Here is a 53,339-nt window from a genome sequence, read left to right on the forward strand (position 1 = left end):
TATTCAGCTCCTACTCGATTGTTTAAATTTTGGAGGTATAACAATGAAAAGAGTGTTAGTAAATAATTTAATTGATTATATGAATAAGAAAGTAAAAATATCAGGATGGATTTATCGTGTTAGAAAGTTAAAGTCTATTACTTTTATAGTATTAAGAGATAGAACAGGTCTAGTGCAATGTGTAGCTGAAAATTCTATTGCTGAAAAAATGGAGTTAAAAACAGAATCTGTAGTTTCTATTGAGGGTGTAGTTAAAGAGGGAAAAAATAAATTAAATAACTTTGAGATTGAAATTGAAAGTATTGAAGTTATTAATTCTACAATAGGGGAACTTCCTATAGAAGTTAATAATAAAGACCTAAACATTAATTTAGACACTATGTTAAATAATAGAGTATTAAGTTTGAGACATGAAAAGATAAGTTCAGTATTTGGCATTCAAAATATACTAGTTCAGGGATTTAGAGAATTTTTAACTAGGGAAGGATTTACAGAAATATTCACACCCAAATTAGTATCTGAAGGAGCAGAAGGAGGAACAGAGGTATTTAAGGTTAAATATTTTGAAAGAGAAGCTTATCTAGCTCAAAGCCCTCAGTTTTATAAACAGATGATGGTAGGTGCAGGTTTTGAAAGAGTTTTTGAGATAGCTCATGTATATAGAGCAGAACAGCATAATACAAATAGGCACTTAAATGAATATATAAGTATGGACTTTGAAATGGGATTTATTGAAGATGAAAGAGAAGTTATGGACATGGAAGAAAGACTATTAAAGTATATTTTAAGTAAGGTTAAAGAAGAGGGAAATAAATACTTAGAGATACTAGAAGTTAAAATTCCAGAAATCCGAGGAGAAATACCTAGAATGAAGTTGAAGGATGCGTTGAATATATTAGAAAAAGAGTACGGCAAAGAGAACTTAGATGGAGATCTTGACCCAGAGGGTGAAAAACTTATTTATCGATATGCTAAGGAAAGGTTAAACTCAGATTTCATATTTTTAACCCATTACCTAAGGAGAAAGAGACCAATGTACACAATGCCTTGTGGAGAGTTAGAGACTTACAGCTTTGACTTATTATTTAGAGGAGTTGAAATAACTACTGGAGGACAAAGAATTCATAATTATAATGAGCTAATAAAAAATATAGAATATAAAGGTCTTAACCCAAAAAATTACAGTAGTTATACCTGTGTATTTAAACAAGGTATGCCGACCCATGGAGGACTTGCCATAGGATTAGAAAGGTTAACGGTTCAGCTATTGGGATTAGAAAATGTAAGAGAAGCATCACTAATTCCAAGAGATAGAACCAGACTAACACCCTAAGTAACATTACTAACAATGTGAGAAAATAAAATTTTATAATTTAGATAAGTGAAAAAATATCTAAAGATAATATAAATGAATTTATAGATAAACTTCTTCTATTTGAAATTTAAATAGAAGAAGTTTATCTATTACTAAATTAAAATAAAATAAAAAAATATTTACATGCCATATAAAAGGTGCTAAGCTACAAATGAAAAATTATAAAGCAATTAATATAAAGGAGGATAAAATATGAAAAAGTCTATAAAAGTAATGTTAATATCAGTAGCTTTAACACTAGCAATAGCAGCAATGACAGCATGTGGCACTAAAGATAAAGCTGAAAACAATAAAAGTTCAAGTTCAGAAATTAAAACTATATCTACTGAAGAATTAACAAAAAATATTAAAGATGATAAGTGGATAGTTGTTGATACAAGAACGAATGATGCATATAATGGTTGGAAATTAGAAGGTGTTGAAAGAGGCGGACATATCGAAGGTGCAGTAGATTTTTCAGCAGATTGGCTAAATGCAGATACAGAAAAGAAAGAAGAAAATTTAGTTAAGGATTTAAAAGCAAGAGGAATATCAGCTGATAAAAATGTTATTCTTTATGATGCAAATGGCGAAGATGCAAAAGAAGTAGCTGATTATTTATCTAAAAAAGGATTTAAAAATTTATATACATATGATGTTAAGGAATGGGCAAAAGATGAAAATAATCTTATGGTAGCCTATCCTAATTATCAAATGTTAGTTCCAGCATCATGGGTTAAAGATTTAGTAGATGGAAAGAAACCAGAAACCTATGAGGGAAAAGAATTTAAAATATTTGAAGTTTCATGGGGAGAAGAAAAAGATTCTCTAGATTATTTAAAAGGTCATATTCCAGGAGCTATACATATCAACACAGATGAATTAGAAGAAGGACCACTATGGAATCGTCTTTCAGATGATAAGCTTATAGAATTTGCTAAAGCAAATGGTGTAACTAAAGATACAACTATCGTATTATATGGTGGAGATACTTGTGCAGCTTCAAGAGCAGCAGTTATATTTAAGTATTTAGGAGTAAAAGATGTTAGATTATTAAATGGTGGAACTAACAAATGGACAAATGCTGGCTATGAGGTAGAAACTAAATCTAATCCTAAGGTCGCAGTAGAATCCTTTGGTGCAGATGCTCCATTAAATAAGGATTATATTGTTGATTATGATAAAGCACTTACAGCAGTAGATAAACCAGAAGAAAATACATTAGTAGATATTAGAAGTTGGGAAGAGTATATAGGAAAAACTTCAGGATATAGTTATATTAAACCAACAGGACGTCCTGTATGTTCGCTATGGGGTCATGGTGGTAGTGATAGCGCTAGTATGGAAGACTTCAGAAATGAAGACAATACCATGGTTAGTGGGGATCAAATTCTTAAGATGTGGAAAGAATATGGTATTACAACAGATAAAAACTTAATGTTCTTCTGTGGAACAGGTTGGAGAGCAGCTGAAGTTCTATGGTATGCTGATGTAATGGGAATTGAAAATATCTCTCTTTATGATGGTGGATGGAATGAATGGAGTGGAAACACTGGAACTAAAGCAGGTCCAGTAGCAACTGGAGAACTGCAAAAATAGATATGAAGTTAGGTAATTGATATGATTATGAAAAGTATTTTAAAGTGGTTAGGTACTATCATTCAAATTTCACTAGTTATATTCACAGCAGTGATATATACTTTATCCAATAAGAAAATGGGATTGGTTAGACACTTTACTTATCAAAATTATAAATGGGATGATATAAATTTAAGGTTATATTTCATTTGTAGCTTAAGTTTATTAATAATTGCATTTATAATTTCAACCTATGTTAAGTATAAAAAATCAGTTAAATTTAGAAAGACTATTTATTTTAAAATAAATATAATGTTTATGGCATTAAGTATTATAGCAACAATTTTTGCTATAGTATTTAGCACAGAAAAAATACTAACATACTATGTTTTTGTATTAGCAGCTATATTTATTTTAATAATAGAATTATTAAAAACTGGTTTTCTTCAAATGAAGAAATAAATTTAGCTAATAGTAATTTAAATATAAGTTTAAAGTCCAGGATGTTATCATGCATCCTGGACTTTTTAAATACATATTAATTTAATAGTTGCATATCTTTACTTCACAGCTTTAAGTGCAGCTTCATAGTTAGGTTCATCAGTGACTTCACTACAATATTCTACATAGGTAATTGTATTATCTTCATCTAATACAAAAACAGCTCTAGTAAGTAGTCCTAGTTCATTGATGTATACTCCATATCTATCACCAAATTCTCTAGTTTTATAATCGGAAAGAGTAATTACATTTTTAATTCCAGCAGCTCCACACCATCTACCTTGAGCAAAAGGTAAATCCATTGATATGGTGTATATAGTAACCGTATTAAGGTTAGAAGCTTCCTCATTAAATTTTCTAACTTCCATATCACATACACCTGTATCTATAGATGGAACAACTACGAAGATTCTTTTTCCTTTAGTATCTTGTAAAGTAACAGGCTGTAGTTTATTATTAATTAAAGTAAAGTCAGGGGCCTTATCTCCTACTCTTAGTTGAATTCCTTTTAAAGTAATTGGATTGCCTTGAAATGTAATTTCCAAGCATATCATCTCCTTTTAAATTTATATTCCATAGATATAATATGCTCAAATATACTATTTATTATAAGGTTTTATAACAATATTTAAATAGTAAACAATATTATAAAACTGCCTTTACAGCTATAATAATTAAAATAATTCCGCCTAATATTTCAGCTTTTTTACCAAGTAAATCTCCACATTTCTTTCCTATGAAGATGGCAATAAAACTACAAATAAATGTGGTTATACCGATGATACAAATAGCTGGAAGAATAGCAATATTCATAGCGCTAAAGCCAATACCTACTGCAAAAGCATCTATACTAGTAGCTATTCCTTGAAAAAATAAAAGCTTGTAGGTAAGGGGTACAACTTTATTTTCATCTTCTTCTTTAGCTGGGAATATGCCTTCTTTTAACATATTTGCCCCTATAAATCCTAATATGATTAAAACTAAAATACCAGAATATTTACTTAAAATTTCTGAGAACATTCCTCCTGCATAATAACCTAGAAAAGGCATTGTCCCTTGAAAGAAGCCGAAGAATAAAGGCATAGCTATAATTTTTGTTTTAGTAGCATCCTTGTACACCATACCATTAGTCATAGATACTGCGGCAGCATCCATACTAAGACATAATCCTATCATTATAATTTCAATAGTACTCATTAAAAAACTCCTTAATCTTATTTTATTAAACTTTAAGTTATCCTCCTCATACATAATAAAAGACCCATGTATAGCAAAGTTTAAAGTATCTCTTTTATTAGAGACATCTTAATTAAGCTATACATGAGTCTTGTTCTTTAAGGCAAGCCAGATTAAAAAATTAATCATTATGTTGACTTGTCACGCATAAAAGCATTATACGCAAACTACTCCCCCACGATACATTATTTTACTATTATATTATAAAACCATGAATAAGTAAATATAATTTACACTTTTATATAAGTTTGATATAAGTAAAAATATTGGATATAATATACATGTGATATAACATGTAGTAACAGTGAAGATCAACAGTATAATTTAAACATAAAATTAAACTGAAAAAATAATATAAAATAGCTTATCTATATATGGAGAATTTACCTATAAAACTATATAAATTTTTATATAGGAAACTATTTACCTACAAAACTATAAAACTATATAAATAGTTAACTATTTGTTCTGTTCATGCGGGTTTTGAGGATTTGCTGTTTTAATATTAGATTTAAACTTATGTTAAATATATAAGAAATTGATATAGGTAAAGTGATGATTTTAAAGTGTAAAAAAAGTAAGGAGTAATAATGTGGTTGAAGATAAATTTTTAAGCAAAATAAGTAAGTATAATGATGATATTATTAAATATAAAAAAGAATTTGATAGAATCGGATATTTAAGATTAATAGTAATGATACTAGCCTTGTATTTCACTTATAGAGGAATAAAGGGAGAAGTGACAAATAGGGCTTTATTTTTTTCTATAGTTTTTTATGGAAGTTTTATATTTTTAGTAATATATCATAGAAAAGTAAAAAGTAAATTAAAACTGGCTGAGGATATGATTGAAATTAATGATAAATACCTTCAAAGAATTTCTGGACAGTGGATAAACTTTCAAGATTTAGGAGAAGAGTTTGTAAATAAGGAGCATAGATATGCATCTGATTTAGATATTGTAGGTAGTGAATCACTATTTCAATTAATAAATATAACTAATACTTGGCATGGAAGAAAATCTTTAGCTAACTCTTTATTAGAACCTAGGTTTGATTATAATGAAATACTATTAAGACAAGAGGCTATAAAAGAGTTATTTGATGACTTGGATTTTTGTGAGGAAATGGAGTATATAGGTAGAAATAGTAGGAATAGATTAAAAACTCCTGAAAAATTAATAAAATATGTAGAAGATAAAGGTGTCCTTATAAAATCGAAATTAATTAAAAAGATTATATATTTAATGCCCTTAGTTACAATACCTATTTCTTTAATAATCCTTATATTTAAAATGAGTAATTTTAATTGGTTGATGTATTTATTTTTAATTGTGCAAACAATTATATGGACAGTATCTACTTTAAAATTAAATTTAGTTCTTGAAGTAGTTAATTATTTTAAAGGAAACCTAGAAGAGTATTTAAATATTTTAAAATTAATAGAGAATAAGGATTTTAAATCTAAAAAGTTAAAGAATATAAAAGAAAATTTATTTAAAGATAAAGATTCATCAATTAAAGCTATAAAAAAACTTTCTAATATATCAGAAAGAGTGAATATGAGAAATAATGGATTGTTATATTTAGCTTTAAACATACTATTTCTTTGGGATTATCAATGCGTATTTTCTCTTGAGGATTGGAAGGCTGAAAATAGTGATAAAATAGAAAATTGGCTTGCTAATATTGGAGTTATAGAAGAACTTATGAGTCTTGCTGTGTTAATTCATATAGATGAAAAGGTAACATTACCAACAATAAATCCTAAGGGTGCTAAAATAGAGGCACAAGACCTTGGTCATCCTTTGATAAATAGAGATGTACGGGTTAATAATGATTTAAGTATGAAGGAAAATATATTTATAATTACAGGATCAAATATGTCTGGTAAAACTACATTTTTAAGAACTATAGGTATAAATTTAGTTTTAGCTTATGTAGGTGCACCAGTATTTAGTAAGAAAATGGAGTGTAGTTTATTAGAGATATATACATCTATGAGGATAACAGATGATTTGAAAAATGGAATTTCAACTTTTTATGGAGAATTAATTAGAATAAAGGAAATTATTGAAGGTGCAAAGAATAATAAAAATATGATTTTTCTTATTGATGAAATTTTTAGAGGAACTAATTCTAAGGATAGGATTACTGGAGCTGAAGCTGTAATTAAAAATTTAAGTAAAGCTGGAGTTATAGGGGCTTTAACTACTCATGATTTAGAATTATGTAGTCTTTCAGAGCATGGTGGAATAAAAAATTATCATTTTTCTGAGTATTATAGAGAAAATAGAATATATTTTGATTACAAACTAAAGGCGGGTAAATCTAATACCACAAATGCTAAATATTTAATGAGAATTGTAGGAATTGAAATTTAATTTATATAAGTTCTTTATATTTAAAGAAAGTGGTGTAATTTTAAGTATATATTAAGTATTTTTAAGTTAATATTCTCATGGAAAGTAATATATGTGTTATTATTTTCATAAGATATATAAGGCATCTTCAAAAAATAAATAGGCCAGAATGCTCGTATATTTTGTGTTATACTGCGTCAACAGAACCCTTAGATAGTGCTACTATCTGCGGAATCCGTTTCCTTGTCTAACTCAAAATATACTTCCCATCTTTGACTTATTATTTATTTTCGGATGCCTAAAATAATTAGGGGGAAAGTGTAAATGGGAGAACTATTAGAAATTTTTACTGACAATTTGGGATGGATAATTCTAGCATTAGCCATTATTTGGATTATTTGTATTACTTGGAAGAAGGCAGCCCAAGATAAGGCTATTGTGGTTACGGGACTTAAGAGAAGGGTTATAAGTGGTAAGGGAGGATTTGTTGTTCCATTCTTCGAACAAACTAATAGATTATCACTTGAAAACATGAAGGTTGAAGTAAAGACTCATGAATCCTTAGATAGTAATGGAGTACCTATAGATACTGATGGAGTAGCTATAATAAAGGTTAAATCAGATTCTGCAAGTGTATTATTAGCTATGGAGCAATTTAATACTGGAAAAGAAAGAGAAACTATTGAAGTAATGAAGGGAACTGTACAGGATGTACTGGAAGGTAAACTAAGAGAAATAGTTTCAAAAATGAGTATTGAAGAGATATACAAAGACAGAGAAATGTTTGCAAATGAAGTTGAAAATGTTGCAAAGTCAGATCTTGAAAGAATGGGTCTTGAAATAAAGACCTTTACAATTAGAGACATAGACGACACTAAGGGATATCTTCAAGCACTTGGTGCTAGACAAATAGCAGAAGTTAAGAAAAATGCAGCTATAGCTGAGGCTGAAGCAAAGAGAGAAGAAATGCAAAAAACTGCAGAAGCAAAGAGACTTGGAATGGAAGCACAAATATTTGCAGAAGCTGAAATTGCTAGAGCTAATAAAGAGAAGGAATTAAAAGTTCAATCCTTTAAAGAAGAAGAGAAAAAGGCGCAAGCTAAGGCAGACTTTGCTTATGAAGTTGAAAAGAATATAGTTCATAAGAAAGTTGTAGAAACCTTAAAGGATGCAGAATTATTTGAAGAACAAAGACAAACTGATATAGCAGAGCAACAAGTACGTAAAAAAGAGAAAGAACTTGAATCTACAGTTAAAAAAGTAGCAGAAGCTGATAAATATAGGGCTGAGCAAGCGGCAGAAGCTGAGAGATTTATGATGATTAAGAGAGCAGAAGCAGAGGCTGAAACAATAAAAATTAAAGGTATGGCAGAAGCAGATGCTATAAGATTAGTAGGAGAGGCTAATGCAGATGCAATGAAGGCTGAGGCAGAGGCTATGAAGAAGAAGGCTGAAGCTTATAAGGAATATGGAGATGCAGCTATTATTCAAATGTTAACAGAGAAGCTTCCAGAGGTAGCAAAGAATATAGCAGAACCATTATCAAAAACTGAAAAGATGGTCATTATTGACAATGGAGGTCAAGGGGGAGCAGCTAAGGTATCAAAGAACATAGCTAATATCATGGCTGAAGTTCCAGAAGTTATCAATTCCTTAACTGGTATAGACCTTGTAGAGCTGGTAAAGGGAATAACCTTAAATAAGAAAAATGAAGCTCTAGAAGATGATGAAGAAAAAACTATCATAGAACCTGAAACTATAGAATCAGAAGTAGAAGATAGTTCTGTAATAGAATAAATATTTATGCAGTAAACAGACTCTAGGATATTAGATTAATGCCTAGAGTTTTTATTTTTCAATTTATCATTTTAAGTAAAGATAGAGCCTAATAAAAAGTTTAGAATGTTTCATATAAATATGAAATTTATACCAAAACCTCTTGTTATGTTGACAAGGGGTATGTACATTGCTAGAATTAAAAATAGATATTGGTAAAAGTATGGAGAAAAGGTGCCATTAGGGGGGAAAACCATGAATAAAAAATTAAGATTTATAGCAGCGGTAGTTGTAAGCTGTAGTTTAATGTCATCAATAGTGTTAGCGGATGACTTATCAGATGCAAAAAGTAAATCTAAAGAAATTGAAACGCAAATTGAAAGTAATAAGGCTAAGGTATCTGAGTTAGAAGAAAATAGAGATAATATATTAAGTGAAATTTCAGAATTAGACAACAATATGGACAAGTTATATAGTGAAGTAAATAATTTAGAAGCTCAAATTTCACAGTCAACTAATAAAATAGAAGAGCTAGAAGAAAGATCTAGTGAACTTAAAAAAGAATTAGAAGCCAATAAAAAAGTCATGGATAAAAGATTAAGAGTTTTATATAAAAATAATGGTACAAGCTACATAGAGATTCTACTTAGTGCTGAAGGTTTTTCAGATTTTTTTGAAAAGATAGATATAATTAATACTTTAATTTCTTTTGACAATAAGGAAATTAATAAATATAAGGCAAACCAAGAAGAGTTAGATAAAAATATAAAGGCATCCTCTGAAGAAAAGAAAACTTTAGAAAATGCAAAAGCTATTGTAGATGCAAATTTAAAAGAATTAAATGCCAAAAAAGATGAGAAGACAAAACTTATGGCAAAAGCAGAAGATGAACTAGGAACGGCAGAAAAACTTCTAGCTCAGAATGAATCGGAATCTAAAGAGATTTTAGCTAGTATAACAGCTATGGAAAAAGCTGCAAGCAGACCTTCTCGTGGAGGTTCAAGTTCGGATTCTCAATCAAATTATAAACCGTCAGATAATGGATCATCTTCAAGTCAAGTATCTACTAATGGAATGTATTCAATAACGGGAACTAGATATGCTATAACATCTCCATTTGGTTATAGAATTAGTCCGGTAGGTAGAGGAAAAGAATTTCATAAGGGGATAGATATAGGTGCTCCATATGGTGCTCCAGTATATTCTCTTAAAGCTGGAACTGTAACATATGCAGGTGAGATGAATGGATATGGTAAGGTAGTTGTAGTTAGCCATGGAGATATTAGTACATTATATGCTCATAATTCATCTTTATCAGTAAGTGTTGGACAAACCGTATCTGGTGGACAGCAACTAGCTAATGTTGGAGCTACGGGCTGGGCTACAGGACCTCACATACATTTTGAGGTTATTATAAATGGAACCAATGTAGATCCTGCATCATATTATTTTTAATATAAATTTTTAAAATATAATAAGTTTAACATATATGCAAATAAAAACACCTAAGCATTAGTGGCTTGCCAATGCTTAGGTGTTTTTACTATAAATTAAATTTAGCATTGACATAGTGTATATAAACAATATATACTGTTAGTATAAAGAAGCTATTTAGCTTAATTTTTTTAGAAGCACTGTACATACTGAATATTAACAGAATTAAACAGTAGTTATAGTAAACTTAACTTTAAATTAAAATTTATAAAAATTAATGGAGGTGTTACTTTGTCCAATAAAATAATAGAAATAAAAAATTTGACTAAAAAATATGAAGATTTTAAGTTGGATAATATTTCATTTAGTTTAGATAAAGGATATATTATGGGGTTTATAGGTGAAAATGGAGCAGGTAAAACAACTACTATAAAACTAATTATGAATTTACTAAAAAGAGATGAAGGTGAAATTAAAATCTTTGGTAAAGATAATATTGACCATGAAAGAGAGATAAAGGAGCGTATAGGCTTTGTTTATGATGAATGTTTTTATTATGAAAATCACTCTATAAAGGATAATGAAAAAATAATCTCTGGCTTTTATAAAAGCTGGAACACAAAGGTTTTTGATAATTATTTAAGGAAGTTTAACTTAAATAAAAAGCAAAAGGTGAAGGAATTGTCCAAAGGAATGAAAATGAAATTTGCCATTGCTTTAGCATTAAGTCATAATGCAGAATTTTTAATACTAGATGAACCGGCTTCAGGACTAGATCCAGTTATGAGACGTGATATTTTAGATGTATTTCAAGAGGTCATACAAGATGAAAATGTAGGTATTTTAATTTCTAGTCATATAATTTCTGATTTAGAGAAGGTATCAGATTATATAACTTATATACAAAAGGGAAAGATAGTTTTCTCTAAAGCTACTAGTGAATTAATGGAGGAGTATAAAATAATTAAAGGGGATAAAGCTTTATTAAGTAAACTTGATAAAAAAGTTATACATGGATTGAGAGAAACACTTTATGGGTTTGAAGGCATAATTAAAGATGAAAACATTGAAAAAAGCATAAGGCAGAAAATTATTAGTGAAAAACCATCTTTAGAGGAAATTATGGTAGCTATGAATAAGGGGGTAAGAAAATAAATGTGGAAAATGGCCATGAGAGATTTAAGGGGAATATTTAATCTATATAGTAATAAAAGTGGACTGATAATGATATTAGTAGTTATATTGTTTGGAATTGGGAATAAAGGAGCTGGCTTATTTAATTATTTTTTACTAATGGGGGGAGTAATTAGTATAGCCTTTACTGAAATGGAATCTAGAGATAAGATTCATATTAGTATACTTAGTAGTCCTTGTAAAAGAAGTGATTATGTATTAGGTAAGTTTATGTTTTCTATTATATGGATAACCATAGTAACAATGGTAGCAATACTACTAAATAATCTAGTTTATATGATATATCCAGTAGAGTATTTAAAATTGCCTCCATCTGTAATTAAGGGGACTGTTAGTTATATTCTTATATTTGTGGCTCTTTATTATTGTGTATATTTTTCATTAGGAATAAAGGTTGCAAGGATATTTTATTTTATTATCTTCTTTGTTATAATGGCAGGAACTTTAACTATAGGTGAGTATCTTAAAGGGGAACCAATACCTGAGTGGCTGTCTAGCATAGAAAGATTCTTAGTGATATTCCAAAGTAATACTGTAGGGAGTAATATTATATTAATTGCATTAGTCTTAGGTATTTTAGCTTTAATTGCTACTATATCAGTGGTTATTTATGAAAAGAAAGATTTTTAGGAGGAGAATTTATGGGAGCGCTTTTAAAAAAGGACTTTATAACTAGTAGATATATCTATACTATTGCTCTTTTAGTTGTAGGAATAGCATTATGTTTTGCTTCTATGTATAGCTTTGAAGCTACACTTATGATTTATTTATTTGGGACTTTCATAGTGCCTTTAATTTCAAACAAATTTACAGCCACAGATGAAATGAGAAGAAACTATGATGTAATAATTAATAGCTTTCCGGTAAGAAGAGTTGATGTAGTTATAAGTAAATTTATATATTATTTAATAGTTTATATTTTATGTTCATCCATACTTATGTTAATAGTATTTTTAGTGGGAAATTTTAGTAAAGAAAAATTAAATATAATCTATATTATTCAATCTTTATCTTTTATATATTACTGTTTAATAATTGGTATTACAAATTTTATATATTACAGATATGATTATGGCGTTGCTGCAAAATACTCCGCAATCATTATTATTGCAGTTATAAATGTGCCTATATTTATTTTGAAGTTTATTGATAAGATAAGTCCTGATATTTTCATAGGAGTCAGTAATTATTTATTAGAAAGCACAATTCATGGAGTGTATTTAGCTATAGGTATTATTCTAATAGGAATTATGATATATTTTTTATTTATAGTATTATCTATAATTGGATATAGAAAGAGAGATTTGTAGTTAGATAAAAATTTATAGAATACATTTAAACTTGGAGGAAATTTAATGAATATAATAATAAACAACTCTTCAGGAGAACCCATATATTCTCAGATAGAAAAACAAATAAAGGACGATATTCTAACAAATAAGTTATTACCTAATGAGCCGTTGCCATCCATACGAGGACTTGCTAAAGATTTGAGAATTAGTGTAATTACAACTAAGAGAGCTTATGATGAGCTAGAACGAGAAGGTTTTATATACACAGTTCCAGGGAAGGGATCCTTTGTAAATGTTCAAGATAAGGAACTTTTAAAAGAATCTATTATGAGAAATATGGAAGAGTATCTAATTAAGGCAATAGAGGAAGGTTCTAAAGCTGGAATATCAGTCGAAGAAATCATAGAAAGTTTAAGGGTGCTTGCTGAAGAATATAACCTATAGTAGGAGGAAAGTGATGGATAATATATTATATGTGGATAATTTATGTAAGAAATATAAAAACTTTAAGTTAAATAATGTTTCTTTACAGTTGCCTAAGGGATTTATTATGGGGTTAATTGGGGAAAACGGAGCAGGTAAAACTACACTAATAAAACTTATAATGAATTTAGTAAAGAAGGATAGTGGATATATAAAGGTATTTGATAAAGATAACATTAAATTTGAAAGGGAAATAAAAGATAGAATAGGTTTTGTTTATGATGAAGTATGCTATTATGATCATATGTCTTTAAAAGAAAATGGTAACATGATTTCTATGTTATATAGTAAGTGGGATAAGGATAAATTTGATTATTATTTAAATAAGTTTGAGCTTAATAAGGATAAAAAACTAAAAGAATTATCTAAAGGTATGAGAATGAAATTTTCATTATGTATAGCCCTTAGCCATGGAGCAGAGTTTATAATAATGGATGAACCTACTGTGGGATTAGACCCAGTGGTTAGATCCCAAGTTTTGGAAGAACTTCAAAGTCTAATAGAAAATGAAAATATGGGGGTATTAATATCTACTCATATAACTTCAGATCTTGAAAGAATAGCAGATTATATTACTTTTATAAAGGATGGAAGTATTATATTCTCAAAACCAAAGGATGAAATAATGGAATCCTACAAAATTATTAAGGGGGACTGCAATATACTTACAAAGGAAGTGGAGAGATACTTTGAGGGTATAAGTAAAAATAGATTTGGTTTTGAAGGGTTGACATCACAAGTTGATAAAGTTAGAGAAATATTAGGTGATAATATTGTAGTAGATAGGGCTACTATAGAGGATATAATGATTTTGAAAAAGTAGATTGAATGTATGTATGTAAATTAAATATGTAATTAACCATGGTTTATATATAATAAGTTAGTTATATATAAATCATGGTATTTTTATTATTTCAAATTTTTTTAGGAAAAATTGCAATGATAAATAATTTCAACAAAAATACATATTAAAATTATGTAGACATTCTTCGTAGTACGAAGTAAAATATTTATTGGGGTGTTGTAGAAATATTAATGAGCAGTTAATAGCATAAAATTTTATAGTGGTGGGGATTGATATTATGGAGAAAAGAATAGACTTAACAGAAGGGTCTATAAGTGGAAAGCTAGTTAAATTAGCTCTTCCTATTATGGCAACTTCATTTATCCAAATGGCATACAATCTAACAGACATGCTTTGGGTTGGAAGAATAGGAAGTACGGCAGTAGCAGCAGTAGGAACAGCAGGTTTTTTTAGTAATTTAGCTGCAGCTCTTACCATGATAGCTAAGGTAGGTGCAGAGGTAAAAGTATCTCAAAGCTTGGGACGTAAAGATGAAAAAGCTACAAGAAATTATATTGTTAGTGCCCTACAAATTAATATAGTTTTATCCTTAATCATGGGAATAATAATACTATTATTTAGAAGTAAGTTTTTAGCCTTTTTTCAGTTAGAAAATATGAAAGTTATATCTATGGCAGAAACTTATCTAGCTACAATAGCTATGGGGATGGTTATAACAAATTTAATACCAGTACTAACAGCAATATTTAATGGAGCGGGTAACAGTAAGACACCCTTTATTATTAACACTGTTGGTTTAGTAGTTAATATAGTATTTGACCCAATTTTAATTTTTGGTATGGGACCTATTCCAAAAATGGGAGTTTTAGGAGCAGCCTTAGCAACCATAGGGTCACAAAGTATAGTTGTAACTTGTTTCTTAATATCTATTTTAAAGAGTAAAGAAAAATATTTGAAATTTACCATATTAAAGAAACCTGATTTTAGAGCTATAAAAACTATATGTAAATTAGGAATTCCGTCAGGAGCTCAAACTGGACTATTTACTATATTTTCTATTTTAATAGCAAGGGTAATAGCTGGATCTGGCGAAGTTGCTATAGCAGTACAAAAAGTAGGAGTTCAAATTGAAGCAATAACTTGGATGACTGCAGGTGGATTTTCAACAGCCCTTAGTTCTTTTGTAGGACAAAATTATGGAGCTAAAAAACATGATAGAATTAAGGAAGGCTATAAAGTTACTATTTTAATAGCAGGTGTAGTTGGAATTTTAGCAACTCTAGTATTAATAATAGGTGGAAAAGGAATTTTTTCAGTATTCATAAAAGAAGAAGAAGCTATAAGATTAGGTACAGATTATTTAAGAATCCTAGGGTATTCTCAATTGTTTATGTGTATTGAAATTACAACAGTAGGAATGTTTAATGGTTTAGGAAGAACGTATATACCTGCAGCTGTAAGCATTATATTGACAGGACTTAGAGTTCCAGCATCTATGATATTATCATCACCAAACCTTTTAGGCATAGATGGAGTTTGGTGGAGCATTAGTATGAGTAGTGTACTTAAAGGAATAACTATTGTGATGATTTTATATTACATGACTAAGAAGAAGAATTTATTACTCGATAATACATCAGAAGAAAATGTATCTGTAGAAGTGATTTAATACAAAGTAGAAGGCTGTGTCAAAATGAGATTTAGATTATTTTGACATAGCCACTTTTATTATTTTATCATTTGGATCTTTTCTATGATTACATTATAAGAGCCGTCTGGAGATGTAACTGCTACTTTATCACCTAAATTTTTTTTGTATAACGCTTTTCCTAAAGGACACTCTATGCTAACTTTATTATTAAGAGGATCTGATTCAACGGTGGTTACCATGGTGAAATCTTCTTCCTCATCATCATCTAGAAATCTTAGGGTTATAATTTTTCCAAGGCCAACCTGATTTTCTGATGTGTAATCATTTATTATTTTTGCCGTTTTAATCATTTTTTCTAGATATGCCATACGTCTATTATTGTCAGCTCTATTCTTTTTAGCTGCTTTATACTCAAAATTTTCACTTAAGTCTCCGTGAGCTCTAGCTTCTTTTAATTCTTCATTTATCTGAAATCTAACTACATTTTTTCTATGTTCAAGTTCATCTTTTAGAATTTGAAGTGATTTTTCAGTGAGATAGTTATACATAATTTAAAACCTGCCTTCTAAACTAAATTATATTTATATAATACTATTATACAGTTAAAGATATCAATATAATATATTCTTTTAAATAATATGACTTAGTTAAACGCTCTATTGAAAATTACAGTGATAGAACATATAAAATTTAAGAATAAATTAAGAAAAGGACTTATTTAAAATTACTTTAAAATAAGTCCTACTCGATAAATAAATTATTAATTTGAAAATAATAAGTGTTAAATAATATAGTAATTCATTAACGGAACTGAGTTTGAATAAGTCGAAGTAGCGGGCTTTCTTGATGTAAAATATTAGAAAGTTCATTATAAAGGATAGTAATTCTAAATAATCCACTAGAGGCTGGTGTAAATTCATTAATTTGGTAATATAATACTAAGCCTTCAGGAGTTAAATAGAATTTTTGAGTATCTGCGACTCCTGTATATGGGGTAGTGAAATTTACATTCATTTGATTAGCTTTTTGTGTAGCTATATCACTAACAATTTCAGTATAGTTCATGCTATTATTAAATAAGTTACCAAAGTCATAGGCCTCTCCAGTATTAACATCCATAGTTAAAGAAGTAAACAAAATACTTCCAGTTGGATTATCTTCAGTTTCTGTGTACAAAGACATTACTATGCTTAATAGACCGTCTGAATTTAGAGGAACTTCGTAAGCACTTTCTACTGTTGTAAAGTTAACTTTTTTAGGAACTAAAACCTCATTAAGCCATAAAGAATTCAATGAATCAATAATTTCTTGATTCACTACACTAATAGCATCTCCATTTTCAGTATTTTGAATAAATGGATACTCAAGTTTAAATTGTGAAGGTGATAATACTTGAGTTTCTAGGGTAGGCTTAAGGTTATCTTCTGGTGGGGTATAACGTCTACCGAAGCACTCAAAGTAATCTATTCTATTTAGGCTTATACCAAAGTAAACCCATCTCCAACCAGTCCATCTAAATCCATAGGCAGTTCGTCTATCTACATTAATAAGCCATGCCCAAAAAGAATCTCCATTACGAAGCCAGATATATACAAATTGGAATCTACAAGGTCTTATAGATCCTGGGGATACAGCTTTAGTCTGTGGTCCTGAAGAAAATGATTTCTTAGGCGTCATATTTGGGGGAGGTCCTGGAGGTCCTCCAGATTGTGGACTTGAAGGTGAACCGGGTTGTGATACTGGAGGTCTTGGTGGTTGATTCCATGGTGGTGCTGATGGGCTAGAACCTCCAGGGAAAAATGGAGGTACTATTCGTTCATCATAGCATTTTTTGCTGTCGTCTTCGTCATATAAGTATCTATTAGTGTTAAAATCTTGTAAGTTAATATCGTAAGGTTTCCTAATGAACATAACATGCTCCTTAATATTATTACATTATTATAGTATACAATTTAAAGTGGAATGTGATTTTAAAAATAAAAAATTATTTAATAAATACATAAAAAAATTACTTGGTGACATAATATTATCATACCAATAAAATCATTATTTGTTTTGTAGTAAGTTTTCATGCCTTTGAAGGTTTTGGTGATTTCATAGAAACGAAAATTTGAAGGAGGAATAGCTTATGAAGAATGTTTATCAATCTACACATATAGCTACTAACCCCAAAACAAAGCAGCAACTAAGGAAATTTAAAGAAGAATTTTCTGAAGAAATATCATGGGATAAGGAACGGGGTAATTACCGGAAATAATATCATGATAGTATAATGATTTTATTGTTATAATAAATGGTGAAAGCCTTTCTGCAAAGTAGCAGAAGGGCTTTCTTTATCCGACGACTATTAGCTGTAATACTCACATTTTCTTTAAATTAGAGTAAAGCTTCCTCTGAAGCAAAGAACTCTGTTTATAAGAGTCATTGACATAAAAGCTTTTATAAGTAATTATATAAATATAATTACTTAAGTAATCAATAGAAAGGATGATTAACAATGGTTAATATAGGAAACTCTTGGGATGAAAAGTTAAAAGGTGAGTTTGATAAGCCTTATTACATGAAATTAAGACAATTTTTAATTAATGAATATAAAACTAGAAATATATTTCCAGATATGAATAATATTTTTAATGCTCTTAAATATACATCTTATGAGAATGTTAAGGTAGTAATATTGGGTCAAGATCCATATCATGGAGCTGGTCAGGCACATGGATTATCTTTTTCAGTTCAACCTGGAGTTAGAATTCCGCCATCTCTTTTAAATATGTATAAAGAATTGAAAAATGATTTAGAATGCTATATTCCTAATAATGGGTACTTAGTTCCTTGGACAAAACAAGGAGTGCTACTTTTAAATGCTGTGCTTACAGTAAGAGAAGGTGAAGCCAATTCACATAAAAATAAGGGATGGGAAAATTTTACTGATAAAATAATAACATTATTAAATGAAAGGGAGAAGCCTATGGTATTTTTATTATGGGGAAATAATGCAAAGGAAAAGATGAGGTTTATTACAAATCCTAATCACTGTATTTTAACTTCAGTACATCCAAGTCCTTTATCTGCTACTAGAGGATTTATGGGATGTAAGCATTTCTCTAAGACTAACGATATATTAAAGTCTTTTGGACAAAAGGAGATTGATTGGCAAATACCTAATATTAATTCATAGCCTATTTGAAATTTAAATGGATAAAATATAACTATTTAATATTATAATTATTAAAGTTTATTTATTAGCAAATAGTTATAATGAAGATGAATTAAGTATGAAAGAGGGTATATGCAATGATTGAAAAAATTAGTGTGAAAAAAGTTAGAGAGATTGCAGAAGAACATTTCAGAAAAGGTGAGTTTTATTGTTCAGAAGCAATAGTTGCATCTATTAAAAGTAACTTTGAAGTAGACATGCCAGATGAAATGATTGCCATGGCTTCTGGATTTCCAGTAGGTATTGGAAAATCAAAATGTACATGTGGAGCTGTTACAGGAGCTGTTTTATGTCTTGGATATTTTTTTGGAAGAACTAAAGGAAGTAATCCTCAGGATCCTAAGAGCGTTAAAGCTTTACAGTTAGCCTATGAATTACAAGATAGTTTTAAACAAAAGCATAAATGCTTATGTTGCAGTGTACAAACTAAAGGTATGGATATGGCATCTGGTGAGCATAAAGCACAATGCATAAGATTTACTGGAGAAATGGCTGAGAAGGCTGCAGAAATTATTGTAAGAGAATTAAATATTGAAAATATTGATGAATAGTTGAGGAAGATGAGTATGAATTATATAAAAAAAATACCACTGCCAATGGCAGCTTTAATGCTAGCTTTAGCTTCATTAGGAAATTTATTATCATCATACAATATAGTATTCAAAAATATCCTTGGAGTGATATCTACAATAATATTAATACTTCTTACAATAAAGATTATAATTTGCTGGAAAAATGTAAAAGAAGAAGTGAAAAATCCTGTTATTGCAGCAGTTATACCTACTTACTCCATGGGAGTTATGCTTTTATCTGCATATTTAAAAGAAATATCTTTCTCATCTGGAGTTATTCTATGGTGGATTGGAGTACTAATACATATAGGCCTAATAATATTTTATACTAAAAACTTCATATTTAAATTTGATATTAAGAAGATGTTTCCAAGTACATTTATTGTTTATGTGGGAATAGGTGTAGGTGGAATAACTGCACCAGCATTTAAATTAGCTGAACTAGGACAAGCTTTTTTCTGGATTGCCTTTATTTCACTTATTGTACTAGTTCCTGTTTTAGGTTATAGAACCCTTATAGTAAAGGGAATTCCAGAACCAGCGTTCCCAACTACAGTAATATTTGCAGCTCCAGCTGCACTTACACTTGCTGCATATTTAAATTCTTTTTCAGAAAAGAATATTAATATGGTGATGTTTTTAGCAGTATTGGTAATGGTATTATATATATGTGGAATAGTGTATCTTGTACAAGGGTTAAAACTTAAATTTTATCCCAGTTATGCTGCATTTACATTCCCTATGGTAATAAGCGCAATTGCAATGAAGGGTACTAATGGATTTTTGATTAAAGCTGGAAAAGAAATTTTTTGGCTGAAATATGTAGTTAAATTTCAAGAGGTAATTGCAACTGTTATAGTATTATATGTGCTTATAAGATTTTTAATGTTTATACTAAAAAAGAATACAGTTAAAGTGAATGCTACAATATCAAGATAATTTAAATATTAATTTTAAATAAACTCTATGGAGAATGTATCTTCATAGAGTTTTGTTCCATATTAATGAAAATTAATGATGGATTTTATGAAGAATTTTATATAGAAAGTAGAAAATATATTATGGATAAAAATTCATTTAATACAATATTGTTCACAATAAACATTAAACATATAATCTGTGTATAAATATCGATAAAATCCCCTTAAAAATAATAAAAAATTATTTAAAAATAGGTTGATTTTTGTAATCGATTAAATTAAACTAGATAATTGAGTGGAAAAATTAATGTCTAAGGTTTCTAAAAGTAAATTAACTACTTTTAAATGAAATCAATTATAGGGGGAAAAAAATGGCTAAAAAAGACGGAATTCAAACTGATGCTTCATTAAAGAGAGATCTTGGACTAGCTGCAGCTACAGCTATTGTAGTTGGAAATGTAATAGGTTCAGGAATTTTTATGTCACCGGCAAGTTTCGCAAGAGTAACAAACCCGAAAGTGGCTATAATAGCGTGGGTTTTAACTTCAATAGGATCATTACTTATTGCTTTAAGCTTTGCTAATTTAGGATCGAAAATGCCTAAAACTGGAGGTCCTATTGTTTATACAAGAGCTGCCTTTGGTGATTTTGCAGGTTTTCTAATTGCGTGGTCCTTTTGGATAGGTGCGTGGGTAGGGAATGCTGCTATAATTACAGCATTTATGAGTTATTTTACATACTTTGTTCCAGCTGCAAACAATCCACTAGCAGCATTCTTGATATCTTCTGCAGTAGTATGGATATTTACATTAATAAATATCTATGGTGTAAAATATGTTGGAAAAATAGGGGTTATATCAACGGTATTAAAAATTGCAGTACTTGTAGTATTTATTGTAATTGCGGCACTAAATTTTGATCCAAGCTATATGAAGACTGTATCTAGTCCAGAAGTAAGTGGAATGGGAACATTACCATCAGCTATAGCTATAGCACTATGGGCTTTTGTAGGATTAGAAAGTGCTACAGTAGCAGGCGGAGAAATAAAAGATCCAGAGAAAAATATTAAAAAAAGTACTATATATGGAATATTAATAGTGTCTGCTATATATATAGTAATGAGTATTGTTTCTATGGGTGCTATGGATCAATCAGCTCTTGCAAACTCAGATGCACCACTAGCAGATATTATAAAAAAAGCTACAGGAGCTTCATGGGGGGGAACTTTCATAGCAGCTGGTGCATTAATTTCTACTTTAGGAGCAACTTCTGGATGGTTATTAACAACAGCTAGAAGTGCCGTTGGAGCAGCTGAAGATGGATTATTCCCAGCAATATTTAAACGTATAAATCCTAAATTTAATACTCCTGTGGCATCTCTTGTTATAGGAAGTGTATGCATGAATTTACTATTAATAATGAACTATGTAGGGTCTCTTAGAAGTGCCTTTGACTTTATGATATTACTAGCTACATTATCATTCTTACCAGCATACACATTCTCAGCCGCTGCTGAAATAGTATTACTATGTAAGAAATCAAAAGATTTTAGCTTTATAAACTTCTTAAAGAGTTCATTCTTCTCATTACTTGCATTTGCTTATTCTATATATGCTATATATGGAACAGGAGCTGATGTAGTAATGTATGGATTTATCTTAATGCTTGTAGGAATACCAATATATGTTTACATGATGCTTCAGAAAAATAAAGAAGATAAGAATATAGATAAAATAAGAGAAGCTGCAGGCTTAGAGAAATAGTTTAGATTTTACTAATTTACTAAGTATGCAAAATAATAACAGTCTGATTTAGAGTAATTTAAATCAGACTGTTTTCTTAAATTTCTAATATAATCTTCAATACTTTAACTATTATATTTTAAGAAGAGATTGATGTCTTCTTCTATCATTTTTAAAGAAGTTATCCAAAAGTCTTTAGAAGAGATATCAATATTCATTATTTTAGCTACATCACTTAAAGAATTTTTTCCTGTTGCCGAAAGAAGGGTTTTATATTGTTCAGGGAAGGAATCGCCCCTCTTTAAGTATTCTGCATAAAGACCTTTTGCAAATAATTGACCAAAGGCATAAGGAAAGTTATAGAAATTATTTTCAGCATAATAGTAATGAGTTTTACAAGCCCACATGTATGGATGGAGGAAGTTAGAATCGAGGCCATCTCCATAAGCTTCTTTTTGAGCACTAATCATTATTTCATTTAAATCTTTTACACTAAGAGAATTTTCTTTTCTTATTTTAAATAATTCACTCTCAAATAGAAATCTACTATAAATATCAACTATAACTTGAGTACAGTCACTAATTTCAGTTTCTAAGATAGAGAAAGCCTCATCTTTAGTAGCTGTTCTAATAGCTGTTTTTTTTACTATAGTCTCACAGAAGTTAGAAGCTGTTTCTGCTATTGGCATAGGATAATGTGCATTTAATATACTTTCATTGTTAAGGCAATATCCATGATACCCATGACCAAGCTCATGGGAAAGGGTAACTACATCACTAAAGGTATTACCATAGTTTAATAACACCCTACTCTCACCTACATGAGGAAGTCTAGAGCAAAATGCACCTCCTACCTTTCCTTCTTTAGGTAAAACATCTATCCATGATTTTTCCATGGCATTTTTAGCAAAATCTGCTAAGTCATCACTAAAGGTTCTAAAATTATCAATTACACACTTACATCCATCTTCATAGGTGTAAGTCATATCAGCATTACCCATAGGTGCAAATAAATCATAAAATGGTAGACCGTTTTTATGGCCTAAAAGTTCTCCTTTTCTTTTGAGATACTTTCTAAATATAGGAAGATATTCTTTAATAGCGTCTAGCATAGAGTCTAAAATTTTTCTATCCATCCTTGAATTAAAAAGAGTCTTATCTAGTGGAGAAGAAAATCCTCTCATATCACAAAGTGTTATAACTTCACCCTTTATTCCATTAATAGCAGCAGCCATACCATCATGAATTTTTTCATAAGCCTTAATTTCAGCATCATAAGCTTTTCTTCTAATAGTTGAGTCAGCTTCATAAGCCATGTTTCTAATCATAGATAAAGGTAGTTGTTTATTTTCTCCATATAGTTCTATATCAACCATAAGGCCAGAGGTTAGCACGTTTTTAAGTTTGCACCAAGCGTCTGATCCAGTATTTTTCATTTTTGCTATTATAGCTTCTTCTTTATCACTTAGCATGTATTTTGCATTTTCTGCTTTTTCTTTAAGGAAAAAATTATGTTCACTAAGCAATCTAGAACCTTGAATTATTTTATCTAAATTTTTAAGATTACCAATCCATTTTGTAATTTTAGCTTCGCTTTCAGCTAGATTACTAATTTTAGAAGAAAGAATATCATCATATTTTAAAGCAGTTGAATTTTTGGTATCTACACTAAGAGTTAAGTGAACCATACTACCTAATTTTCTTGCTAGAGTTTTTACTTCTATATTCATAGATATGAAATTTTCTAACAACTTAGCAGGTGAATCTGTACTATCAATAATGTTATTAGTAGTAGTTATGAAATTTTCTATAAGTTCATCTAGCTTATTCAAATCCTCTTTAAATTCATTGCATTCAAAGGAAGAATAAAGCTCTTTAAGACTCCAATTAAGTTCCAAATTTATCATCTCCTTGTATATTTTAATTATATTATAACATAAAAATACAATATATATAATTTTATAAATAAATGTAACTATATAGGTGATAAAATGAATTGGAGCTATTACTAACAATTAGGTGATAAAATATATGATAAAAATATAGAAGTGACCAATTGAACTTTTATCTATTAGTCACTTTTTAATATAATTATTAATATTAGATTTTAATTGATTTCTTTAAATTATATAATAAATCTAATTATTTATGAGTTCCATGAATTACATTAAATCCATGATTCTTTAAAAGCTTTTCATGCTTATTATAATTATCACACTCAACATCTATACAAAGAGCTATATGAATGGTATCGACTTTTTTTCTTTTAAGTTGCTCTATTTTATGATTCCAATCTTCTTGATCTGATATAGTTGTATCACAACCACTACAATAGAAGAAGCTTGATAATATAGGTTTTGAATTTTCATACTTTCGAAAGGCATCAGTTAAATTGTTATAGGCATCAAAACATCCAGTTCCAGCACATTGACCGACTAACTTTCTACATGCCATTATTGCTATAGACATAGAAATCCTCCTTATATTTTAAAATGAATAGAATATATAAATTCAGTAATGCTACACAAGGATACTAACATGGGCTATGATACATGTCAAATGGCACAGTATTTTTAGGTTATACAATTATACTTTTTCAATATTAATAATTATTAGTTATAAACTTTAGTTAGCAAAAATCATTATTCTACATATTATAGAGTATGAGAAGTGAAGTGTTAAACTGTATTACTAATATTATTCTAGGAGGAAATTATGAGAAAGAAAACTATTAAGTTATTAAGTGCTTTAATTTGTGCATTTATATGTGTTAGCTTATTTACAGGATGTAATAAAAATAAGACATCAGACAAAGAAAATCAAGGAAATAAAGATAAAATAACAACTATACGACTTAATGAAGTAACTAGATCCATTTTTTATGCACCAATGTATGCAGCAATTAGTGAGGGATTCTTTGAAGAAGAAGGAATTGAGATTGAACTTTCCACAGGCCAAGGTGCAGATAAAACTATGCAACAACTTATTAGTGGAAGTGTTGATATTGGATTCTCAGGACCAGAGCAAGTAATGTATATTTATAATCAAGGTAGAGAAGATTATCCAGTGGTATTTGCACAGGTAACTCAAAAGGATGGATCATTCTTAGTATCTAGAGAAAAACATAGTGATTTTTCATGGCAAGACATTAAAGGAAAGACAATTGTAGGAGGAAGACCGGGTGGAGTACCTGAAATGGCTCTTGAGTATGTATTAAAAAATGAGAATATTGACAAAGAAAAGGACTTAAATTTAGTTACTAATATAGCATTTGATGCAGTTCCAGGAGCATTCAAAGGCGGTACTGGAGACTATGCTGCAATATTTGAACCAACTGCTAGTGTAATAGCGAATGAAATAAATGGATCTGTAGTAGCATCTATTGGAGAAAGTGCGGGAAACCTTCCATATACATGTTTTTATACTATTCAATCTTATATTAATGAGAATGAAGATTTGTTAGTAAGATTTGTTAAGGCTATTCAAAAAGGCCAGGAGTGGGTAATGTCTAATAAGGATACTACAGTTGCCACTTCTATAAAAGAGTTCTTTCCAGGAACAAATGAAGAAGTAATAGCAACAGTTGTGAGGAATTATAAAAAAATAGAAGCCTATGCTAAAACTCCAACAGTAAGCGAAGAGGATATGAATAGATTAATGGATATTATAGAATCCTATGACTCTGAGCTTCTAACTAAAAGACCACCATTTAAAGATATAGTTAATAATTCAATTAGTGAAAAGGCAATGAAGAAATAAAGAAAAATGATTTTTAAGCATAATTGAAATCTATAGATTGTATATACAAATAAATAATTTTAAAGGAACATGTCTTTAGGATTTTAAAGGCATATTCCTTTTATTTATATAAGGTATAAGTTTTATTATCAACATTTATTATAACCTCATATATTAGTACTATAAAATATTAAAGAACTTTAAAGCTAAGGATTATAAGTAATTATAGAAAAGAAATTAGAAAACTAACAAGATAAAAAATAAAGATATGGAGATGGAGATATGAATACAATTGAAATAAAGAATGTTTATATGAATTATCATACACTATCTGCAGAGACTGTTGCATTAAAAGATATTAACTTCACAGTAAACGGTGGAGAGTTCGTAAGTATAGTTGGACCTTCAGGATGCGGAAAATCCACACTTTTAAATATAGTATCTGGGCTTATTGAAGCTTCTTCAGGAAATATATTAGTTGATGGACGTGTTCAAGAAGGGTACTCAGATAAAATTGGATACATGTTTCAAAAGGATCAACTTTTTGAATGGTTAACGGTATTGCAGAATGTAAGTATAGGATTAAAAATTAAAAAAATGATGAATGATGATGCCAAAATAAAATTAGAGAAATTATTAAAAAACTATAATTTATGGGAGTTTAAGGATCATTATCCAAGACAGTTATCAGGTGGCATGAGGCAAAGAGTTGCTTTAATTAGAACCTTAGCTTTAGACCCAGAAGTTCTACTTTTAGATGAACCATTTTCAGCCTTAGATTATCAAACTAGACTAAATGTAAGTGATGAAATATATGAAATAATTAAAAATGAAGGTAAAACAGCCATTATGGTCACCCATGACATTTCAGAGGCTGTGTCTATGTCATCTAGGATAATAGTTTTATCAAAAAGACCAGCAGTAATAAAGAAAATTATAAAGATAGAATTTGATGGAGAAAATCTAACTCCTTTAAAGTGTCGTGAACACAGTAAGTTTAGAGTATATTTTAATGATATATGGAAGGAGATGGATTATGATGATAAGTAAGGAACATGAAGAATATTTAAAGAAGGTAAAAAGAAGCAGAAGAAAGATTATTTTTACTAGAATACTTATATTAGTTGCATTTTTTCTTCTTTGGGAGGTATTAGGCAATTTAAAGATTATTGACCCGTTTTTAACCAGTACACCATTAAGAATGTTTAAGAGCTTTATGAAGTTGTATAATGAAGGAGCTTTAATTAATCATATAACAATAACTTGTTTTGAAACTATAATTGGATTTACCTTAGGAACCTTTTTAGGAACTATAATTGCAATAATGTTGTGGTGGTCACACTTTCTTTCCAATGTTTTAGATCCATATATTGTAGTACTAAATGCACTTCCTAAGGTGGCTTTAGGACCTATAATAATATTCTGGGCGGGGAATGGAATTAAGGCAATTATAATTATGGCATTATTAATTTCTATAATTTCTACAATAATAAGTATACTTTCAGGTTTTAGAGAAGTAGAAGAAGATAAAATAAAACTCTTAATGACCTTCGGTGCGTCAAAGTTTAAAATTTTAACTAACTTAATCATTCCTGCTACGACACCAACTTTTATATCTGCACTAAAGATTAGTGTAGGACTTTCTTGGGTAGGAGTTATAATGGGAGAATTTTTAGTAGCAAAAAAAGGACTTGGTTTCTTAATAGTATATGGAGGACAAGTAGCACAATTAGATATGGTAATGATGAGTGTGGTTATTCTCTCAATAATTGCTTATTTAATGTATGAAGTAGTTCACTATTTTGAAAAAAAATATGCCACAAAGTTATAAAATAAAAAATAATCCATTACATTTATAAGATTTTAATAAGTGTAGTGGATTTATTATATCAATATAAGATGCTAGAGTATAATAAATGTTTATATTAATAATAGAAATAGTACAAGATTATGATATAATTAAGCATGCAGAGAGGGGGAAAAATTATGAAGACAAAAAAAGCATTAGCGTACATAACGTTAATAGGTGTAGTGGTAGCTTGGGGAATTTCTTTTGTTAGTATAAAAGTAGTATTAGATGCATTTTCACCTGTAGCAATGGCCTTTGTTAGGTTTTTTATTGCCACTGTAACACTTATTATAATAAAACAATTTACAAATAAGGAGAAAGTTAATAAAGAAGATTATGCGAGATTGGCTGTTAGTGGAATTTTTGCTATCACCTTATATTTCTTCTTTGAAAATAATGGTATATTAAGGGTGTCTGCTAATTCAGCATCCATAATAGTAGCTACTTTACCTGTAGCAGCAATAATAGCAGATAAAATATTTTATAAAACAAAGATATCTAGATTAAGTGTAATTGGTATTATAGTATCTATATTTGGAATTTATTTAGTTATAGGAAAAGATGTATTAGGGGGGTCTTTATCAGGATATCTTTATATGTTTGGTAGTGTAATAGCATGGTGTGGGTATTTAATAATTACAAAGCCTCTGTTTAAAAAATATTCTAACATAACCATTACAACCTATCAGTCTATTTTTGGTACACTAGCATTTATACCCTTATTACCTTTTGAAGCTATAAACTTCCAGATGATTAATGGTAATATAATTTTAAATCTTTTGTTTTTAGCATTAATATGCTCTTCTTTTGGAAACTTTGGATATAATTTTGCGTTTAAAGAATTAGATGTAGGTATATCTACTTTATTCTTAAATCTATGTCCTGTAGTTACATTTATATTTAGCTTCTTTATACTTGGAGAAACTTTGAGATTTAGTCAAATAATAGGTTCAATAATTATTATAGCAGCTGTATATATTGCAACTAAACCACCTAAAGTACAATCAGAACTTGACGATAATATTAAAAAGGTGGATTTTAATTAATAGTCCATAGGAGCTGTATACGAGGAGGGAGTACTATGAAAAGGCTTTTTACATTGTTTATATTAGCACTTTCCTTTGTAGCATTAGTAATTACATTTAACATATATATTTGTGAAAGTAAAAAGGTTAGTGCTCTTCAAGATCATATGAGTTTTTTAGCTAGCAAGGGCAATGTTAGTTATATAAGTTCAGAGGAAGAAGCTAGGCTTGAGAAGGAAGAAAAGAGAAGGAAAAAAGCTGAAGAAAAGGCAGCAAAAGAAGAAGCTGAAAGAAAAGCTAAGGAAGAAGCAGAAGCTAAAAAGGCTGAAGAAAAGCGATTAAAAGAAGAAGAGATTCAGAGAAAGAAAGATGAATTAGAAAAAGCATTAAATGCATCAAAGCAAATAAACCTAGATGTAGCTATAATTAGTCAGTTGCCAGAATATAAAAACGGATGTGAGGCAACATCCTTAACTATGATGCTAAATTATGCAGGAGTTAACGTTAGTAAGGATTCTGTAATTGGGAAGGTAAAGAGGGATTTAACTCCAATTAAATATGATTCAAAAGGCAATATAATAGAATGGGGAAACCCAAAGAAGGGGTTTGTTGGAGATATAACAGGTAAAACTCCTGGATATTCTATAGATCCTGTGGCTCTTGCACCAGTAATAAATGAATACTTACCAGATAAAGCACTAGATTTGACAGGTTGTGATTATGGTGAGTTGGAAAATGTACTATTAAGTGGAAGACCAATTGTAGTATGGATAACATCTACTTTTAAAGAACCGAAAGTCTCTCATACTTGGACTAGTAATGGAAGGGTTATAAATTCTTATTTTACTCAACATGCAGTATTAATCACAGGTATGGATGAGAATTCAATATATTATAATGATCCTTTAACTGGAGTTAAAAATGCAAAGGTTGATAAAAGCACATTTAAGTCAGTATGGACTAAGATGGGTAAAAAGGCATTATCCTATTATAAATAAAAATAAAAAACTCTATATCTAATCATAATACTAGATATAGAGTTTAAATTTTTATAAATAGGTGTACTGCTAGTTACCTAGAATTCCAACTGATGTTAAAGCATTAGATACTGCTTGTACTTCAGTTGAATTAGCTCCATATAAGTCTGTAGCAGCTTGTATTAAACCAAGTCTTGCTTGAGAGAAGTTTGTAGTGGAGTTAAAATAAACAGTTAATGCTCTATAATATATATGAGCAGTTTTTTCACAGCCTATATTTTGAGCAACTAAATAAGCAGCTTTATTAGGAATTCCAGAGTTGATGTGAACGCCACCCCAGTCTCCGGCTTGTGTGTTTGGTAGATTTTGATAATTATTCATGTGAGCAGGTTGATCATATAGTGTTGGATTTGCTAAGCTTCTTAATGCGTCTCCTGATACTTTTGGAGTATAAATTTCATCTCCAACTACCCAATCAGAAGAATTGAATGTCCATTGACCACCATTTGCAACATTGTACTTGTCGTAGGTTTGTACTAAAACACCTAGAACATCTGACATGGATTCGTTTAATGCTCCGGATTGATATTCATAAGCTAGGTCTGCAGAATTTGAAGTTACTCCATGAGTCATTTCGTGAGCAACTACATCAAGATCTCCTGATAATGGTGCAAAATAGGAGCCATCACCATCACCATAAACCATTTTATATCCATTCCAAAAGGCATTATTATAACGGGATCCATAGTGTACAACAGATGTTAAGGACATGCCTCTATTATCTAAACTATTTCTATTAAATAAATCTTTATAAAAGTCATATACAACTTCTGCATAGCTATGGGCACTTACTGCAGCTTTATCAGAAACTGTAGTACTAGAACTTGTCATTAAAGTACCAGTTGTTGTAGTTCTATAGTTAGCTGTATAAGTGTTTATAGTTCCAGTCATAGGTTTAGTAGTATCTTTTAATTGATATGAGTTAGTTTTATTTTGGTATAAATTTAACTCTCTAGTAGTACCATTTACAGCAATGCCTGTACCAGTAACTGGACCGGCTTCTCTTATTAAACTTTCTGTTTTTATAATATCACCACTATAAGCATCTACGAAAATTTCCCAACTTTCCATTTCAGGAAGATCATAAGCAAGGTTTATTTTATAAACTTCATAAGCATTTTTATCATCGAAGTATATATAATTTTCAGCTCTTACTTCTTCTGTTAATTCAGTAAATGTCTTAGAAGCTTTAGCTATTTCTATAGCTTTATCTGCAGTAAGGGGTTTATTATTCTTTTTAGTTACTGAGGATATTCTATTTTCTAAAGTTCCTGTTAGTCCAGTAATAACACCATTTTTATCAAAGTGTGCAGTTATAGTTTTTCCATAAACTTTTTTCCCATCAAAGGTTTGCTGAAGTTTTATATGGGTAAATCCTAAATCATCTTGTTCAGCAGTGATAAGAGAAAAGTTATTTTTAATATTTTTCATATTGAATAGTGACATGTTTTCATTTAAGAAATCAATAACACTACTAGAAGATGGATTAACAGTTTCAGATAGGATACCGCTTATAAATAGTTTCATTCCATCTTTGTTATCAATGTGAACTTTCTCCTTACCTTTGTTTAAATTTTTGAATTCCTTTAAGATATCTGCTTTATTTTTTGTAGGTTTTTCTAAGCCTTGTACATTTACAGGTTGAAAAGTGAAGGTTGCAGCTAAAGCTACAGTTGCAAGAATTGAGATTAGTTTTTTGTTCATAAAATCATCCCCTTATTAATATTATACTTTTATTATATATTTTTGTATCAAAAATGCTATAAAAAGTTTAAGTCAAATTACTTTAACAGTTTACAGTGAAACAATGAATATTACATATTGTATCGCAAAAAATGTAGTATCCTGTAAATAAATTTTTATTTTCAGCTTAAAATTTTATAAAGATATAAAAAAAGAATATATTTTTATGGAATAATATGTATTTGAAATACATATTATATATAAATGTAGTATCCAATTTATTGTAGTATGAATTTAAAAATGATATGATTTAAGATGAAGTAGAAAATAATAAATTAAAACTTAGGTATAGAAGGGGTTTAATAAGAAGGCTATGGAGAAAAGTGTGGAGTTTTTAAGTGGAAATAAAAAAATAAAGTTATTAAGAAAACAACTAAAAATGACTCAGCAAGAATTTCAAGATTCTCATTTTACCAGAGGATATTTAGGTTTGTTGGAAAATGGAAGAAGGAATATTACATTACAGGCATCAAAGACTATTGCTGAAAAGTTTATGAAAAAAGCTAAAGAATTAAATATTGAATTAGAGCTAGAAGAAGATTATTTTTCAAGAAGTGTAGAAGAGGATGCTAAATTATATTGCGAAAAAGCCCTTAAAAATGATTTATCTATGGATGAGTTAAACCAAATTATGAATATTGGAGAAAGATATAACTTAAACTCAATTGAAGCCAAGGTGTACAGAAGAAAGGGAGATCTTTATTTTGAAGAAAATCAATATCTAGAAGCCTATAAAAACTATTTTTATTCTATGGATATTTTAAGAGGGGAAGAACTAAATATTGAAATATGTTACGTTTATAATAGATTAGGGTACTCTAAATCACTACTTCTTGATTATGAAGAGGCTATTGTATATTTTAATAAAGCTATATATAATGCAGAGATGTTTAAGGATGAAAAGGTTTTAAAGTATGCTACATATAATTTATCAGTAGCATATAGCTGTATAAATAAATTTCATGAAGCTATAGATATCATAAATAAATTTATCAATAGGATTGAGTTTGAAAAAGAATTTTTAAATTATGTTTATGTAAATATATTAAAGGCCAACTGTTATGAAGGATTAAATGAAATAGATAATGCAATTACAATACTTCAGGAATTAATTGAAATAGTAAAGGAAAGAAACGATAAGGAAAGCACTAAGCTATTAGGACTCATATATAACAATCTAGGTTCCTTATATAGACGAGAAGAAAGATTATCCAAGGCTTTAGATTACTATAATAAGTCTCAACAAATTAGGAATAAGGTTGATAATAAAAATGTATCTCACACTTTAATTGAAAAAGCTAATATTTATGTTAGTAAAAAGCTGTATGACGAGGCTATAATGATAGTAGAACTGGGCATTGAGAAAGCTAATGAATATAATGATTATGAGTATATATTTAAGGGATACGAACTTCTTGAGAAAATTTACTGTGAATTAAATATGAAAGAAGAATTAGAAAAGGTTATAGAAGCTGCTATTGGGGTTTTGAAAAATACTAATAATTCAGATTTGAAGATAAAATATTATACTAAACTTCAAGAACTTTATTTTAAAAATAAAGAATATGAAAAGGCAGAAAAGTGTTTATATATGATACAGAGTTTATTGCAATCTGTTTCCTTCAATGATAAAATATGTATAAAGGAGGTGCTTTGATAAATGAGTAAGTTTTGTAAAAAAATGTGTGTAATGGGAGTTTTTGTTTTGCTATGTGCAATAGTTATTGGTATTCCTAAAAATGGGGAACATCCACCATTCTTAGGAAGTATTAGCTCAAGTAAATTACTATAGTTTATAGTTAATGAAAGTGGCTATTTTAATATGGAGCTATCTATTTTAAAATAGCTCTTTTTACATATAGAGTTAAAAATTAGTATAATAAAAGGACTGAGATTTTCTCAGTCCTTAGTTACATTAAAGTCTGTTTACTCTATTATCTTTCTTTACTTTCAATTTCTTTGATAATTCTTTCAATGAAGTTATCTATAAAAATTGAACCCTCATCTCCATTTTTACGGCTTCTTACTGCAACTTCTTTATTTTCAGCTTCTTTCTCTCCTACAACTAGGATATAAGGAGCTCTTTCATTACGTGCTTCTCTAATCTTATAACCAATTTTTTCTGCTCTGTAATCAACTTCAACCCTAATATTATTTTTCTTAAGTTCAGCATAAACTTCATCAGCATAGTCATGATACTTCTCAGAGATTGGAAGTAGTTTAACTTGAACTGGTGCAAGCCATACTGGGAATGCTCCTGCATACTTTTCAATAAGAAGGGCAAGAGTTCTTTCATAGCAACCAATAGAAGTTCTGTGAATAACATATGGATATTTTTCTTGACCATCCTTATCTACATAAGTCATTCCAAATCTTTCAGCAAGAGAGAAGTCTATTTGAGCTGTAATTATAGTGTCCTCTTTACCATGAACATTTTTAATCTGAAGATCAAGTTTAGGACCATAGAAGGCAGCTTCACCAACAGCTTCAGTATATTCAATTCCAAGATGATTTAAGATTTCTCTCATCTTATTTTGAACCGCATTCCAAGCTTCAGGCTCTCCAATATATTTTTCTTTATTATTTTCATCCCATAGAGATAATCTATAACTAATATCTTCTCTAAGACCTAGAGTATCAAGCATATAGTTAATCAAGTCAACTACCCCTTTAAACTCATCTTCAAGTTGATCTGGTCTACATGCAAGGTGACCTTCAGAAATTGTAAATTGTCTTACACGAATTAATCCATGCATTTCTCCAGAAGATTCATTTCTAAATAATGTAGAAGTTTCAGCATATCTTAGAGGTAAGTCTCTATAACTTTTAGATTCAGCTTTATAAACTGTGAATTGAAATGGACAAGTCATAGGTCTTAATGCAAATACTTCATTATCCTTTTCTTCATTACCTAGTACAAACATTCCTTCTTTATAATGGTCCCAGTGTCCAGATATTTTATATAAATCACTTTTAGCCATTAATGGTGTTTTAGTTAAAAGGTAGCCTCTTTTTTGCTCTTCATCTTCAACCCATCTTTGAAGAAGTTGAACAATTCTAGCACCCTTAGGCATTAGAAGAGGTAGACCTTGACCTATTGGTTCAGAGGTAGTAAATAACTTTAGTTCTCTTCCAAGCTTATTGTGGTCACGTTTTTTAGCTTCTTCTACAGCTTCTAGGTATTCATCTAGTTCTGATTTCTTTGTAAAGGCAGTTCCATAAATACGAGCAAGCATTTTATTTTTTTCGTTTCCTCGCCAATAAGCTCCTGCAAGTTTAGTTAACTTGAAAGCTTTTACTGGTTTTGTAGTCATTAAGTGAGGACCAGCACAAAGGTCAGTAAACTCACCTTGTTTATAGAAAGTTATGATTTCACCTTCTGGTAGATCTTCTATAAGTTCTACCTTATAAGGTTCATCTTGTTCCTTCATAAGTTTAATCGCTTCTTCTCTAGGAAGTTGAAAACATTCAATTGATAAATCTTCCTTAACTATTTTTTTCATTTCAGCTTCTATTTTNNGTCGTTAGAAAATCCACCTTCAAGGTCGAAGTCATAGTAGAAGCCATTATCTATAGCGGGTCCTATAGCAAGTTTTGCTTCAGGAAATAGTCTTTTAACAGCTTGTGATAATATGTGAGCAGCTGTATGTCTAAAAGCTCTTCTACCTTCATCCTCATTAAAAGTTAAAATATTCAATTCACAATCCTCTTTAACTATATAACGAAGGTCTACAGTTTTTCCATTTACTGTTCCAGCTGTAGCGACTCTAGCGAGTCCTTCAGAAATACTTTTTGCAATTTCAATAATACTCATTTCATTTTCTAATTCTTTAACTGATCCATCTTTTAAAGTAATTTTAATCATTTAAAAATCTCCCTTCTATACTTAATATTCTATCCAAAAACTTTAAGTGAGAATCCAAATCTTTTATTTGGTTCCTCGAACTTACTTCATCCAACCTATGTGAGATGGAGTTTCATCTTATATAAAATAAAAAACTCGTCACTTTTCATAAAGAAAAGGGACGAGGTATACCCGTGGTTCCACCCAAATTGTCCTTAAACTTATTTAAATTAGATTATAAAGATAACTAATTTAAATAAGTGATATAAAGGACCACTCTAAAAACTATAACGTAGTTAACGGACTTTATTAGAGTCACTCAGAGGTGGTCTTCAACATGATTTACTTAAAAGCAATTTCAGCTACTATGCTTTCTCTCTGTAAATAAAGTGACATATCTACTGTCCTCTTCATTGCGATAATATTATTAATTATTATTCTATTATATCATAAATTTTGAGTTATGATGCAGAAATTATTAACTTTATTTTAGCATATATATGTTTAATGTCAATACAAATTGTCAAGTAAATAAAGAATAACAAGAAAGGATTACATTTAATTTATATTTATGTAAATTTATAATATGTTAAGCAAATAAATAGTATAATTATATTAAGGATTGCTTAAAATTAAGAAATATTTAAGTAAAAATATATAGTTAGAGGTGAGGATATACAATGAATCATAATACTAATCTAAATGTTATGGATGAAATGTACTATAGTGATTTATGGATAAAGTTATGCAAGAGAAGTAAAGATATTATTCTCACTAAGGATGAAATAGAAAAATACAATGCTGAAGGAATTAAAAAGGGATATATTTATGATATATTTAATGAGGAGAATGAAGTATCTAAAGAATATGTAATTACTATGATAAATTGTGTAAGCAAGATTCCAGAAGGTGATAGATACAAGAATGGTAGTAAAGTAAACAAGGAATATTATGATAAACTTATTGATAATATGAATTTAAATGAAATAAGGGACAAAATTTCTATAGAATATGGATTGTTAGTAAAGAGGGGAAGTATAAGAACATTTCCTACTAGTGATAGAGTGTTTAAGGGGGATAAAGAATACGATTTAGACAGATTTATGGAAAGTGCTATATATGCAGTGGAACCTTGTATTATATATGCTTTTAGTAAAGATGGAAAGTGGTGTTTTTGTAAAACCTATAATTATTCAGGATGGATTAAAAAAGATAATATAGCTCTTGGAAGTAAAAAAGAAATAGAAGAATATTGTAAATGCAAAGATTTCATTGTAGTTACAGGTAAAAAGATAAATCTCGGTTATAATCCTTTTATAGAGGCATTAAGAAATTTAGATATTGATATGGGAGTAAAACTACCTATAGAAACTAATTTGAGCAAGAAAGAATTAATTTATGATATGTATAGTGAAGGTAATTATGTAGTTAAATATCCGCTAAGAGAAAGTAATGGTGAATTAAAGTTTACTAATATTTTAATTCCATATAATGAAGATGTTCGTAGAGGATATTTAAAATGTAGTAGAAGTAATATATTAAAACAAATATTTAAATTCCAAGGAGAAAGGTATGGGTGGGGTGGAGAATTCAATGGAAGAGATTGTTCTTCCCTTATCATAGATACCTTTAGAAGTTTTGGAATACAATTTCCAAGAAATAGTGGTGATCAATTAAAAAAATCTGTTGGGAAAACATTGCTTGTTCATAAAGAAATGACTTATCATGAAAGAATGAAAATATTAGATAGCTTGAAACCCGGAACCCTTATATTTCTGAATGGACATGTAGCTATGTTTATAGGAAATTATAAAAATAGTTATTATATAGTTCACGATGTAATAGGAGTATTTGTAAATAAAAAGGGTTATGAAAAGGAAAATAAAGGGCAGAGGGAACAGGTTAATAAAGAAAAGATATACTTAGGAATAAAGGGTGTAACAGTATCTGAATTAAAAGATATATACACCTCTAGTGGGAAACCATATATTGAAGAGATTATTGGAATTAAGGACATATTCAATTAAAGTTAGAAGCAAGTAATAGTAACAAAAAACAAAATATAGAAAAGATTATTTAAGAAAGGGATAAACTAATGAATCAATGGCTATACGGAATAGATAAGGGAATAACTGATGCTATAGCTTTTGGATTACAGAATAAAATTTTTGATACTATAATGCCATTCATAACAAGGCTGGGAGATGCAGGGTTTATATGGATAGCAATTAGCATTATTCTTATATGCACTAAAAAATATAGAAAAGTAGGAATAACAAGTTTACTAGCAATATCTATAGGTACAATTTTAACAGAGGGAGTAATAAAGCATTTAGTGGAGAGAGTACGACCCATTATTTCATATCCTATAGATAATCCTTTGATAAAGCTACCTAGTAGCTTTTCTTTTCCATCAGGTCATACTGCATCTTCTATAGCTGTAGCATATGTACTTTCCACATATATTAAGAGATATAAGTTTTATTTTATAGCTTTGGCAGTTTTAATAGGTTTTTCTAGAATATATTTGTATGTTCATTATTTTTCTGATGTGTTAGGTGGAGCAGTAGTTGGATTTGTAAGTGGAATTCTAGCTGTGTATATAATGGGGAAAATTAATAAGAGAAAAGAAAATATTTTGGAATATTAGCATATAAAATAACTAAAGGGTTGTCTCAAAATAAGCTAAATTTTATTAAAGTACAAGCTCAATACTAGTAAGATTTAGTGAATTATTTTGAAACAACTCTTATAAATAGACTTTGTAATTGGTTAAAGTTACAAAATTCAATTGTTAATTTATAAAACGAATAGCAGCTGAATCATGCTTTAAAGGTCTAAATACATATCCTTGAGCTTTTAAACCTTCAAGAATTTTTGGCATTGCATCTAATGTGGTATATTTGAAGTTTGTATCATGCATTAATATATTAGCTGTATTAACGTTAGAGCTACCATCAAGAACACTTTTTATTATACTTTTTTCATCCAATGTTACCTTAGTAGCATCTGAAGAATCAACATTCCAGTCAAAATAGGTGTACCCACGGTCTTTTAGAGCTTTAAAAATACAATTAGGCATATTTTTATGTTCACTCATATATCCTGTATTTGAACCACCAGGGAATCGTAAAATTTTAGAGGGTTCTTTACCGGTTATTTCTTTTAGCTTATTATCAAGAGCTTCCACATCACTAATAAAAGCCTTAGTAGATGAATAAATCTTTTGATAATTATGACTATATGTATGATTAGCAAGAACATGTCCACGATTAACGATTTCTCTATAAATATCATCATAGCCGTCTTTGTATATTACAAAAAAAGTCGCTTTAGCATTGTATTTGTCAAGTACATCTAACAGTTTCAAGGTATTAGATGAAGGCCCATCGTCAAAGGTTAAATGAGCAATCTTTTTTTGTGACATTGCCTTATCATAAGTCGATTGTTTTTCACTTAGTTCTTTTTCTAACTTAATATTTTCTGCAAGTATAGATTTGTTAGAGGATGATAAAGAATCGATTTCTTTTAATAGATTACTTTGCTTACTAGAAGCTACAAACATTTTTGTTGTTGCTAATATTGATATAAAAAAACATAAACATAAAGCTGATAAGTATATAATACTTAGTATAGAAGGTTTCTTCCTTCTTCTAACTTTCCTTTTTGATGATTCAAGATTAATATTGTAATTCATGATTTTAGCTCCTTATGTTAATTATTAATTTCAGCAAGTTCATCAAGTAAGGCATCTAAATTTGAACCTGACTCTAGCAAGTTCTTATTTGCTTTATGTAAATTAGCCTTTGTAGCTTTAAGGGATTCTATTTCAGTAGATAATTCATTATTTTTAAACTGATATTCTTTCTCTTTTGCATTAGCAAATACTGAAATTCCTATAAATATGAAGCAAAATATAGAAGCCATTACACAGAGTTTACCATGTGAGTTATTATTTTTTTTAGAATGAAATAAAGTATTTTTCATAAGAATCTCCTTTAATTAGTTATTATGTTTTATACTAATAATTATAAAGGATATATTATGTATAATCATTACGAAATAGTAACAATTTAAAAACTTTTTTGTTGTTTTTTATATTTTAATTTTAATATTAAACAGCTTTGTGGTAGAAATTACATTGTAAAATTAAACAGGTGTATTTAAGGAGAAGGTATAAGTATGTATATTGACATGCCAAGGTATATAGAGAATTGTATTAATGAAATAGAAAAAAATGGTTTTGAAGCTTATATAGTAGGAGGATGTGTAAGAGATAGTATTATAGGTAAAAATCCTAATGACTGGGACATATGTACCTCAGCAACTCCAAAGGAGATAAAGGAAATATTTATAGATAAAAAAACTATAGATGTAGGAATTGAACATGGAACAGTGGTAGTATTAATGGAAAATGAAGCGGTAGAAATAACTACATTTAGAGTAGATGGGGATTACTCCGATGGGAGAAGACCAGATAGAGTAGAATTTACTTCAAAACTTATAGATGATTTAGGAAGAAGAGATTTTACTATAAATGCTATAGCTTATAATCATAAAGTAGGAATAATAGATTATTTTAATGGAATTAAGGATATAAAAAATAAGGTTATAAAGTGTGTAGGAGAATCAAATAAAAGATTTAAAGAAGACTCATTAAGGATAATGCGAGGATTAAGATTTATGGCACAGTTAAACTACAAAATAGAAAAAGAAACTCTAATTGCCATGGAGAATAACAAGGCGCTTCTTAAGAAAATTTCTAGGGAGAGAATAATTGTAGAGTTAAATAAGCTAATACTATGTGATTATCCTGGTGATGGAATTAAATATATGATTAGTATGGGGATTATGCATATATTAGTAACTTATCTATATAAAGATGAAGAAAAATATATTTATGATTCATTTAAGGTAAAAGAATGTATTAAGGTTATAGAGGGATGTCCTAAAAAACTTTATTTGCGATTAACTATATTTTTGTACTATATATTAAAAAGTAATAAAGATGAAAATAACATAAGAATTGATTATAAAGGTGATACATCTAAGTTAATACCTAAACAAGACATAAATATAAGCATTAAATGTGGAGAAATTCTTAAAGAACTACATTATGACAATAGGACAATAAAGAATGTAAGTACACTTATAGCATATTATGATACTCCAATTTATGAAGATAAAGTATATATTAAAAGACTATTACAAGGTATAGGATTAGATGTATTAGGAGAATTAATAATTATAAAATATATAACAAAAATATTTTTAAAAGAAGAAAACTTAGAAATTATAACTCAATTTAATTTAAATAAGATGAGAATAGAATTAATTTTAGATGAAATTATGAAAAATGAAGAAGCATATAGGAAGTCTGACTTGAAAATTACAGGAAAAGATTTAATAAATTTAGGGGTAAAGGAAGGCATAGTAATAGGAAAAATATTAGATGAATTATTAGAAATGGTTATTAAAGATCCTAAATGTAATGATAAAGAAAAACTAACTATGTATGTAAAAGAAATATATGAAAAGTATAAAAGCAATGAAAATAAATAAAAAAATAAGACCGCTATGATCTAATCAATTAGTTAATCATAGGGTCTCTTACCTTATCTATATTCATGGTGCTTAGGATTTGTTGAAACTTTTTCTACAGCTCTAATAACTTGAGCAGTTATAGAAATTTCTTCTTGCTTGTCAATTTCATTTAAAGCAGTAGTATAAATTTTACCTTCTTCACTAACCACATACTTGGGTTTTATAGAATTTAGGGCAAGAGCAGACATATCATCAAGGCACTTTTGGCAAGTACAAATATTAGGATAATCTTTAAGCACACTTTTTAAAACATATTCAACTTGATCTTCTGCATAATTTTTGTAAGGTGGCATAAAAAATTCCTTTCTAACATAAGTCTATTGGTAATTATTTTTAATTACCAATAGACTTTAATTAATTATTTTAAATAAAATTATAATTCCATTTTCTTAATGTTTTCTGGAATTATAAGATCTGCAAGTGTTGCATTTTTTACATCTTCGATAGTAGCTTCTGGTCCAAGTTCTTTAAGAACAAGACCTTCTGAAGTTACTTCAAGAACTGCCATTTCAGTAATAATTAAGTTTACCTGATGAGCAGCAGTTAAAGGAAGTGTACATTTCTTCAATATTTTTGGATTACCTTTAGCTGTATGTTCCATAGCTACTATAACTTTTTTAGCTCCAACAACTAGGTCCATAGCTCCGCCCATTCCAGGAACCATTTTACCAGGAATCATCCAGTTTGCAAGGTTTCCTTCTTGGTCAACTTCTAAAGCTCCAAGTACAGTAGCAGCAACATGACCGCCTCTGATTATTCCGAAAGATGCAGAAGAATCAAAGAATGCAGCTCCAGGGATAACAGTAACATGTTGTCCGCCAGCATTTACTAGGTCTTTTTGCTCTTCTCCAGGAGCAGGAGCAGCACCAATTCCTATGAATCCATTTTCAGATTGTAATGTTACATCTATGCCTTCTGGTATATAGTTAGCTACCATTGTTGGAAGACCTATACCTAGATTAACTACGTCTCCATCGTTAAGTTCTTTTGCAACTCTTTTAGCAATGATTTCTCTTATCATGTTCTTATCCATGTTAGTTCTCCCCCTTTACTATATAGTCAACAAAGATATATGGTGTCATAACTACGTTTGGATCTATATCTCCAACTTCTACAAGCTCTTCAGCTTGAACGATTACAGTATCTGCAGCAGTAGCTATTAAAGGATTGAAGTTTCTTGTTGCTTGATTGTAGTATACGTTTCCTTTTTTATCAACCTTTGAACCGAATAAAAGAGCAACATCTGCTTTAAGAGGTTTTTCAAGAATGTATTCTTGTCCATCAACAGTAATAACTTCTTTACCATCTTGTACAATTGTTCCAAGACCAGTTGGAGTTAAGAATCCACCAAGACCAGCTCCGCCACATCTGATTCTTTCAGCAAGAGTTCCTTGAGGTGATAATTCTACTTCCATTTCTCCAGAATTCATTTGGTTTCCAGTTTCTTTGTTTGTACCAATATGTGATGCAATAGTTTTCTTAACTTGTTTGTTAACTATTAACTTACCAATACCTCTATCTGGAAATCCAGTATCGTTTGCTATGATAGTTAAATCTTTAACGCCTTTTTTAACTAAAGCATCTATAATAGCTTCTGGAGTACCTACAGCTAAAAATCCACCTATCATAACAGTCATTCCATCTTGAATTTTAGCAACTGCTTCATCAATTGAAATAAGTTTATTCATATGTTAAACCCTCCATAAATAAAAAATTTTCTTCCATACTAGTTTACCCCTAATTTAAATATTTTGCAATGTATAAAGGCTGATTAAATTTTTAATTAAAAAACTAATGAAAGTATTCATTTTTAATTATTAAGGTCTAATTTTGTTAAATATTACACGAAATACTTAAAACTATATTTTCATATAATATATACATTTAGATAAATAGGTATACATAGAGCTATTTTTATATGAAACTATATACCAATATAAATATGAAACTAGTTACCTAGGAAAGTATATAAATATATAACTAGTTAACTAGTTGTTCTCGTCACAAGGGTTTCAGGGATTTTGCCATTTTGCAAGTAGGAAAATAGCCATCTAAAACATGATAATTTGGTAGATTTATTATAGATAATTTAAATAAAATAATGGATAGATATAGTGAGGATTAAATATTTATAAATAGCCAATGATATTAAAAAAGAATCATTGGCTTATGTTATAATTAGGTAATAATAAAGGAAGAAAGTAATTATAAGAAATTGTGAAATATATAAGGAAATTTAAAGGTTAGGAAGTGAGATTTTGGGAATTAGATTTATTTACGGCAGAGCAGGTACAGGTAAGAGTTATGCCTGTATTGAAGAAATCTATGAAAAATCCTTTGATAATAAAGCTCCATTAATATTAATAGTTCCAGAGCAGTTATCCTTTAGAGCAGAAAAGGCTCTCATTGAGAGGATTGGTGCCACTGGAATAAATAATGTACATCTTTTAAGCTTTAAAAGATTAGCTTTTACTATTTTTAATGAAGTTGGTGGAGTAACTCATAAGTACATGAATGATACAGGAAAAGCAATAATTGTAGGAAGAGCTATAGATGAGGCAAAAGATGAACTTAGCATATTTAAACAAGCTACAAAACAAAAAGGTTTTATAGATAAAATCATAGGAGTACTTACCGAATTTAAAAGACATAAAATTACTCCACAAACTCTTAAAGATTTAAAGGGAAATGTGGATGAAAGTTCACTACTAGTGGATAAGTTAAGTGATATTGAGGTAATTTATTCAAAGTTTCAAAATAAACTTAGTGAAGGATATTTTGATCCTGAGGATAATTTAACTATTTTAAAAGGGAAGATTGAAGAAAGTAGGTTTTTAAAGGGAGCAGAAGTGTGGATAGATGAATTTAGTGGCTTCACTCCTCAGCAATATGACATCATAGGAAAACTTTTAAGCATTTGTACCAATGTCAATATAACAATACCTTATGGTGGGGATGAGGTCACAGATAAAAATGAGGATACTAATCCTTTTTATCCAATATATACTACAGAAGAAAAACTTACAAAACTTGCACAAGATTATGGGTACTATCCTAAAAATAATCTTCATTTATACATTGGACATAGATTTAAAGAAAGTGAGGAATTATCCTTCTTAGAGGAAAACTACTTTAATAATAGGGGGAAAGCATTAAAAGCTCCTACAAAAAATATAAGTATATTTAAAGCTCAGAATCCCTATGGAGAAGTAGAGTATGTAGCCAAGGAAATCTTGAAACTAGTTAGAGAGAAGGACTTTAGATATAAGGACATTATAGTTATAAGTAGAGATTTGGAGAATTATAAGGACATAGTTAGAGTAATATTTGAAGAATATGATATTCCATTTTTTATTGATGATAAGGAGGATATAGCATCAAATCCATTGGTTGTATATATAACTTCACTTTTAAACATATTTTCTAAAGGATTTAGAGATAATTCCATAGTTAATTACTTTAAAAGTGGTTTTGCAAATTTATCACCATCAGAAGTAGATTTACTAGAAAATTATGTTTTAGAGTATGGCATTAAAACTAGGAAAAAATGGATAGATGATAATGAGGAGTATTGGAGAGAAAGCTCTAAGTATGAGAATATAATAGAAATAAAAAATAAAGGAATAGAGCCTCTCATTAAATTAGAGGAGAAATTAAAAGGTAAACATAAGGTTAAAGATATTTGCTCAAGTATTTATAAATTCTTAGTTGATAATAGAGTTTATGAAAATGTTAATGAATATATAGAGAAATTTAAGAGAGATAATAATCTTTTATTAGTGGATGAGTATAGTAGTATCTGGAATATGCTTATTGAGCTTTTAGATCAGTTTGTAGATATTCTTGGAGAAGAAGTGGTGACCATTGAAGAGTTTAATAATATCCTATCTATGGGGATATCTCATAATAAAATGGGGCTAATTCCCACATCCATGGATCAAGTAGTGGTAGGAAGTGCTGAGAGAATAAAGGCTCAAGAGGTAAAGGTAGCCATAGTTGTTGGTGTAAATGATGGGGTACTTCCAAGGATTACAGGTGATGAAGGTCTATTTAATGATAATGATAGAATAGTATTTAAAAATAATAATATAAGTGTGGCAGATAATAGCTTTGAACTAGCATTTGGAGAACAATATTTAATATACAATTTACTAAGTATTGCAAGTAATCTATTATATGTTACTTATCCAATTGCTGATTTAGAAGGAAAGACTAAAAGATATTCCATGGTGATTCCAAGGCTAAAAGTCTTATTTCCTAATGTTTTGGAGAATACAGATATATTAAAGGATGAAGCGGGAAAAGATGAAAAAGCCATAGTAGGAAAAACTCCTACCTTTAATAACTTAATAAAAAAGCTCCATGAATATGTAGAAAGAGATGAGATAACAGACCTTTGGAAGGAGATATATAGATATTATTATCAGGAGCCAGAATATAGAGAAAAACTTCTTAAGGTAATAAGTGGCTTTACCTATAAAAATCATATAGAAGCTATAAGTAAAGATAAAATAAGGCAATTGTATGGGAAAAGTCTTAGTGTATCTAAAATAGAAGCCTACGCCAATTGCTCCTTCGGTTATTTTGTAAAGTATGGTCTTAAAGCTAAGGAAAGAAAGATTTATACTTTTGCACCACTTGATTTTGGAAATCTAATTCATGAAGGACTTGATAAGTTTTCTAAAAGAGTAGAGAAGGAAAAAGCGGTATGGGGAACTTTAAATAAAGAATTTTGTGAAAGGGTTATAAATGATGTTATATCAGAGCTTACAAATTCGGAGGAGCATAGAATTTTAAAAAGTTCTAAGAGATATGAATATATAGCTACAAGGATAAAAAGAATTTTATATAGAATGGTGTTAATCATTAATGAGCAGATGGAAAGAGGAACTTTTCAACCTATTGGCTATGAAATTTCCTTTGGCTTTGAAAAAGATGATTATTATCCTCCAATACCAATAACCTTATCCACAGGAGAAGTAGTAAAATTACAAGGAAAGATTGATAGAGTGGATAAAACCTCTATAGATGGGGTTAATTATTATAGAGTTGTGGATTATAAAACAGGAAAAATAGACTTAGATATAAATGATGTATATAATGGATTAAAAATTCAGTTACTAACTTATTTAGATGCAATTTTAACCCTTGAACAAGAGAAAATGTCTAAAAAACCAGTGGTATCAGAAGGAAAAGGAAGAACCATGCCAGGAGCTATGGTATATCTTTCTGTGGATGATCCAATAATGGATGGGTCTAAAAAACTTACCATGGAGAATTTAGAAGAAGAAGTATTAAAGGCGTTAAAAATGAAGGGAATCGTCATAAGAGATTTAAAGATAGTTAAGGAAATGGATAAAACCATAGAAAAAGGAGGAACTTCTTCCATAATTCCTGTAGCTTTAAATAAACCCAAAAAGGGTAGTGATGAAGCCGAATTTTCAAAGAATAATAGTTCAGTGATAACCTATGAAGGTTTTAATGTGCTAAGAAGTCACATGAAGGAAAAGGTTAGAGAAATCTGTGAAGATATGTTAGAGGGAATTATAGAAGTAACTCCATGTAAAAATGGAAAAAGCTATTACTGTGAATTTTGTGAGTTCTCTTCTATATGTCAGTTTGATGAAACCATGGGGATTAATAATTTTAAAGTAATGCCTAGAAGAAATAAAAAAGAACTTCTTCAGCAGCTTGAAGTAGAGGGAAAAGGAGGTGAAGGTAATGAGTAGTGTAAAGTGGACAGAGGACCAACAAAAGGCCATTAATATTAGATATAGAAACACATTAGTATCTGCAGCAGCAGGTTCTGGAAAAACTGCAGTTTTAGTTGAAAGAATTATAAAAATTATCACAGATAGAGATAATCCTGTGGATATTGATAAATTACTTATAGTAACCTTTACTAATGCAGCAGCGGCAGAGATGAGAGAACGTATAGGAGAAGCTATTAATAAAAGAATTAAGGAGGAGCCTAATAATAGGAATCTCCAAACTCAATTAATACTTCTTAATAAGGCAAGTATATCAACTCTTCATTCCTTTTGTTTAAACCTTATTAAAAATAACTTTCATCAATTAGATATAGAGCCAAACTTTAGAGTTGGGGATACTACTGAGATAAATCTTTTAAAGGTAGAAGCTTTAGAAGAACTTATGGAAGGAAAATATATTGAAGGAAAAGAGGAATTTATAGAGCTAGTAGAAAGTTATTGTGATAATAAAAGTGATAAAGCCTTGGCAGAAATGGTACTAAGATTATATAACTTTTCTATGAGTATGGGTGCTCCTGTAGCTTGGCTAAAAGCTAAATCCGAAATTTTCAATGTGGGTGAAGATTTTTCCTTTGAAAAGTTACCTTTTAAGGATGCCTTACTAAAAGAATTAAGAGAAGATATAATAAATGCTTTAGAGATAAATAATGAAGGGTTAGATTTTGTACTAAATAATCCTATTATTGATAAATATAAAGCTACCTTTGAAAATGATGGAGAAATATTAGAGAGAACTTTAACAATAATTGAAGGTGAACTAAAGGAAGATAGACAATACATTGAAGAAACTGGTTTTGGAAGAATTCCAACTTTAACAAAGTTAACGGAGGAAGAGAAATTAATACAAAAAAAGGCCAAGGATTTAAGAGATACTGCTAAGGAAATATATGTGGAGGTAAAGAGTAAGATATTAAATGCTACTTCTAAGGAAAATATTAAAATTACTAAAAAACTTTATCCATTAATGAAGGAACTAACAAACCTAGTAATAGAATTTAAAGATATCTTTGATAAGAAAAAGAGAGAAAGAGGTATCATAGATTTCAATGACCAGGAACATTTTGCCCTTGAAATTTTAAGAGATAAGGAAGATAAAAATAAACCATCAAGCATTGCTTTAGAGCTTAAAGATAAATTTGAAGAAATACTAGTAGATGAATATCAAGATTCAAATAGTGTTCAGGAAGAAATAATCAATCTTATTTGTAGAACAGAAAAGGATACAAGAAACGTATTCATGGTTGGAGACTTAAAGCAAAGTATATATAGGTTTAGAATGGCAAAGCCCGAGCTATTTAAAAATAAGAAAGAAGCCTACACTAAAAATGGAGATGACTATAATGCTCTTATTACTCTCCATAAAAATTTTAGGAGTAGAAGAGAGGTTATAGACGGGATAAACTATATCTTTAATGCTGTTATGAGTGAGGATGTAGGGGAACTAGCCTATGATGAAAGTGAAGAGCTCAAGGTTGGGGCCAGTTATAAAGAGTTTTTAGGTGAAGGTAATATTGGTGGAGAGGTGGAATTTAACCTTATAAACCTTGATTATGAAGATGTTGAAGCTAATGAAAATAATGAAATAGAAGAAGAGCTTCAAGAACAAAGTGATATCACAAGTAGTGAGGAAGAACTGGATAAAGAAGAACTAGATTCTATGCAGCTAGAGGCTAGATTTGTGGCAAAACGAATAAGAGAGCTAATGGAGCATCATGGGGAAAATTCATTAAAGGTATATGATAAGAACTTAGATGATTATAGAAGAGCTACCTATAAGGATATGGTTATTCTTTTAAGGTCAAGTAATAAGCTGTCTCCTATATTTATAGAAGAATTCAAAAGAGTAGGAATCCCTCTTTTCTCAGAAGGGGGAGGGGGGTATTTTGATACTCTTGAAGTAAAGACAGTTATAAGTGCTTTAGAAATTATAGATAATCCAATACAAGATATTCCTCTAATTGCTGTATTAAGGTCACCTATTGGTGGATTCACTACAGAAGAGTTAGCAGATATAAGAATTTCTAATAAAAATGTGAGTTTTTATCATGCCATGGTAGGCCTTTTAGATTATGAGAAAAAGGATTATGAAGATGAAAACCTTAGTGATACTTGGGAAGAAATCTATAATAATACTGGTCTAAAAATAAAAATAAAAACCTTCCTACATAAAATAAATAACTGGAGATTAGAAAGTAAATATACCCCTATAAATCAGCTCATATGGGAAATCATAACGGATACAGGATACTACGGTTATGTGGGAGCATTGCCTGGAGGAGAGCAAAGACAGGCTAACTTAAAAATTTTATTTAAGAGAGCTAAGGATTTTGAAAGAACTAGCTATAGAGGTTTATATAATTTTATAAACTTTATAAGTAATATAAAAACTAGTAGTGAAGATATGGGAAGTGCTAAAATCATAGGAGAAAATGAAGATGTAGTAAGAATCATGAGTATTCATAAAAGTAAGGGCTTAGAGTTTCCTATAGTATTTCTCTGTGGTCTTGGTAAAAGATTTAATGAAGGTGATTTAAAAGGCAAGATACTATTCCACCATGAATTAGGTTTTGGACCTACTTATATTGATTTAGATAATAGAGTTAGTTATAACACATCTCAAAGGGAGTTTATAAGCAAAAAAATTCAACGGGAAAACAAGTCAGAAGAGATGAGACTTTTATATGTTGCCCTAACTAGAGCAAAGGAAAAATTAATCTTAGTTGGAAGTGGTAAGGCTCTAGATAAGAAAATTGAAAAATGGTCTGGAGCAGGTATAGATGAAGGTGGAAGTATAAAATCAACTTATATAAAAAATCAAAAAAATTATATGGATTGGATAGGAGCTTCTCTTATAAATCATAAAGCTGGAGAATCCCTAAGGCATTATAATGAAAATATTATAAATGAAGATTTTAAAGAAGATCATAGTAGGTTTAAGGTAGCTATATATCCTAGAGAAATTTTTGAAGAAATAGAAGATGCAGCATTAGAAGAAGTGCCAGTAAAGGAAAAAATAAATAAACTTTTAGATAATGCTGATGAAAATATAAGTAAAGATTGTTATAAAGTAATTAAAGAAAGATTAGAATTTACTTATAAATATGAGGAAGCAACAAAGCTGCCTACGGTAATCACTGTTACAGAGTTAAAAGAGCTTCACAATAAGCTACCAGAAGCCAATAGAGAAAATAATCTATATATAGAAGGTGATGATTTAGATGAAGATAACTATAAAACTATAACCTATGGAGATGAAGTAGAAGGACCGAGAAAGTTTAGGTCTCTAATGCAAACACCACTATTTCTTCAAGAAAAGAAAGGGTTAACTCCATCAGAGGTGGGAACTGCTTATCACAATATAATGCAAAGATTAGACTTAAGTGGTGACCTTGCTAAAGAAGACATTACAAGGCAAATTAATACCATGGTAGAGAAGGAGCTAATAACCTTTGAAGCAGCAAAATCAGTTAAGGTAGATAAAATTCTTAAGTTTTTACAGAGCAACATAGGAAAAAAAGTAATAGAAGCTTTTAAAGAAAACTCTTTAAAAAGAGAGCTGCCTTTTAGAGTGGAAATAAATGCTTCTACTATTTATCCTAATGTTAGTAAAGAAACTTACTTAGAAGAAAAGATGCTTTTAAGAGGAGTTATAGACTGTTACTTTGAAGAGGGAGAAGAAGGCATGATTTTAGACTATAAAACTGATTATGTAAGAGAAGATAATATAGAAGAAATTAAAGAAAGATATAAAGTGCAATTAGATTATTATAGTAAAGCTATAAAAGATGCATTTAAGAAAGAAAAAGTAAGGAAATACTTATACTTATTTTCACTAGATAAAGAAGTTGAAGTACAATAACAGAAAAGGTATGCCATAAAATGAGGCATACCTTTCATTATAATTATAGCAGAATATTAATAGACTTTTGTAGTAAATTATTTTTGAAACAAGGAATTTTGTGTATTTTGTAGAATAAGTTATTCAATTAAAGTATTGGAGTTGAGTACTTATGGAAGAGGTAAATAAAACACTAGTAACTTCATTGTATAATCAAATAAACTTATATTTAGATATTGTAGAGATATTTGAATATTTACAGAAAGAGTTTTCAAGCTATTTTAAATATGATAGCTCTATTACAGAGTCTATGACAAAGGAATTCATTGGTGATTTTAATACCTTTGTTATAGTAGAAGAAAAGGAAAGAATTGAAGAGGTTTTTCATAAAGTACATACTAGTGAAGATCATAAGGTAAGTAGCCATGCTTTAAGTAAGGAAGTAAAAATAGATAAGAAATTCATCCATGATATTTTAGATAGTATAGAGAAAAATATAAATTCTAGGTTAAATTTATTTAAAAAGAAATGTGAGCTAGAGGTGTATACATTTCAGATGAAACATGGTGAGAAAGAAATATATAATGAACTAAATAGATATGTTTATGAGGATATGGAAGGAATATTATCATACATAGAAATAGGAGTTATTCAGCTTAAAAACATTGTAATAGGTGCTTTAGATGAAGAAATAAAATCTTATCATAGGGTTATTTGGAATACATTCAAAGAATTAATAATTGATTTAAGGAGAAAAGATATATTAAATAAGGGTGATATTTCAGATAAAATAATTATTAAAGAAGATGAGATTTTAAATTCTTTAGATGTTTTAAAAGAAAAGATAGCAGAAGTAGTAAGGAAAGAATTTATAGAGGTACTACTTAACTTAATTAATGAAGCTTTTGGAGATGAATTTACTAAAAGAATAAAAGTTTATAAAAAAGAGCTAAATAAATATTTAGCCAAAGAAATTTGTGAATCAAATTTAATTAGAAAAGATTCAATAGAATATACAACTACTTATGATAAATCTATGGGAAATAGAGAATATACCATAGGATATAAGGTGTTTTCCTTAGAACATGACTTTTTAAATATGATGATGAATATAAGTAAATTTAGCTTTGATGAAATAACAGATGAAATAGAACTCAGTATAAACAGTATATTTTATAATGAATTTACTAGACTAATTTATTATATAAATAGTGAAGAAGCGTTTTATGCTATATGTAGAAGTTTTCAAGATAAGTTTAATTATATAACTTGTGAAATTGTTAAGTCTTCATTAAGGTCCATAAAGGATAATTATTATAAGTCTATTATAGATATACTCATGGATAATATGAAATCTATCAGTGGTATTAATGTTTTTAAATCTATAGATAGCTATGGAGGAAATATAAAAGTATATAATCAAGGCTTAATTATGGATTTATATAATAAATGGAATAAGCTATATGGTAATTATAATGAGATAAAGAAGTACTGTATAGATATATCTAATATATTAATTTTGGATGAAAAAGATATTTTAAAGGAGTATTTTCAGTTGGATTTTAAAGAAGATAGTATATTCAAAGGTGAATATTACTGTGACTTTAAGGCATTGGAAAGAAAAAAGGAAGAACTTTATAACAATATATCCTTAATAAAAGAAAAACTATTAAAAACTCTTCAAGGAGATTTTACAACTTATTTTGATCATTTATTTCAAAGTATAGGAAAGAATTTAGAATATGTAAAATCAGAAGAGAAGAATTATTATACGGCAATTAATACTATATAAACTTATAAGTACTTTTTATATACTTTTAGGTATTAATAGTTTTTTCCACTGCACCAAGTGGTATAATTAACAGAATATAAAGAATGTTTTAAATTGAATGGAGTTGGTATTATGTCGGTGGATTTGTTTAAAAGAGCTAATGCTAAGGATTCAGAGTTTAAGGGAAAAAGTGCTGATACAGAGAAATATTTTTATAACCACTCTTTTAAAGCCAATATGATAGCTACTGGAATTATTGTTGCTTTATTTTTAGGATTTATTTACTTGCTTATTAGATAATAATACAGAAAGCCTAGAAAGGTTAGTTCCTTTCTGGGCTTTCTTTTTAGTCTTCAATATAATTTAAAAGGTCGTTAAACCCTATTCTATAAACAGTAGTTGCAAAAGTCTCCCCCTTGATTTTATGAGTATTATAGAAGGATAAAAGTTTATCCATTACCTTAGGAATTTCGTATATACCATAAAATTTAGGTAATATGTGTGTAGGATAGTCTACTTCTGCACTATTAATATAAATAGTTAATCCTGTTCCTGATGAAGATAGGGCTAAGAATGAACAGTTGCCAATGCAATTTCCACATCTTAAACACTTGTCCTCATGTAGTGCTAATTCTTTATTTATTTTTTCAAGGGCACCACTAGGACAATATCTAGTACATCTTGTACAAGCTATACACTCATGTTGATTTAAATCTACTTTTGTACCATTAATTATTCCTATTGAGTCTTTATATATTTCACTATACTTGTCTATCATATCTACTAGTTTAGTTAAATCACTTTCATTATAATTTTCTGCAGGTGTGGGTAGTGTGCTTCTCTTAAAAATAGACTCACAGTTATCATATAAGAAGCCTTGAACCTTTCTTCTTAATTCTATTGAAGTTTCATCTAATTTTTCATGAAAGGATTTATTAATATCTTTAGTATAAGTAGTCATAAATATTTCTCCTTTTATAAAATATAATCTCTTTAATAATT

The 53,339-nt window shown here is 29.2% G+C and carries 44 protein-coding genes, 1 pseudogene and 1 other annotated feature; of the genes and pseudogenes, 31 read left to right on the top strand and 14 right to left on the bottom strand.

The window, feature by feature from the left end; genetic code table 11:
- The first annotated feature begins 43 nt into the window (after positions 1 to 43).
- The 3 genes from aspS (at position 44) to B3630_RS01320 (ending at position 3,394) form a co-directional block, all read left to right on the top strand.
- Positions 44 to 1,333 carry an aspartate--tRNA(Asn) ligase gene (gene aspS / locus B3630_RS01310; protein ID WP_346894818.1) on the top strand — a complete coding sequence of 430 codons (1,290 nt, stop codon included), beginning with the start codon at positions 44 to 46 and terminating at the stop codon, positions 1,331 to 1,333.
- Between the two features lie 234 nt (positions 1,334 to 1,567).
- Complete coding sequence (locus B3630_RS01315; RefSeq protein ID WP_346894820.1) at positions 1,568 to 2,953, top strand: sulfurtransferase; 1,386 nt, start codon at positions 1,568 to 1,570, stop codon at positions 2,951 to 2,953.
- Positions 2,954 to 2,980: 27 nt separating this feature from the next.
- Positions 2,981 to 3,394, top strand: coding sequence for a hypothetical protein (locus tag B3630_RS01320; protein WP_346894822.1), 414 nt, complete (start codon positions 2,981 to 2,983; stop codon positions 3,392 to 3,394).
- A 98-nt stretch (positions 3,395 to 3,492) separates the two neighbouring features.
- Here B3630_RS01320 and tpx read toward each other — a convergent pair whose 3' ends face one another.
- The gene (gene tpx / locus B3630_RS01325; protein WP_346894824.1) at positions 3,493 to 3,978 is read right to left on the bottom strand and encodes a thiol peroxidase; all 486 of its coding nucleotides are present in this window, start codon (positions 3,976 to 3,978) and stop codon (positions 3,493 to 3,495) included.
- 100 nt (positions 3,979 to 4,078) lie between these two features.
- Entirely contained in the window at positions 4,079 to 4,630 is a 552-nt protein-coding gene (locus B3630_RS01330) for a manganese efflux pump MntP family protein (RefSeq protein ID WP_346894826.1), read from the bottom strand.
- A gap of 631 nt (positions 4,631 to 5,261) precedes the next feature.
- Between B3630_RS01330 and B3630_RS01335 the strand changes: the two genes are divergently transcribed.
- From B3630_RS01335 to B3630_RS01375, 9 genes are all read left to right on the top strand, one after another.
- Positions 5,262 to 7,052: a MutS-related protein gene (locus tag B3630_RS01335; RefSeq protein ID WP_346894828.1), complete on the top strand. Its 1,791-nt coding sequence runs from the start codon at positions 5,262 to 5,264 to the stop codon at positions 7,050 to 7,052.
- Positions 7,053 to 7,355: 303 nt separating this feature from the next.
- Positions 7,356 to 8,828 carry a flotillin family protein gene (locus B3630_RS01340; RefSeq protein ID WP_346894830.1) on the top strand — a complete coding sequence of 491 codons (1,473 nt, stop codon included), beginning with the start codon at positions 7,356 to 7,358 and terminating at the stop codon, positions 8,826 to 8,828.
- Between the two features lie 234 nt (positions 8,829 to 9,062).
- Positions 9,063 to 10,262, top strand: a complete 1,200-nt coding sequence (locus B3630_RS01345; protein ID WP_346894832.1) for a murein hydrolase activator EnvC family protein — start codon at positions 9,063 to 9,065, stop codon at positions 10,260 to 10,262.
- A 270-nt stretch (positions 10,263 to 10,532) separates the two neighbouring features.
- The gene (locus B3630_RS01350; RefSeq protein WP_346894834.1) at positions 10,533 to 11,396 is read left to right on the top strand and encodes an ABC transporter ATP-binding protein; all 864 of its coding nucleotides are present in this window, start codon (positions 10,533 to 10,535) and stop codon (positions 11,394 to 11,396) included.
- On the top strand, positions 11,397 to 12,065 hold the full coding sequence (locus B3630_RS01355) for an ABC-2 transporter permease (RefSeq protein ID WP_346894836.1): 669 nt from the start codon (positions 11,397 to 11,399) through the stop codon (positions 12,063 to 12,065).
- Between the two features lie 11 nt (positions 12,066 to 12,076).
- Positions 12,077 to 12,745 carry an ABC-2 transporter permease gene (locus B3630_RS01360; protein ID WP_346894838.1) on the top strand — a complete coding sequence of 223 codons (669 nt, stop codon included), beginning with the start codon at positions 12,077 to 12,079 and terminating at the stop codon, positions 12,743 to 12,745.
- Positions 12,746 to 12,790: 45 nt separating this feature from the next.
- Positions 12,791 to 13,171, top strand: a complete 381-nt coding sequence (locus tag B3630_RS01365) for a GntR family transcriptional regulator (protein WP_346894840.1) — start codon at positions 12,791 to 12,793, stop codon at positions 13,169 to 13,171.
- A gap of 13 nt (positions 13,172 to 13,184) precedes the next feature.
- A complete protein-coding gene (locus B3630_RS01370; RefSeq protein ID WP_346894842.1) occupies positions 13,185 to 14,033 on the top strand; it encodes an ABC transporter ATP-binding protein in 849 nt (282 codons plus the stop codon).
- A 259-nt stretch (positions 14,034 to 14,292) separates the two neighbouring features.
- Positions 14,293 to 15,684 (top strand): MATE family efflux transporter, encoded by a 1,392-nt coding sequence (locus B3630_RS01375; RefSeq protein WP_346894844.1) that lies wholly within the window; start codon positions 14,293 to 14,295, stop codon positions 15,682 to 15,684.
- A gap of 59 nt (positions 15,685 to 15,743) precedes the next feature.
- On the opposite strand, the gene greA is transcribed toward B3630_RS01375, so the two are convergent.
- A complete protein-coding gene (gene greA / locus B3630_RS01380; protein WP_346894846.1) occupies positions 15,744 to 16,214 on the bottom strand; it encodes a transcription elongation factor GreA in 471 nt (156 codons plus the stop codon).
- Positions 16,215 to 16,467: 253 nt separating this feature from the next.
- The gene (locus B3630_RS01385; RefSeq protein WP_346894848.1) at positions 16,468 to 17,577 is read right to left on the bottom strand and encodes an RsiV family protein; all 1,110 of its coding nucleotides are present in this window, start codon (positions 17,575 to 17,577) and stop codon (positions 16,468 to 16,470) included.
- A 217-nt stretch (positions 17,578 to 17,794) separates the two neighbouring features.
- Between B3630_RS01385 and B3630_RS01390 the strand changes: the two genes are divergently transcribed.
- From B3630_RS01390 to B3630_RS01410, 5 genes are all read left to right on the top strand, one after another.
- Positions 17,795 to 17,923, top strand: a complete 129-nt coding sequence (locus B3630_RS01390) for a hypothetical protein (RefSeq protein ID WP_346894850.1) — start codon at positions 17,795 to 17,797, stop codon at positions 17,921 to 17,923.
- Positions 17,924 to 18,163: 240 nt separating this feature from the next.
- The gene (locus B3630_RS01395) at positions 18,164 to 18,844 is read left to right on the top strand and encodes a uracil-DNA glycosylase (protein WP_346894852.1); all 681 of its coding nucleotides are present in this window, start codon (positions 18,164 to 18,166) and stop codon (positions 18,842 to 18,844) included.
- Positions 18,845 to 18,960: 116 nt separating this feature from the next.
- Positions 18,961 to 19,434 (top strand): C-GCAxxG-C-C family (seleno)protein, encoded by a 474-nt coding sequence (locus tag B3630_RS01400; protein WP_346894854.1) that lies wholly within the window; start codon positions 18,961 to 18,963, stop codon positions 19,432 to 19,434.
- Between the two features lie 15 nt (positions 19,435 to 19,449).
- Positions 19,450 to 20,394 (top strand): TDT family transporter, encoded by a 945-nt coding sequence (locus B3630_RS01405; RefSeq protein WP_346894856.1) that lies wholly within the window; start codon positions 19,450 to 19,452, stop codon positions 20,392 to 20,394.
- 352 nt (positions 20,395 to 20,746) lie between these two features.
- Entirely contained in the window at positions 20,747 to 22,138 is a 1,392-nt protein-coding gene (locus B3630_RS01410) for an amino acid permease (RefSeq protein WP_346894858.1), read from the top strand.
- A 104-nt stretch (positions 22,139 to 22,242) separates the two neighbouring features.
- Here the strand turns inward: B3630_RS01410 and B3630_RS01415 are convergent, their stop codons facing one another.
- Entirely contained in the window at positions 22,243 to 24,015 is a 1,773-nt protein-coding gene (locus B3630_RS01415) for a M3 family oligoendopeptidase (protein WP_346894860.1), read from the bottom strand.
- A 244-nt stretch (positions 24,016 to 24,259) separates the two neighbouring features.
- A complete protein-coding gene (locus tag B3630_RS01420; RefSeq protein ID WP_035135126.1) occupies positions 24,260 to 24,586 on the bottom strand; it encodes a CGGC domain-containing protein in 327 nt (108 codons plus the stop codon).
- Positions 24,587 to 24,832: 246 nt separating this feature from the next.
- Here B3630_RS01420 and B3630_RS01425 point away from each other — a divergent pair, with 246 nt between their 5' ends.
- From B3630_RS01425 to B3630_RS01445, 5 genes are all read left to right on the top strand, one after another.
- Complete coding sequence (locus tag B3630_RS01425; protein ID WP_346894862.1) at positions 24,833 to 25,876, top strand: ABC transporter substrate-binding protein; 1,044 nt, start codon at positions 24,833 to 24,835, stop codon at positions 25,874 to 25,876.
- A 261-nt stretch (positions 25,877 to 26,137) separates the two neighbouring features.
- On the top strand, positions 26,138 to 26,905 hold the full coding sequence (locus tag B3630_RS01430) for an ABC transporter ATP-binding protein (protein WP_346894864.1): 768 nt from the start codon (positions 26,138 to 26,140) through the stop codon (positions 26,903 to 26,905).
- The gene (locus tag B3630_RS01435; protein ID WP_414632987.1) at positions 26,892 to 27,686 is read left to right on the top strand and encodes an ABC transporter permease; all 795 of its coding nucleotides are present in this window, start codon (positions 26,892 to 26,894) and stop codon (positions 27,684 to 27,686) included. Before B3630_RS01430 ends, B3630_RS01435 begins: the two co-directional genes overlap by 14 nt.
- 155 nt (positions 27,687 to 27,841) lie before the next feature.
- Entirely contained in the window at positions 27,842 to 28,750 is a 909-nt protein-coding gene (locus B3630_RS01440; RefSeq protein ID WP_346894866.1) for a DMT family transporter, read from the top strand.
- A 35-nt stretch (positions 28,751 to 28,785) separates the two neighbouring features.
- Positions 28,786 to 29,727 carry a C39 family peptidase gene (locus tag B3630_RS01445; protein WP_346894868.1) on the top strand — a complete coding sequence of 314 codons (942 nt, stop codon included), beginning with the start codon at positions 28,786 to 28,788 and terminating at the stop codon, positions 29,725 to 29,727.
- 69 nt (positions 29,728 to 29,796) lie between these two features.
- Here B3630_RS01445 and B3630_RS01450 read toward each other — a convergent pair whose 3' ends face one another.
- The gene (locus B3630_RS01450; RefSeq protein WP_346894870.1) at positions 29,797 to 31,470 is read right to left on the bottom strand and encodes a M4 family metallopeptidase; all 1,674 of its coding nucleotides are present in this window, start codon (positions 31,468 to 31,470) and stop codon (positions 29,797 to 29,799) included.
- A gap of 364 nt (positions 31,471 to 31,834) precedes the next feature.
- On the opposite strand from B3630_RS01450, the gene B3630_RS01455 reads away from it, so the two are divergent.
- Both B3630_RS01455 and B3630_RS01460 read left to right on the top strand, forming a co-directional pair.
- On the top strand, positions 31,835 to 33,166 hold the full coding sequence (locus B3630_RS01455; RefSeq protein ID WP_346894872.1) for a helix-turn-helix transcriptional regulator: 1,332 nt from the start codon (positions 31,835 to 31,837) through the stop codon (positions 33,164 to 33,166).
- A 3-nt stretch (positions 33,167 to 33,169) separates the two neighbouring features.
- A complete protein-coding gene (locus B3630_RS01460) occupies positions 33,170 to 33,301 on the top strand; it encodes a hypothetical protein (protein WP_346894874.1) in 132 nt (43 codons plus the stop codon).
- Positions 33,302 to 33,443: 142 nt separating this feature from the next.
- Here B3630_RS01460 and thrS read toward each other — a convergent pair.
- Positions 33,444 to 35,374 (bottom strand): annotated as a pseudogene (thrS, locus tag B3630_RS01465) (threonine--tRNA ligase).
- A 153-nt stretch (positions 35,375 to 35,527) separates the two neighbouring features.
- Positions 35,528 to 35,776 (bottom strand) — a binding site (T-box leader).
- Positions 35,777 to 36,033: 257 nt separating this feature from the next.
- Between thrS and B3630_RS01470 the strand changes: the two are divergent.
- Complete coding sequence (locus B3630_RS01470; protein WP_346894876.1) at positions 36,034 to 37,380, top strand: SH3 domain-containing protein; 1,347 nt, start codon at positions 36,034 to 36,036, stop codon at positions 37,378 to 37,380.
- Between the two features lie 68 nt (positions 37,381 to 37,448).
- The gene (locus tag B3630_RS01475) at positions 37,449 to 38,003 is read left to right on the top strand and encodes a phosphatase PAP2 family protein (RefSeq protein ID WP_346894878.1); all 555 of its coding nucleotides are present in this window, start codon (positions 37,449 to 37,451) and stop codon (positions 38,001 to 38,003) included.
- A gap of 144 nt (positions 38,004 to 38,147) precedes the next feature.
- Here the strand turns inward: B3630_RS01475 and B3630_RS01480 are convergent, their stop codons facing one another.
- Positions 38,148 to 39,050 (bottom strand): polysaccharide deacetylase family protein, encoded by a 903-nt coding sequence (locus B3630_RS01480; RefSeq protein ID WP_346894880.1) that lies wholly within the window; start codon positions 39,048 to 39,050, stop codon positions 38,148 to 38,150.
- A gap of 17 nt (positions 39,051 to 39,067) precedes the next feature.
- Positions 39,068 to 39,340 (bottom strand): hypothetical protein, encoded by a 273-nt coding sequence (locus tag B3630_RS01485; protein ID WP_346894882.1) that lies wholly within the window; start codon positions 39,338 to 39,340, stop codon positions 39,068 to 39,070.
- A 195-nt stretch (positions 39,341 to 39,535) separates the two neighbouring features.
- Between B3630_RS01485 and B3630_RS01490 the strand changes: the two genes are divergently transcribed.
- Positions 39,536 to 40,915, top strand: a complete 1,380-nt coding sequence (locus B3630_RS01490; protein ID WP_346894884.1) for a CCA tRNA nucleotidyltransferase — start codon at positions 39,536 to 39,538, stop codon at positions 40,913 to 40,915.
- Positions 40,916 to 40,968: 53 nt separating this feature from the next.
- Here B3630_RS01490 and B3630_RS01495 read toward each other — a convergent pair whose 3' ends face one another.
- From B3630_RS01495 to atoD, 3 genes are all read right to left on the bottom strand, one after another.
- Positions 40,969 to 41,250, bottom strand: coding sequence for a late competence development ComFB family protein (locus B3630_RS01495; protein WP_346870322.1), 282 nt, complete (start codon positions 41,248 to 41,250; stop codon positions 40,969 to 40,971).
- An 80-nt stretch (positions 41,251 to 41,330) separates the two neighbouring features.
- Complete coding sequence (locus B3630_RS01500; protein WP_346894886.1) at positions 41,331 to 41,990, bottom strand: 3-oxoacid CoA-transferase subunit B; 660 nt, start codon at positions 41,988 to 41,990, stop codon at positions 41,331 to 41,333.
- A gap of 1 nt (position 41,991) precedes the next feature.
- On the bottom strand, positions 41,992 to 42,645 hold the full coding sequence (gene atoD / locus B3630_RS01505) for an acetate CoA-transferase subunit alpha (protein ID WP_035135146.1): 654 nt from the start codon (positions 42,643 to 42,645) through the stop codon (positions 41,992 to 41,994).
- A 570-nt stretch (positions 42,646 to 43,215) separates the two neighbouring features.
- Here atoD and addB point away from each other — a divergent pair.
- The 4 genes from addB to B3630_RS01525 all read left to right on the top strand — a co-directional run bounded on the left by addB (position 43,216) and on the right by B3630_RS01525 (position 52,637).
- The gene (gene addB, locus B3630_RS01510) at positions 43,216 to 46,686 is read left to right on the top strand and encodes a helicase-exonuclease AddAB subunit AddB (protein WP_346894888.1); all 3,471 of its coding nucleotides are present in this window, start codon (positions 43,216 to 43,218) and stop codon (positions 46,684 to 46,686) included.
- The gene (gene addA, locus B3630_RS01515; protein ID WP_346894890.1) at positions 46,679 to 50,587 is read left to right on the top strand and encodes a helicase-exonuclease AddAB subunit AddA; all 3,909 of its coding nucleotides are present in this window, start codon (positions 46,679 to 46,681) and stop codon (positions 50,585 to 50,587) included. The genes addB and addA overlap by 8 nt, the downstream gene beginning before the upstream one ends.
- 151 nt (positions 50,588 to 50,738) lie before the next feature.
- A complete protein-coding gene (locus tag B3630_RS01520) occupies positions 50,739 to 52,358 on the top strand; it encodes a hypothetical protein (RefSeq protein WP_346894892.1) in 1,620 nt (539 codons plus the stop codon).
- A gap of 111 nt (positions 52,359 to 52,469) precedes the next feature.
- Positions 52,470 to 52,637 carry a hypothetical protein gene (locus B3630_RS01525; protein WP_346894894.1) on the top strand — a complete coding sequence of 56 codons (168 nt, stop codon included), beginning with the start codon at positions 52,470 to 52,472 and terminating at the stop codon, positions 52,635 to 52,637.
- A gap of 46 nt (positions 52,638 to 52,683) precedes the next feature.
- On the opposite strand, the gene B3630_RS01530 is transcribed toward B3630_RS01525, so the two are convergent.
- Positions 52,684 to 53,339, bottom strand: a 656-nt coding sequence (locus B3630_RS01530) for a 4Fe-4S dicluster domain-containing protein (RefSeq protein ID WP_346894896.1), incomplete at its 5' end; no start/stop codon positions are given.

Origin of the sequence: Clostridium sp. UBA7503 (assembly GCF_002477055.1) — a bacterium.
In the GTDB taxonomy this organism is placed as follows: domain Bacteria; phylum Bacillota; class Clostridia; order Clostridiales; family Clostridiaceae; genus Clostridium_J; species Clostridium_J sulfidigenes.

Coding starts and splice junctions, on each gene's coding strand:
- B3630_RS01495 (WP_346870322.1), bottom strand. CDS start 41,250: ATGCCACCTTACAAAAATTATGCAGAAGATCAAGTTGAATATGTTTTA.
- atoD (WP_035135146.1), bottom strand. CDS start 42,645: ATGAATAAACTTATTTCAATTGATGAAGCAGTTGCTAAAATTCAAGAT.
- B3630_RS01525 (WP_346894894.1), top strand. CDS start 52,470: ATGTCGGTGGATTTGTTTAAAAGAGCTAATGCTAAGGATTCAGAGTTT.
- B3630_RS01445 (WP_346894868.1), top strand. CDS start 28,786: ATGAAAAGGCTTTTTACATTGTTTATATTAGCACTTTCCTTTGTAGCA.
- B3630_RS01315 (WP_346894820.1), top strand. CDS start 1,568: ATGAAAAAGTCTATAAAAGTAATGTTAATATCAGTAGCTTTAACACTA.
- B3630_RS01425 (WP_346894862.1), top strand. CDS start 24,833: ATGAGAAAGAAAACTATTAAGTTATTAAGTGCTTTAATTTGTGCATTT.
- B3630_RS01520 (WP_346894892.1), top strand. CDS start 50,739: ATGGAAGAGGTAAATAAAACACTAGTAACTTCATTGTATAATCAAATA.
- B3630_RS01365 (WP_346894840.1), top strand. CDS start 12,791: ATGAATATAATAATAAACAACTCTTCAGGAGAACCCATATATTCTCAG.
- B3630_RS01450 (WP_346894870.1), bottom strand. CDS start 31,470: ATGAACAAAAAACTAATCTCAATTCTTGCAACTGTAGCTTTAGCTGCA.
- B3630_RS01485 (WP_346894882.1), bottom strand. CDS start 39,340: ATGAAAAATACTTTATTTCATTCTAAAAAAAATAATAACTCACATGGT.
- B3630_RS01345 (WP_346894832.1), top strand. CDS start 9,063: ATGAATAAAAAATTAAGATTTATAGCAGCGGTAGTTGTAAGCTGTAGT.
- aspS (WP_346894818.1), top strand. CDS start 44: ATGAAAAGAGTGTTAGTAAATAATTTAATTGATTATATGAATAAGAAA.
- B3630_RS01480 (WP_346894880.1), bottom strand. CDS start 39,050: ATGAATTACAATATTAATCTTGAATCATCAAAAAGGAAAGTTAGAAGA.
- B3630_RS01475 (WP_346894878.1), top strand. CDS start 37,449: ATGAATCAATGGCTATACGGAATAGATAAGGGAATAACTGATGCTATA.
- B3630_RS01370 (WP_346894842.1), top strand. CDS start 13,185: ATGGATAATATATTATATGTGGATAATTTATGTAAGAAATATAAAAAC.
- B3630_RS01320 (WP_346894822.1), top strand. CDS start 2,981: ATGAAAAGTATTTTAAAGTGGTTAGGTACTATCATTCAAATTTCACTA.
- B3630_RS01440 (WP_346894866.1), top strand. CDS start 27,842: ATGAAGACAAAAAAAGCATTAGCGTACATAACGTTAATAGGTGTAGTG.
- B3630_RS01395 (WP_346894852.1), top strand. CDS start 18,164: ATGGTTAATATAGGAAACTCTTGGGATGAAAAGTTAAAAGGTGAGTTT.
- B3630_RS01410 (WP_346894858.1), top strand. CDS start 20,747: ATGGCTAAAAAAGACGGAATTCAAACTGATGCTTCATTAAAGAGAGAT.
- B3630_RS01400 (WP_346894854.1), top strand. CDS start 18,961: ATGATTGAAAAAATTAGTGTGAAAAAAGTTAGAGAGATTGCAGAAGAA.
- B3630_RS01330 (WP_346894826.1), bottom strand. CDS start 4,630: ATGAGTACTATTGAAATTATAATGATAGGATTATGTCTTAGTATGGAT.
- B3630_RS01375 (WP_346894844.1), top strand. CDS start 14,293: ATGGAGAAAAGAATAGACTTAACAGAAGGGTCTATAAGTGGAAAGCTA.
- addA (WP_346894890.1), top strand. CDS start 46,679: ATGAGTAGTGTAAAGTGGACAGAGGACCAACAAAAGGCCATTAATATT.
- B3630_RS01460 (WP_346894874.1), top strand. CDS start 33,170: ATGAGTAAGTTTTGTAAAAAAATGTGTGTAATGGGAGTTTTTGTTTTG.
- B3630_RS01470 (WP_346894876.1), top strand. CDS start 36,034: ATGAATCATAATACTAATCTAAATGTTATGGATGAAATGTACTATAGT.
- B3630_RS01490 (WP_346894884.1), top strand. CDS start 39,536: ATGTATATTGACATGCCAAGGTATATAGAGAATTGTATTAATGAAATA.
- B3630_RS01405 (WP_346894856.1), top strand. CDS start 19,450: ATGAATTATATAAAAAAAATACCACTGCCAATGGCAGCTTTAATGCTA.
- B3630_RS01390 (WP_346894850.1), top strand. CDS start 17,795: ATGAAGAATGTTTATCAATCTACACATATAGCTACTAACCCCAAAACA.
- B3630_RS01355 (WP_346894836.1), top strand. CDS start 11,397: ATGTGGAAAATGGCCATGAGAGATTTAAGGGGAATATTTAATCTATAT.
- B3630_RS01360 (WP_346894838.1), top strand. CDS start 12,077: ATGGGAGCGCTTTTAAAAAAGGACTTTATAACTAGTAGATATATCTAT.
- B3630_RS01385 (WP_346894848.1), bottom strand. CDS start 17,577: ATGTTCATTAGGAAACCTTACGATATTAACTTACAAGATTTTAACACT.
- B3630_RS01430 (WP_346894864.1), top strand. CDS start 26,138: ATGAATACAATTGAAATAAAGAATGTTTATATGAATTATCATACACTA.
- greA (WP_346894846.1), bottom strand. CDS start 16,214: ATGTATAACTATCTCACTGAAAAATCACTTCAAATTCTAAAAGATGAA.
- B3630_RS01500 (WP_346894886.1), bottom strand. CDS start 41,990: ATGGATAAGAACATGATAAGAGAAATCATTGCTAAAAGAGTTGCAAAA.
- B3630_RS01435 (WP_414632987.1), top strand. CDS start 26,892: ATGATGATAAGTAAGGAACATGAAGAATATTTAAAGAAGGTAAAAAGA.
- B3630_RS01340 (WP_346894830.1), top strand. CDS start 7,356: ATGGGAGAACTATTAGAAATTTTTACTGACAATTTGGGATGGATAATT.
- B3630_RS01420 (WP_035135126.1), bottom strand. CDS start 24,586: ATGTCTATAGCAATAATGGCATGTAGAAAGTTAGTCGGTCAATGTGCT.